Genomic DNA, 56,024 nt, shown 5'->3' on the forward strand with positions numbered 1-56,024 from the left:
GACCACGCCGTGCCGCTGCCCGCGATCACCGCGTCGCTCTTCGCGCGCTTCGCCTCGCGCCAGGACGACTCCCCCCAGATGAAGATGATCGCCGCACTGCGCAACCAGTTCGGCGGCCACGCCGTCGAGAGCGCCGACGGCGGCAAGTAGTCACCGCCGGATCCCGGTGGCGCCGGCCGTTCCCACGCCGGCGCCGCCGCCCGTCGGCCCACTCCCGACCCACCCCGCACACCGCACCCTCCTGACGCCGAAAGTGGATGAACGACCATGGGCGATCTGCTCCTGCTCCGCCACGGCGAGACCGCGTGGACCCTGACCCGGCAGCACACCAGCCACACCGACCTCCCGCTCACGGCCCACGGCGAGGAGGAGGCCGCCCGCGTCGCCCCCCTGCTCGCCGCCCACGACGTCGGCCTCGTGCTGACCAGCCCGCTGCGCCGCGCCGTGCGCACGGCGGAACTGGCCGGGGCGACCGCCGCCGAGATCGATCCCGACCTGCGCGAATGGGACTACGGCGGCTACGAGGGCATCACCACCGCGGAGATCCAGCGCACCCGCCCGGCATGGAACCTGTGGTCCGACGGAGTGGCCCCCGGGCCCGCCGCCCACCCGGGGGAGAGCCCCCGCGACGTGGGCCGCCGCGCCGACCGGGTGCTCGCCCGCGTCGAGCCGATGCTGCGCGACCCCGCCGCCGGCGATGTGCTCCTCGTGGCCCACGGCCACATCCTGCGCGTCCTCACCGCCCGCCGCCTCGGCCTGCCGGCCTCCGCGGGATCACTGTTCGCCCTGGACACCGGCACCGTCAGCCGGCTCGGCGTCGAGCACGGCCGCCCCGTCATCAAGGCCTGGAACGGCACGGGCACCCCGGCCGCGGCGTAGCCCCGTCGGTCCGCGGGCACCAAGGTCCCGCCGAACGTGGTGTCCCCGGCCCAATGACCGCTCCCGCCACGGCTCCTAGCCTCGAAGGGGCAGCACACGGCACAGCCGGTGCCCCGGCAGCCGTACCGGGAAAGGACCTGCCATGGCGCACACACCCCTGCTGGAGGGACTGCACGTCGTCGACCTCGCGAGCTTCATCGCCGGTCCCGCCGCGGCCACGGTGCTCGGGGACTTCGGCGCCGACGTCGTCAAGGTCGAACCACCGCACGTCGGCGACAGCTACCGCGCGCTCAGCCGCTTCCCGCCGAACCCCCGCGCCGAGGGGGTCAACTACCCCTGGCAGCTGGACAACCGCAACAAGCGCAGCATCGCCCTCGACCTGAAGTCCCCCGAAGCCCGGCCCGTGGTCGAGCGGTTGGCGGTCTGGGCGGACGTGCTGGTGACCAACTTCCCGCCGCGCACCCGGGCCGGGCTGCGCCTGGACTACGACGACCTGGCCCCCCTCAACCCCCGGCTGGTCTACGCCGACGTCACCGGCTTCGGCGAGGAGGGCCCGGACGCGCACCTGCCCGGCTTCGACGCGACCGCCTTCTGGGCGCGCACCGGCCTGATGGACGTGACGCGCGTTCGCGGGGCGCCGCCGGTGATCAACGCGTTCGGCTCGGGCGACCACCCGACGGCGATCACCTTGTTCGCCGGCATCATGACCGCGCTGTACCGGCGGGAGAGGACCGGCGAGGGCGCCCGCGTCACGGCCTCCCTGATCGCCGAGGGCGCCTGGTCCGCGAGCATGTGGCTGCAGGCCGTGCTGGTCGGCGCCAAGGGCCCCCGCCCGTCCGACCGCACCGACCCGCCGAACGCGCTCGCCAATGTGTACCGCACGGCCGACGACCGCTGGCTGCTGCTGGCCTTCGCCAACGAGGACAAGCAGGTCCCGCTCTTCCTCCGGGCCATCGGCCGTCCCGAGGCGGCCCGCAACCCCGACTACGCCGACACACCGAGCCGCCGCCTCCACGCCGCGGAGATCGCCGCCGTGCTGGACAGGACCTTCGCGACCCGTCCCCTGGCGGAGTGGCGCGCGCTGCTCGATGCCGCGGGCCTCACGTACGGGGTCGTGCAGACCTTCGAGGAGTGCGCCCGCGACCCCCAACTGCTCGCCAACCGGGTCCTCGTCCCGATCGAGGACGGCGCCGGCGGGCAGCACCTGACGGTCGACAGCCCGGTGCGGCTGGACCAGGAACCGAAGGTGCCTCCCCGGCCGGCCCCCGATCTGGGCGAGCACACCGATTCCGTGCTCCGCGACCTCGGCTACGACGACGCCGGGATCGCGGGCCTCCGCAAGGCGGCGGCGGTCGACTGAAACGGCGGCGGACGGCGCGGCCCGCACCGCATCCATCCCTCCCAGGCAAGGCCCCACCATGCGCACCCAGGACGTGACCCAGCAGCTCACCACCCCCTTGGACGCCCCGGCCTACCCGCCGGGCCCGTACCGCTTCACCGACCGGGAGTACCTCGACATCACCTACCGCACGGACCCCGAGGCCCTGGAACGGCTCGTGCCCGCACCCCTGCGGGTCGCCGACCCGACGGTGCGGTTCGAGTTCATGAGGATGCCCGACACCACCGGCCTCGGGGACTACGCCGAGTCCGGCCAGGTGCTCTCCGTGGAGTACGAGGGCGAACGGGGCGAGTACGTCTCCGCGATGTACGTCGACAGCCTCCCGGCCATCGCCAGCGGCCGTGAACTCAGCGCCTACCCGAAGAAGCTCGGCGCCCCGCGGCTGACCGTCGACTCCGACACCCTGGTCGGCACCCTCGACTACGGCTCGCTGCGGGTGGCGACGGCCACCATGGGCTACAAGCACGCCCCGCTCGCCGCGGACCGGGCACGCGACGAGGTCTGCCGACCCACCTTCATGCTGAAGATCCTCCGCGGCTACACCGGCAGGCCGCGCATCTGCGAACTGGTCAGGTTCCAGGTCACGGACATCACCGTCAAGGGCTCCTGGACCGGTCCCGCCCGGCTGCAGCTCTTCCAGCACGCCCTGGCGCCGGTGGCGGACCTCCCGGTCCTCGAAGTCCTCTCCGCCGGCCACATCCTGACCGACCTCACCCTGCCGCCCGCCGAGGTCGTCCACGACTACCTCGCGTGACTTCCCCCGAGGACCACCGCGCCCAGGTGCTCCACGGCGAGCAGCGCGACGTCCAGATCGGTGCGCCCTTCCTGGACGGTGTGCCCCATGGCCTCCTCGGCCTTGCGGATCCGGTACTGCACGGTGTTCTTGTGCAGGATCTGGCGTGCGGCGGTGGCAGTGTGACTGCAACCGGTGGCCAGGAAGACGCGCAGTGTCTCCCGCAGCCGCGAGGCGTGCTCGTCGTCGGCGGCGAGCGGCCCCAGGACCCCCCTGACCCAGGCGCCCAGGGCGTCGACGTCCCCGCACATCAAGGCGATCGGCGCGACCCGGTCGTAGGCCGTGAACCGGCAGGCGGACCGTGCGGTCGTGGCGAGTTCCTGCGCGCGCAGGGCCTGCCGGTGGGTGCGGCGGAAGCCCTCGACGCCCTGCTCCACACCTCCGGCGCAGACCCGCACGGCGGGATCGGCGTCCTCCACCAGGTCCGACAGCCGCTCCCAGGGGACCTGGCGGCGCGGGCCCAGCGGCAGCCAGGCCCAGGCGAGGACTTCGTCCTGGGGGACGAAGAGCGGGCCGGCGGCGCAGCCCAGGCCCCGGGCGATTTCGGCGGTGAACCGGCCGAGCCGGGCCGGCGCGGCACCGTCGCGGCCGGGTGCGGGGAGCCAGGCCACCAGCCCCAGGTGGTGCTGGGCCAGCGGGTAGCCGGGGGCCGGCTCCGCCCGGCCGGGATCGGCGTCCTCCTCCGCGAGGACGTCCCGGACCCGTGCGGCGAGCCCGGCGGTCCCGTTCAGCAGCCAGAGGTCCCGTTCCCGCCGGTGGACCTCGGTGACGCGCTCGGTGACGCGGTCGACCCAGTCGAAGCTCACCGCCAGCATGCGGGCGGTCGTCGCGGCGGACAACTCCTCGTCCGGCGACCGGTGGTGGAGCTCGTCGAGACACCGCTGCAGGAACCGCCCGTGCATGATGCGGAAGGCCCTGATCAGCGCGGTGACCGGGACGTCGCGCTGCGCCAGCCGCCGCGCGTACTCCCGGGCCGCCGCGGGTTCCCCGGCGGTGTCCGGCGGAATGCCGTTCTCGAAGACGTCCAGCAGGGTCGCGGCACTCTCCGAGACAGCGGCGTGCAGGAGCCTCAGAAGGGTCCCGTCGCAGCCGAGTTGCGGCAGTTCCGCGACCACGTGGTCCCGGATGCCGCGACTGACGTCCGGCAGGCGCGGCCTCATGTGCGCCGCGGTCAGGGAGAGTTGCTTCGCGGCCTCGGGAGCGCTCCCCGTCGTGTCCATGCGCGTCCGCCGCCGTCGCCCTACCGCCTGCCCGCCCCGGCCGGAGGGGCGATCTGCTGTTTGAGGACCTTTCCGGTGGGCCCCTTCGGCAGCGAGTCCACCATCCAGATCCTTCGCGGGTACTTGTACGCGGCGACCCGGCCCTTGACGTACTCCTGCAGTTCCCCGGCCGTGGCGTGGGCTCCCGGCGCGAGGACGACCGCCGCGCCGACCTCCTCGCCGAGATCGGTATCGGGCAGCCCCACGACCGCCGCTTCCGAGACCGCCGGATGCGTGTACAGCACGGCCTCGATCTCCCGCGGGTACACGTTGTTCCCGCCGCGGATGATGACGTCCTTCTGCCGCCCCACGATCCAGAAGTAGCCGTCCTCGTCGACCCGGCCGAGGTCGCCGGTGTGGAGCCGGCCGCCGCGGATGGCGGCCGCGGTGTCCTCGGGGCGCCGCCAGTAGCCCTTCATCACGTTGTGACCGCTGATCACGATCTCGCCGGTCTCCCCGCACGGCACTTCCTCGCCCTTGCCGTCGACCACCTGCATCCGGACGCCCGGCGCCGGGATGCCGACGGAACCCGGCTTGTGCGCGCCCTGGAGGGGGTTGAACGCGGCGACGGGCGAGGTCTCCGACATGCCGTACCCCTCGAGCACCGCGCAGCCGAACGCGGCCTCGAAGTCGCGCAGCACCTGGCCCGGCAACGACGCACCGCCGGAGATGCACAGCCGCAGCCGGGACAGGTCGTAGCTCTCCCTGCCGGGCGGCTGCAGCAGCCTGCGGAAGATCGTCGGCACTCCGGCCAGGACGGTCACCCCGTGCTCGGCGAGGACGGCCAGGGCCGCCTCCGCGCGGAAGTGCTGGACCAGCGTCAGGCAGGCCCCGGCGGTGACGGAGGCGTTGAGCGTGCAGGTCTGCCCGAACGCGTGGAACAGCGGCAGGCCCCCGAAGACCACGTCGTCGGGGCCGAGCCGGATCAGCTCGGCGGCCACGTCGCGGTTGCGGGTCAGGTTGGCATGGGTCAGCTCCGCGCCCTTCGGGTGCCCGGTCGTGCCCGAGGTGTAGAGGATCACCGCGGTGTCGTCCGCGTGCCGGTCGGTCATGTCCCCGGTGGAGGGGCCGGACGCGAGCAGCCCGTCGAACCCGCCGGGTTCGACCACGGCCATCTCGGCCCCGGCCTGCCGGGCACCGGCCCGCGCCTCGCCGGCGACGGCGTGCCACACGAAGAGCAGCCGCGCGCCCGAGTCGCCCAGGTAGTAGGCGACCTCGGGGGACTTGAGCAGCGGGTTCATCGGGACGACGATGCCGCCGGCCCGGAGCGCGCCGAAGTACGCTACGGCGAATTCCGGGGTGTTGGGCAGCATGATCGCGACGCGGTCGCCCGGTGCGACGCCCCGGTCGCGCAGCCGCCGTGCCAGCGCGGCACTGCCCTCGTCGAGGGCGCGGTACGCAACGGTGTCGGACCCGGCGCGCAGTGCCGCGCGGTCCGGGTGGGCGCGGGCGCTGTCCACCAGGTCAGAAGCGAGGTTCATACCGGAACCGCCCTCCAGCGTCGTGCCGCCGCACCGGGCCGCAGACCAACCGGAGCGCGGTGCAGGCGCCGCTCCCTTGTGACGCTACGCCCCGGTGCAGGGCCCGGCCACCGCACCGTGCGGTGACTCAGTTCGCCGGCGGAAGGTCCACCAGCGCCGCCAGGGCGGCCCGGTGGCGGCCGGGCGTACCCAGCGCGATCTCGTCGGCCTTGGCGCGCTTCAGATACAGGTGCGCGGGGTGCTCCCAGGTCATGCCGATGCCGGCGTGCAGCTGGATGCACTCCTCGGCGGCACGCACCGCCACCGGCGCGCAGAACGCCTGCGCCACGGCGACCGCCACCGCCGCCTCCCGGTCGCCGCGCGCGAGCGCGTCGGCGGCGTTGCGGGCGGCGGCACGGGCCTGCACGAGTTCGAGCCACAGGTCCGCGAACCGGTGCTTGAGCGCCTGGAACGAGCCGACCGCGCGGCCGAACTGGTGCCGCTCCTTCAGATACCGCACCGTCTCGTCCAGGCACCACTGCGCGACGCCCAGTTGCTCCGACGCCAGCAGCCCCGCGCCGGTCAGCAGCGCGGCGCGCAGCGCCGCGGCGGCACTCCCGGGACCCGCGACGCGACGGCCCGCAGTCCCGGTGAACGTGATGTCGGCGATGGGCCGGGTCAGGTCGAGCGGTACGGGAACGGATACCTCGACTCCCTCGGCGTCCGCCCGCACCACGTACAGCTCCGGGCCGCCGGGACCCAGCGCGGGCACGAGCAGCAGCCCGGCGGCGGAACCGTCCGCCACGCTGGTCACGCGCCCGGTCAGCACTCCGTCCGCGTCCGCGCGCACCGTCGCGGGGAAGGCCGCGTCCGGCGCGGTGGGCAGGGGCACGGCGAGCGCCGCCGGCTCCGTGCCCTCGGCGAGCCGGGCCGCCACCGCGTCCGCGTCCTCGGTGCCCGCCGCGAGCAGGGCGGACGTCGCCAGCACGGCACTGCCCAGGAACGGAACCGGCGCGACGAAGGCGCCCAGCTCCTCCAGCACCACCGCGGCCTCCCGGGCCGAGGCGCCCTGACCGCCCAGCTTCTCCGGCACCAGCAGCCCCGCGAGGCCCATTTCCCGCGCGAGCGTGCGCCACAGCGCCCCGTCGTGGGACGCGCCGCCGGCGACGTGCGCCAGCACGTCCGCGGGCGCGCACCGGTCCGCGAGCAGCCCGCGCACCGCCGAGCGCAGATCGTCCTCGACGTCGGAGTACAGCAGATCGGAACTCATCGCGGCAGGTCCTTCCACGGGACGTCCTTGTCCGTACGGGGCTCGGAGGGCAGGCCGAGGACCCGCTCGGAGATGATGTTGCGCAGGATCTCGGACGTGCCGCCCTCGATCGAGTTGCCCTTCGCCCGCAGGTAGCGGTAGCCGGCGTCGCGGCCGTAGAAGTCGACGATCTCCGGCCGGGTCATCGTCCAGTCGCCGTAGCGCAGTCCGTCCTCGCCCAGCAGCTCGACCTCCAGCCCGCTGACGCGCTGGTTGAGCGCGGCGAACGCCAGCTTCATGCCCGAGCCCTCGGGGCCGGGCGCGCCCACCGCGAGCTGCTGGCGCAGCCGTTCGCCGGTGAGGCGGGTGACCTCGGCGTCCACCCAGAGCCGCAGCAGGCGGTCGTGCAGGTCCGGCGTGCGCAGCTCCGGCCGCTCCCGCCACGTCGCGGCGACCGTGCCGATCATGCCGCCCTCGCGGGGCAGCGCCGTGCCGCCGATCGCGACCCGCTCGTTCATCAGCGTCGTCTGCGCCACCCGCCAGCCGTCGCCGACGGCACCGAGGCGGTGCGCGTCCGGGATCCGGACGCCGGTGAGGAAGACCTCGTTGAACTCCGCCTCGCCCGTGATCTGGCGCAGCGGCCGCACCTCCACCCCGGAGTCGCTCATGTCGCACACGAAGTAGGTGATGCCTTGGTGCTTAGGGAGGTCCGGGTCGGTGCGGGCGATCAGGATCGCCCAGCGCGCGTTGTGGGCGTTGGACGTCCACACCTTCTGGCCGGACACGATCCAGTCGTCGCCGTCCCTGACCGCCCGGGTGCGCAGGCCCGCGAGGTCGGACCCGGCGCCCGGCTCGCTGAACAGCTGGCACCAGACCTCCTCGCCGGTCCACAGCGGGCGCAGGAAGCGGGACTTCTGCTCCTCGGTGCCGTAGCGGAGGACGGTCGGGGCCGCCATTCCCAGGCCGATGCCGATGCGGCGGGGCTCGTTGTCCGGCGCCCCTGCGGCCGCCAGCTCCGCGTCCACCACGGCCTGCAGCGCACGGGGCGCGCCGAGCCCGCCGAGGCCCTCCGGGTAGTGCACCCACGCCAGCCCGGCGTCGAACCGGGCCCGCAGGAAGTCCGGGCGGTCGGTCGCCGCGGGATCGTACGAGGCGAGCAGCGTGCGCACGCGTTCGCGCAGCTCCTCGGGGGTGAGCGTCATGCGGTGCGTACCTCCGCGGTCGCGGTTCACTAAGCAAGCGCTTGGAAAGTAACCCACCGGGGCCTCTGGCGTCACCCCCTGGGGCTCCTTTTCCCCACCCTCCCTCCCGTGTGCCCGGCACGGTGAGTGCGGGCCCTGCGCTGCGTGCGTTGTGGGGTCGGCGCCGCTCCGGAGTCCTCCCCCAACCTTCGGCCGGGGGGACCCCCACGGCGCTCGCGGTGTGCCCCCACATCGTTCGGCATCGACCACGCAGTCTCCGCTCGTCCCTCCCCCAGCTACCGCTGGGAGGTGCCCCCAGCGGGCGGACCCCGGCGCACCCCCTCCCGGGGCCGTTGGGGCGACTGACGGCCGGTGGGGTGTCTGTGGGCGGTGACGGCGGAGCAGGTCGTTGGCGCGGCGCCAACGGGTGCCCGAGCACGGTGCCGTCCATACCCACCCACCGGGGATCAGGCGCGAGAGCTCACGGAGGGGGCGGGGTCGTAGGGGTGGCGTTCTGGACACTGGAGCATATTTGGGTGCACAACCCGGAGCGATCAATGCGAGTACCTGAGGCACCTAAATGTGCTGTCCAGAATGGCAGCCCCGGAGGGCCCGCACCCGGCCCCCACACAAGGCGCGTCGGGGTACCTGACTTCACAGGGCACACGGGCGGGAGGGCGGGGAAAAAACCCGGATCAGCGAAGCGCAGCGCTACGCGTGGGCCGCAACCCCGGAAGGGGACCGCAGGCCGCGTGAGGGGCCCTGACAGCCCTGCGCGGCGGCGATCCCGAGCGCCACGAGCAGCGTGACCGTCACGAACACGACGAGCCGCTGCCGCAGCAGTCGCCGGTCCGGGCCGCCGGGACGGCGGTTCGCCGGGGTGCGGCCGGAAGGGGTCCGGGCGGGCGTGCGGGCAGGGGTCCGCGGACCGGGGGCGGGCGTCCCCGGGGCCGTGCGCCGCTCCGTCTGCTGGTCGGCGTACGCCTGCGCCCGCGGGCCCGTGGGCCGCTCGGGGCGGGGGCCCGCCGCCTTGGGCACGATGTCCCGCCGGCCCGGACCGTGCCCGCGGGCCTCGCGGGCGGCGATCTCGGCGAGCCGCTCGGAGAGCCGCACCGTGCTGGGCCGTGCCTCCGGATCCTTCGTCAGGCAGGCGTGGACCAGGGGGGCGAGCGAGTCCGGGACGCCCGCGAGGTCCGGCTCCTCGTGGACGACGCGGTAGAGCATGACCTCCGAACTGCCCTGCCCGAAGGGCGAGTCGCCCGTGGCGGCGTAGGCCAGCGTCGCGCCGAAGGCGAAGACGTCCGTCGCGGGGGTGACGGCGGCCCCGCGGACCTGCTCCGGGGCGAGGAAGCCCGGGGAGCCGACCGCCGTGCCCACGTGGGTGAGCGTGCTTGCGCCGGTCGACCAGGCGATGCCGAAGTCGATGATGCGCGGACCCTTGGGCGACAGCAGGATGTTGGAGGGCTTCAGGTCGCGGTGGACGACCCCGGCCTCGTGCACGGCGACCAGGCCCTCGGCCAGGGCCGCGCCGATCGAGGCGACCTCGGCGGCCGGCAGGATGCCGTCGCGGGCGACCTTGTCGTGGAGGGAGGGGCCGGGCACGTACTGCGTGGCGAACCAGGGGCGTTCGGCCTCCAGGTCCGCGGCCACCAGCCGCGCCGTGCAGCCGCCGCGGATGCGCCGGGCGGCGGAGACCTCGCGGGCGAAGCGGGAGCGGAACTCCTGGTCCTCGGCGAGCTCGGGGCGGATCACCTTGAGCGCGACGCGCTGGCCGCGCTTGTCGGCGCCCAGGTACACCACCCCCATGCCGCCCGCGCCGAGTCTCCGGTGCAGCCGGAACGAGCCGACGACACGCGGGTCCTCGCGCCGGAGCCGCATCATCGTCATGTCGTCCATCCCCGCTGCCTGCCCGGCCAGTCTGACGTCGACAGCTTACGGACTGACAGAGCGTCGCGCCGCGAGGCCGCGCCCGCGCCGGACGGGGGATTGTCAGTGCCGGGTGGGATCCTTGAAGAGTGGGGAACGGTCCGGCCGATCCGGGGCCGGATTTTCTTCATGCCGTCAACAATCCATCGGGCAAGGGGGATTGACGCCATGAAAGGTGATCGTGTGGAGATCGTCGTGGACGCGGGGGACACGACCAGGACGTACGAAGTGGTGGCCACCAGGGCAGGTCGCAGGGTCGAGACGGCAGTGCGCCGAGGGGTGGTGGAAGTGAGCGAAGTCACCCGGTCCGGCTCGGTCGTGCGGACCGCGCGCTTCATGGCGACGCGGGTCCTCGCGCTGGTGGAGCAGCCCGTACCCAGGGACGACACCGAGGAGGGCGACGGGGACTGACCGCCCCGCCGCGCCCGTCCCCGGGACATCCCCTCGGGGATGTCCCGGGGCAACCGGCCGTCACCTCCACCCACGGGAGTACGCCAGGCGACGCGGAGTCATCCTGGGGGAGGCCGGAGAAGGGGTACGAAGGCATGACGACCCGCCCCGGGACGCCCGCCTAGTGTTGAGGTCAAGCGGCGGGCGGAGCACTCGTCCCCCGAGGTCAAACGCCCGCCGCCCTGAACATCACCACAAGGATGCACGACCACGGGACCCAGGAGAGGGCCATGGCGAACACGGTGAGCCGCCCGGTGCGGCCGGGGCGCGGCAGCAGGATCGCCGCCTTCGGCATACGTCCGTCCGGCACCCGGCACCCTCTGGTGGCGGTGGCCATGGCCCTGCCGCTGGCGGTGCTGCTCGCGGTGGTCTTCGGGGGCTGGGACGCGGTCGTCACACAGGCGTCGTCCGTAGCCGGTCTGATGGGGCGCTGACAGATCGCTCCGAGGGTCCGGAAGAGCGGTCCGGACCAGCGACAGCCGGTGAAGTAACCCCGTGGGGACGGGGGTCCGGCGGACGGCATGAGTGCCCGGGTACCTGTGGCGGTACCCGGGCATCTTCTTCAGGTTCTTCAGGTTCTTCCGGCATTGCCACCGCGCGGCGCGCTGCCGCACAGTGGGCCGGTGAAACCAGCAGTGGGGGAGTCGTTGACCAGCAGTGCACCGCCGCTGACGCGCGCCTTGGGGGCGGTCGCGGCAGCGGCCTCGGGGATTCCCGGCCCGGCGCGTCCGCCGGAGCCCGCCGTGCTGGCCGAGCGCGCCGAGTCCACGGTCGTGCGCAGCGGCGACCTGGTCGCCAAGGCCCACGCGGGCGACACCGACCCCGACGCGCTCTCCGTACGGCTGCGCGTGGCCGCGCATCCGCTGCTCGACGGCATCCTGCTGCCCCCGGCGGCGCTGCCCGGCCGTGACGGGGCCCTGAGCGCGCCCGTACAGGGCCGCACGGTGACGCTGTGGCCCTACGGCCGCCCCGTCGACCCCGACGAGACGGACGTCGCGCCCTGGCAGGACGCGGGCACGCTGCTCGCCCGGCTGCACTCGGTCCCGGTCGGCGCGCTGCCCGGCCCGCTGCCGCCCATGCGCGGGCCCGCCAAGGCGGCCCGGGGGGTGGCCCGGATGCTGGCGGCGGGCGCGCCGGAGCCGGCCGTCCTGGCGGCCTGGCGGGGGCTGCCCGCCTGGGCCCGTGACGAGGCACCGCAGCCGCGCGAAGGCGCCGCGCTGTGCCACGGCGACCTCCACCTGGGCCAACTGGTGCGCCACCCCGCGCCGCTGGGCCCGTGGCGGCTGATCGACGTGGACGATCTCGGGCTCGGCCGGCCCGCCTGGGACCTGGCCCGGCCCGCGATGTGGTTCGCGACCGGGCTGCTGGACCCCGCCGACTGGGGCCGCTTCCTCGGCGCGTACCGCGCCGCCGGCGGCCCCGCCGTTCCCGCCGACGGCGATCCGTGGCCGCATCTGGACGTGGCGGCACGGGCGTTGGCGGTGCAGACGGCCGCCATAGCCGTCGCCAAGGCCGCGCGGGAGGGCCGCGCGCTGGACGGAACGGAACAAGCCGTCCTCGACACATGCCGCCGAATCGCGGAAGTAAAGTTCAGTTCAACGCCGGGGGAGAACCCCCGGCCGGTGCGAGCGAGGAGATGAGCCGACGATGCTCTGTCCCAAGTGTCATGGCCAAATGCAGACGTTCAACCGCAGTGGCGTCCAGATCGAGCAGTGCGTCAACTGCCGGGGAATCTTCCTGGACTACGGGGAGCTGGAGGCCCTGACCCGGGTGGAGTCGCAGTTCACCCAGCCCGCTCCGCCGCCGCCCGGTTACCCGCAGGCCTACCCGCAGCAGCACGCCGCTCCGGCCTGGGGCGCGCCGCAGCACGGCGGTCACCACGGGGGCCACCACGGCCACCACAAGCACAGCAGCTGGGCGCACATGCTCTTCTCGTCCTGAGACGACAGAGGGCCGGAGCAAACGCTCCGGCCCTCTGGGGTGGTGGACGATACTGGGATTGAACCAGTGACCTCTTCCGTGTCAGGGAAGCGCTCTCCCGCTGAGCTAATCGTCCTCGGGAACCACGGGTACCTCTGATACCGCGTGCGCGATACTGGGATTGAACCAGTGACCTCTTCCGTGTCAGGGAAGCGCTCTCCCGCTGAGCTAATCGCGCGTGAGGGAAGACCCTCGGGGGCCGGAGCCCCAGTGGACGATACTGGGATTGAACCAGTGACCTCTTCCGTGTCAGGGAAGCGCTCTCCCGCTGAGCTAATCGTCCGAAGAGGTGGAGACGGGATTTGAACCCGTGTAGACGGCTTTGCAGGCCGTTGCCTCGCCTCTCGGCCACTCCACCAGCGCGGGGGCCGGAACCCCCACTTCGAGCGGACGACGAGATTCGAACTCGCGACCCTCACCTTGGCAAGGTGATGCTCTACCAACTGAGCCACGTCCGCAGCGTCTCCCCCGGAGCTCGCACCCGGGCGGGACCTCGGCCGGGGCGCTTCCGCGTCCCGGCGACGAGTTGAACTCTAGCGGAAGACCGCCCCGCCTCCAAAACGCGTTTTCGCAGCGTGCCGGGTCGGTGACCAGCGCATCTGGCCCGCCGGTGCCGACTTACACTCGCATTCACCCTGACGGACCGACCTGGGAAGCCCCGTGCCCGACCTCGCCCCCCTCGCCAGAATCGGCGGCTTTCTCGCCTCCGACCTGCGGGATGTCACCAGCGACCCCGCCGCACTGGACTCCTCCGGCTTCTGGGCGGTCGTCGCCGGCTTCGAGGGCGGAACGGTCTGCGCGCGCTTCGGCACGGTCGTTCCCGATCCCGGACCGGCCCCCCGGCGCGCCGCCGCGCGCTGGCACGGCCCGGCCGCCGGCGCCTGGACGTCCTCCCTGGACCGCGCCGCCTACACCGCCGGAGTGCGCCGCGTGCGGGAGTACATCGCGGCCGGCGACGTCTACCAGGCCAACCTCTGCCGCGTGCTGTCCGCGCCGCTGCCCGACCCGGACGCCGACATCGACGCCCTCGGCGCCGCCCTCGCGCTCGGCAACCCGGCACCGTACGGGGGCACCGTCCGGCTGCCCGGGCACGGCGTGGAGATCGCCACCGCCTCCCCGGAGCTGTTCCTGCGCCGCCGCGGCGGCGTGATCGAGTCCGGGCCGATCAAGGGCACCGGCCGCACCGAGGCCGACCTGCTGCCCAAGGACCACGCCGAGAACGTCATGATCGTGGACCTGGTCCGCAACGACCTCGGACGGGTCTGCGCCACCGGCACGGTCACGGTCCCCGACCTGTGCGTCGTGGAGAAGCACCCCGGCCTGGTCCATCTGGTCTCCACCGTCCGCGGCGAGCTGCGCGAGGGAGCCGGCTGGCCCGACCTGCTGGCCGCCGCCTTCCCGCCCGGTTCCGTCACCGGTGCCCCCAAGTCCAGCGCCCTGCGCATCATCGAGGAGCTGGAGACGGCCCCCCGCGGCCCCTACTGCGGCGGCATCGGCTGGGTCGACGCCGACCGCCGCACCGGCGCCCTCGCGGTCGGCATCCGGACCTTCTGGATCGACCGCACCGCGCCCGGTCCGCCCCAGTTGCGCTTCGGCACCGGCGCCGGCATCACCTGGGGCTCGGACCCCGGGCGCGAGTGGGACGAGACCGAGCTGAAGGCGTCCCGGCTGCTGGCGGTAGCGTCGGGTGTGTACGACTGCGACGACGAGGCGGAGTGACACGGTGAGCACGACGATCTGGGTCAACGGCGCGCTGCGCGAGGCCGACGATGCCCTGGTGTCCGTGATGGACCACGGAATGACCGTGGGCGACGGCGTTTTCGAGACGCTCAAGGCCTCGCGGGGCACGGCCTTCGCCATGGACCGGCACCTGCGGCGCCTGGCCCGCTCGGCGGCGGGCCTGGGCCTGCCCGAGCCCGACCTCGACGCGGTGCGGCACGCGTGCGAGGCGGTCCTGGCCGCCGACCCGGTGCCGCTGGGCCGGCTGCGGATCACCTACACCGGCGGCACTTCGCCGCTGGGCTCCGAACGCGGCACCGCCGGCCCGACCCTCGTGGTCGCCCTCGGCTCGGCGAACCCGCGCCCGGACAGCACGGCCGTCATCACGGTGCCCTGGACGCGCAACGAGAAGGGCGCCCTGGCCGGGCTGAAGACCACGTCCTACGGCGAGAACGTCGTCGCCCTGGCCCGCGCCCACCGCGAGGGCGCCTCGGAGGCCCTGTTCGCCAACACTCAGGGGGCGCTCTGCGAGGGCACCGGCTCCAACGTCTTCGTCGTCGTGGGCGGCAAGCTGCTCACCCCGCCGCTGGCCTCCGGCTGCCTGGCCGGCATCACCCGCGAGCTGGTGGCCGACTGGGCCGGGGCCGAGGAGGCGGACCTGCCGCTGGACGTGCTCGAGCAGGCCGACGAGATCTTCCTGACCTCGACCCTGCGCGACGTGCAGGCCGTCCACCGCACCGACGCCCGTGAACTGCCCGGAACTCCGGGCCCGGTGACCGCCAAGGCGATGCGCGTCTTCGCCGAGCGCGCGGCCGAGAACGTCAACCCGTGACGTGCGGGCGCCGACCGAGTAGAACTCCTGACCATGACGACCACGCTGCGACCCGCGGAGCCCGAACAGACGTGGCGCGGCGGCGTCCGCGCCCGCCGCTACCACATCTGCGTCAACGGCCGCCCCGTGGGGGAGACGACGCTGTGCACGGACGCCCGGTTTGGCCCGGAGACCGGTCGCATCGTGGCCCTGCGGATCGAGCACGGCCAGCAGCGCCGGGGCCGCGGTACGGTCGCCGCCCTCGCCGCCGAGGAGGTGCTGCGGGACTGGGGCTGCCGCCGGATCGAGGTCACCGTCCGGTCCGGTGAGACCGCCGCATTCCGGCTGGCCAGGACCCTCGGGTACTCGGAGCGGAACCGGAACATGCTCAAGGCGCTCCCCGACGCGCCGCCCGCGCTGCCGGAGGGCAGCGAGCCGCGGGCGATGACCGAGGCGGACTTCCCGGCGTGGCTGGCCCGGATGCAGGACGACTATGTGCGCAGCTGGACCCTGCGCGGCGTCCCCGAGGCGCAGGCCCGCGCCAAGGCCGAGGCCGACCACCGCTCCGCGCTGCCGGAGGGCCTGGCGACCCCCGGCATCGTGCTGCGGGTCCTCCGCGTCGGCGGCGAGGACGTCGGCGACCTGTGGGTGGGCCGCCGGGCCACGGACGACGGCGAGCCGGCCGGCTACGTCTACGACGTCCATGTGGCCGAGGCCCACCGCGGCCGCGGCCACGGGCGCACCCTGATGCTCGCCGCCGAGGGCGCCTGCGTCGCCGACGGGCTGCACTGGCTCGGCCTCAACGTCTTCGCCGGCAACGATCCCGCGCTGCGGCTGTACGAGTCGCTGGGCTACCGCACCACGCAGGTCCACTTCGCCAAACCGCTGCTCTGACAGCGGCGGCCGCGCCCCTACCGCCCGAGCAGCCGGTCGGCCACCGCCTCGACGCGCTCGCGCAGCCCCTCCTGGCTCTTCCCGCCGTCGAACCGCTCCCCGCCGATGACGTAGGTGGGGGTCCCGGTCACGCCGATCGCCTTGCCCTCCGCGTGGTCCGCGTCGACGATCAGCAGGTGGCGGCCGTCGACGAGCGCGGTGTCGAACTCCTCCGCGTCCAGCCCCAGCTCCGCCGCGATGTCCACGAGCAGCGGCTCCCCCCGGCTGCCGAGCTCCTCCGTGCGCGCGAGGACGGCCTCGGCGTACTCCCATCCGCGGCCCTGCGCGAACGCCTCCTCGGCGGCCTGGGCGGCGGCGTAGGAGTGCTTGTGCTTCTCCAGCGGGAAGTGGCGGAGCTGGATCTCCAGGGCGTCGCCGTAGGTCTCCCGCAGCGTGCGGAGGTCGGTCAGGGCGGCGGCGCAGTCGGGGCACTGGAGTTCGCACCAGAACTCCAGGAAAGCGGTGCCGGGGGTCGCTTGGTTCATGGGGCCAGTCTCCCACCGGGGGAGGAGGCGTCCCGGAGATCACCCTGACGTTGCCCGCGGACCATGGCCCGGCAGGGCCGTACAGGTGCACGATGGAGGCATAAGTCCCCTTCGGAGGAGCTGCGCATGCTGACCTCGACCGTGTGTGTGGCGCTGTCCGCGGCGGGCCTCGCCATCGCGGTGCTCACCGCGTACCGCCGCAGGTTCTCCCGGGCGGTGCGCATCGCCGCGGTGGCGCTGCTGCCCGTCGGGTTCTGGATGACGGGCCTGGCCACCCTGGGCGGCAAGGTGGTCGCCGCCGTCGGTGACTGGACGGCCGGCCTGGTCTTCAAGCCCTCGGTGTGGGCGGGGTTCGGCGTCCTCGCGCTGGCCGTCGTGCTCTACGCGGTGGGCCGGATCGCCGGACGGCGCGGAGTCGCGCCCGAGCGGCGAGGGACGCCCGCGGCCGTGCCCGGCGCGAGTGCTCCGGCGCTCGGCGCGGGTCGGCGGCCGGAAGTACGGCCGGAGTCCAAGAAGGCCAAGGAGAAGATCAGAACCGATCCCGACCTGGCCGAATTCGGTGAGATCGAGGAGATCCTCAAGCGCCGGGGCATCTGAGCGGCGTGTTGGTCGCGGGGGCCGTCGGCACTGCGCCATCATCGCGGTGGTGCAAACCCCAACTACCGCCCCCAGGGCGTTAGTTGGCGTGCCCCGGGGCGTACGGTTGTGCGAGTTCGTGCCCCTGCCGAACGTCCCACGACCTTGTAAGGCCATGGAACTCGAAAACGACGAGCCGCGCGGTTGCCTCTTCGCGCTCTCCCAGCCGCCGCTGATGCTGTTCCTGACCGTCATCGGCGGCCTGCTCGGCCTCGGCGGGCTCTACGACCTCTGGCCGTTCTGAGCCGGGACCGCCACCGCCTCGCGGCGCCGCGCCCGGTAGGCCGCCACATGCAGCCGGTTGCCGCAGGTGCGGCTGTCGCAGTAGCGGCGGGAGCGGTTGCGGGACAGGTCCACGAAGGCGCGGCGGCAGTCGGGTGCGTCGCAGTGGCGCAGCCGCTCGCGCTCGCCGGCCACGAGGATGAACGCCAGGGCCATGCCGCAGTCCGCGGCGAGATGGTGCGCCAGCGACGCCCCGGGCGCGAAGTAGTGCACGTGCCAGTCGTAGCCGTCGTGGTCCGTCAGACGGGGAGTGGTGCCCGCCTCGGCGACCAGCGCGTTGACCACCGCGGCCGCCGCCGGCGTGCTCGGGGCGGTGAACGTCTGCGCGAAGAGGCCGCGTATCCTGCGGACGGCCAGCAGGTCCTGCTCGTCGAGCGTGTTCACTTCGCTGATCTCGTTGCGCTCCACGAAGGCCTGCAGCGCCGTGAGATCGGGGAGACCCTCCCGGCCGTCGCTCTCCGGCGTGGTGTTGATCAGGTCCACCACGCAGTCGAGCGCGCACCTGGTGTCATGGTTGATCAGCACGGAATCGCTCTCTCCCTGGCCTTGTGGGGCGGGCGTTCCGGTGACTGTAGCGCGAGAGCCGCCGTCGTGGAGCGGCACGGCTCCGCGGCGGCGGCTTCGGCGGGTCGGGTCCGCGCCGTACCCCCGAGATGCGTACGGCAGCGGACGGTCGGCGGACTCAGCTCTCGGCGAGGATGTGCGAGAGCTCGGTGTCCAGATCGAAGTGTCGATGCTCGGTACCGGGCGGCACCGCGGCGTCGGTCCGCTTGAGGAACGACTCCAGGGCGCGTGCCGGGGCCTCCAGCAGCGCCTCCCCCTCGGGAGAGCTGAGGGCGATGCAGACGACGCCCTGACCGTGACTGCGGGACGGCCAGACCCGGACGTCGCCGGTACCGGTGGGCCGGTGCAGCCCTTCGGCGAGCAGGTCGCGGGCGAAGACCCATTCGACCGTCTCCTCGGCACCGGTGTGGAAAGTGGCGTGCACGGCGTAGGGATCGGCCGTGTCGTACCGCAAGCCCGCGGGCACGGGCAGTGACGATTCGCTCGACACAACGAGGCGCAGGTGCAGCTCGCAGCTGACCGTGGTGTTCATAAGCGCCAGGGCCTTTCGCTCAGTGTGCGCTCGGGGATTCGCACGTCGGCGAAATCGACATGCCACCTGCGGGGACGTTGTAAACCCCTCTGACGGGTTTGTGAGGGTTCCGGTACCTCGTCCGGCCGAGTTCTTTTCCTCCCCGGCGAGCCATTCCGGTGAGGGAGCGAGGTCGGGTACGTTGGAGAACATGACTGCGGAGAGTGACGAGCGAAGGACGGCCGTGGCCACGGATCCCGCCGACGGTGACGTCGGCAACGGCGGCACCGAGGGCGACGTGCCGGGACCGGGCGGTTCCGAACGCCCGCTGGGCTCCCGGGCACCGCTCTTCATCCGGCGGTCCCGGGCGCTCCACGTGAGCTGGCAGGTCGGGGTCTTCGTCATCGGCCTCGCCATTGTCGGCGGCGGCATCGTCCTGCTCCCGCTGCCCGGTCCCGGCTGGGTGATCATCTTCGCCGGTATGGCCGTATGGGCGACCGAGTTCGTCTGGGCCCAGCTCGTGCTGCGCTGGACCAAGCGGAAGGTCACCGAGGCCGCCCAGAAGGCGCTCGACCCGAAGGTCCGGCGTCGCAACATCGTCCTCACCACCGTAGGCCTCGCGATCGTCGGCGCCCTGCTCGGCTACTACCTGTGGCGCTTCGGCTTCGTCATGCCGTGGCGCGCGGGCATGGACTGACGCCGGCAGCCCGGTCCGGGCCACGGCTGACATGCGGTAATGTTGTCCCCGCGACGGGCGATTAGCTCAGCGGGAGAGCACTTCGTTCACACCGAAGGGGTCACTGGTTCGATCCCAGTATCGCCCACCGTCCCGAAGGCCTGGAGGCGCAGCCTCCAGGCCTTCGCCCTTTCCCCCGCCCTCCCGCCCTCCCCCAACCTTCGGCCGGGGGTGCCCCCTGCCCGGCACGGTAAGTGCGGGCCCTGCGCTGCGTGTGTTGTGGGGTCGGCGCCGCTCCGGAGTCCGTCCTCGGCGCTCGCGGTTTACCCCCGTACATCGTGTGCCGCGGTCTCCGCTCGTCGCCTGCGGGCGGACCCCGGCGCACCCCCTCCCGGGGCCGTTGGGGCGACTTACGGCCGGTGGGGGTTCAGAGAGCACTTGCGGCTACCCCGGACCGCCTCTTCGCCCACCCACCGGGGATCAGGCGCGAGAGCTCACGGAGGGGGCGGGGTCGGAGGGGTGGCGTTCTGGACTGTGGAGCATATTTGGGTGCATGACCCGGGGTGATCAAGCCGGGTACCTGAGGCACCTAAATGTGCTGTCCAGAATGGCAGCCCCGGAGGCCCCGAACCCGGCCCCCGGACAACGCGCGTCGGGGCGCGTGACTTCACAGGGCACACGGGAGGGCGGGCGGGGAAAAAGCCCGGCTCAATGGAGCCGCAGGAGCCGCCGCCGCAGGCGGCGAACCTCCCGCAACCGCCGCTCGTACGTCGCGCCCAGCGCGACCAGCAGCAACCCCGCCACCCCCAACGGCACCCACCGGGGCACCGCGTCCAGCGCCTGCACGACGAAGGGCGCCAGCTCGCGGATCGCGTCGAGGGCGAGGACGGCACCGCCGAGGAGGAGCGGGGCGGCCAGCCGCCGGGCCGCGCCGAGCAGCGTGACGGCGAGGGCGGCGGCGCCGAGCAGGAGGGGCCGGTGCCATCCCGGGTCGCCCCAGGCGGTGACGAGCGAGGGCAGCAGCGTGACGGCGAGCCCGGGGCCGTAGGCGAGCCAGGAGGAGACCGCGGGGTCGCGGCGCCGCGCGAGCAGGCCGAGGGTGAGGGCGACCGCGCCGACCGGGGCGGTGTACGCCTCGGGCGTCGTGACGCCGGACGCCGCGAGGCGGACCCAGAGCGCCGCGACGAACAGCGCGGTCGCGACATGGTGGAGGCGGCGCCGTTCGGCCCGGAGTCCGGCGACCGCGGCCATGACGGCCCCGGCGCAGGCCAGGGCGAGGGCCAGCGGTGCGGGCTCGCCGGCCGCGAGGCTGAGCGCGAGGGCGGCGGCCGCGTACCCCGGGTACTCGAAGGCGCGGGCGGTCCGGGCCAGGGCGAGTGCCTGGGCGGCCGCGGCGACGCCCAGGACGGCGAAGGCGGCCTCGTGCGGCTGCCACCCCGCGACGAGGGGACCGTCCCATGCCAGGCCCGCCGCGCAGGCTGTCGCGCAGGCGGCGCTGACCGCCCGCGTGCGGGGCGCGGCGGCGAAGAGGGCGCCGTACGCCACGAGCAGCAGCGCCAGCACGGTGAGCGTCAGCGGGCCGTCCTCGTGCACCCATCCGATCGTGGTGACCGCCAGGACGCCCGCCGTGGTGAGCGCGACGGGCGCGAGGGCGACGGCCGACAGCGCCAGGAGCGAGGCGACGGCGGCCACGCGCATCAGCGGCAGGTCGACGGCGCACAGAGCGGCCGCGGCCGCCACGACCGCGGCGGAGGCCGCGGGGCGGGAGCCCGGGCGGCGGGCGGCCGCCGCGAGTGTCGCGGCGGTGAGCCCGGCGACGACGGGCGCCGCGGCCGGCCCGTGGAAGTCGCCGGGGGTGAGGAGGGCGACGGTGAGCGGCGGCAGGGCCCACAGGACGGTCACGGCGCCGGCGGCGGCCGCGCCGGAGGCCAGGCCGGCGGTCACCGCGCGCCGCAGGGGGAGGACCGCGGCCGCGGCCAGTGCCGCCGTGGCGCACAGCAGGTAGCCCACGGCGGCCCAGTCGTCCGGCACCAGGACGCGGACGGTCCCGCCGGCCGCCGCGACCGCGGACACCGCGGCGACGCCGGCGAGGATGCCCGCGACGGGCGCGGCCGGTGTGCGCCGCAGTGCCGCCGTCCCCGCGACGGCAGCGGCGCCGAGCAGCAGGCCGCTCGCCCGCAGGGCCGCGCCGGTGCCGGTCGCGGTGGCGGAGAGGGCGCCGGCGAGCAGCAGTCCGCACAGACCGAGGGCGGTGCCGGACACGGCGGCGGTCAGGTGCGGCCCGGGCCGCCGCAGGCTCGGCGCGGCCACCGTGTCGAGCGCGGCCGTGGCGAGCAGCGCGGTCGCCGTCGCGTACGCCGACCCGCTCGCCCACGCCCAGAGGCACAGGGGGAGTTGGGCCAGGACGAGCGCGAGGGGCAGGGGCAGTGCCAGGCGCGGCAGCAGCCGGGCGTAGCCGGCCCAGGCGGCGCTCACGACGGCCAGGGCGACGGCGGCGTAGCGCAGGCCGTCCGGTCCGGGGAAGGCCACCCGCCGCAGGGCGTAGGCGTCGAGGAGCAGCAGGACGAGGGCGAGGCATGCCGCGACCTCCGCCGTCGCCGTCAGCGAGCGGCGCAGCAGCAGGGCGGGGACGGCCGCGGCGGCGACGGTGAGGGCGCCCAGGACCGCGGAGCGGCCGGCGATGCCGAGGTGGCCCCAGCTGAGGACGGTGAACGCGATCGCGGCGACCGCGAGCAGCAGCCCGCCGAGGGCGAGCAACAGGTGCTGCACCGTGCGCGGTGCGGCGTCGGGTGCGGCAACGGGCCTGCCCCATGCGGGAGTCGGGGTCGCGGGGACGGCGGGCCGCAGGTGCGCGAGCAGCTGTGCGCGCCGCATGAGCAGCCGGCCGCGTTCGGCGTCCAGGCGCAGGATCGCGCGGTCGGTGGCGCGCAGTTCGTCGGCGGCCGGTCCCACCAGCGTCGTCCCGCACCGGGGGCAGGCGGGTGCCGGCGCCATCGGCGGTACGGGTGCGGGCAGGTACCAGCCGCAGCCGGGGCAGCGGTCGGTGTGCGGGCGCGTCGGGTCCATGTCCCGGAGTGTGGCGGCGGGGCGCGGTGCCCCGCCATGCGCGCGGCTACTCAGATGCGGGCTGAGTACGCACACTGGCTCCATGGACTGGAGCCGCTACCGCTTCCGCGCCCTGTGGGAGTTGCCCGCGCCGCCCGAGACCGTCTACGGCCTGCTGGAGCGGCCCGACCAGTACCCGTCCTGGTGGCCGCAGATCCGCGAGGTGCGGCAGACCGGCGAGACGGTGGGCATGCTGCGCTTCCGCTCCGTCCTGCCGTACGACCTGCTGGTGACCGCGCGGCAGACCCGGCGGGACCCGGCGGCCCGGGTGCTGGAGGCGGCGATGAGCGGTGACCTGGAGGGCTGGGTGCGCTGGACGGTCGGCGCGGGCCGGAGGGGCGGCGGGACGCGGCTGCTGTTCGAGGAGGACGTGGTCGTCAACAAGCCGCTGATGCGGCGGCTCGCCGTGCCGTGCCGCCCGTTGTTCCGGGCCAACCACGCGCTGATGATGCGGAGCGGCAGGCGCGGTCTGGCGGCCCGGCTGGCCGCCGACGCGAGGGCCGGCGGCCAAGTGGTTTGAACGCAGTGCCCCGGGCCCTGTATGGTTCAGGACGTTCCCGGGCGATTAGCTCAGCGGGAGAGCACTTCGTTCACACCGAAGGGGTCACTGGTTCGATCCCAGTATCGCCCACGCACCACGGAAGGCCGGTCCTGAGGGACCGGCCTTCCGCCGTTCTACGCCGCGGGTTCCTCCGGTGCCGGGACCGGGGCCGAGGGGCGCAGCGGCCAGGCCGGGTCGACCCGCTCGTCCGTGCCGCTGCGGGTGAACCACGCCTGGAGCCCCCGTGCCTGGCCGGCGTGCCACAGGGCCTGACGGGCGTGCAGTTCCGCCGCAGGCATGCTGCCTATGCGGTCGGCGAAGCGCCGGCCCAGTTCGCGGACGAGGGCCAGCGCGGCGAGCGCGTCCGCGGAGGCGTCGTGCGCGTCGGTCAGGGCCACCCCGTAGTGCGCGCACAGGTCGGTGAGCGTGCGGCGGCCCTTGCGGTAACGGTCGACGTACTTGTCCAGCACCCGCGGATCGAGCACCCGCAGCGGCCCCCGCACCAGGTAGCCGTCCAGGGCCGTGCCGCGGTGCCGGCGCAACTCGCGGTCCAGCAGCGTGAGATCGAAGGGCGCGTTCATCACGACCAGGGGCACGCCGTGGGCGGCCTGGTCGGCGAGCGCCCGGGCCATCTCCTCCATGACGGGCCCCGGCCGGCGGCCGTTGGCCTGCAAGTAGGCGTCGTCCAGCCCGTGCACCGCGCGGGCGCCGTCCGGTACCGGGACGCCGGGATCGATCAGCCAGCCGGTCGTGCGCGGCGGCGCGTGCGGTGTGTCCTGCACCACCAGCGCGGCGGAGACCACACGGTCCCGCTCCACGTCCACGCCGGTGGTCTCGGTGTCGAAGGCGGCCAATGGGCCGTCGTACCAGTGCGGCATGGCGCACCCCCCGTACAAAGGTGACGAATTGACGGATCGCTCATTCATTGATTACCCGTGACCGGATGTCACCGAACCCGGCTCGTTTGCGACTTGACGCCGAGGGGGATGGAAAGGGTACGGGGAATCATCAGGAGTCCCGCGGCCCGGAGAGGCACGGAGAGCGATGGCGCTCGAGCAGCCCATACCGGGCGGGCTGCTGCCGGAGCGGATCGAGCCGCTGCGGGGCGGGCTCGCCACCACCAGTTGCATGGAAACCCTGCAGGTGGGATACCTGCACGCGGTCGCCGCGGCCGCGGGATGTTCGCTCGCGCAGCCCTTTCCGGACAACGGGATCGACTGGCACATAAGTCACAGCTCACGTGGCCACGGCATCGACGACGAGGTCACGATCAAGGTGCAGCTCAAGTGCACCTACCAGGTGGCACCGCGCCCGCCCGGGCCCACCTTCGCCTTCACGCTCGAGAACGAGCACCTGGTGAAGCTGGCCCGGTCCCCGGTCTCGGTGCACAAGATCCTGGTGGTGATGCTCGTCCCGCGCACCCAGGAGGAATGGCTGCGGGCCAGCCACGACCGGCTGGAACTGCGACACTGCTGTTACTGGACGAACCTCGCCGGGCACGCCGTGACCGGCAAGCGCAAGACCACCGTGCGGATACCCACCGCGCGGATCTTCGACGACCGCGCCCTGTGCGAGATCATGACCCGGGTCGGGGCGGGAGGGAGGCCCTGATGAGCCGGCCGGCCGACGACGTACTCGTGCCGCCCGACCCCGAGCGGGTCGACCCCGGTGTGCTCACCGCGCTGCTGGCCCGCCACGGCTGGCAGTTGCGCGGTGGGGCACCCGGCCGCTACACGCGCTGGACGCCGCCCGGCGAGGCCGGGGCCTCCGGCCGTATGAGCCTCCTGGTGCCCGACCGGCGAGGCGAGGCCCGTTACGCGGACCACGAGGAACTGCTCGGGGAGGCGCTGGACGCCCTCGCACGCTGCGGTGTGCCCTCGGCGCGCGAGGTGCTGACCGCGCTCGCCGTGCCGGGCGACGAGATCCGCTGGCAGCGTGCGGTACCGCTGGTCGACGGTGCCGCCGTGACGTGGACCGCGGCCGAGCAGCTGCGCTCCGCGGCCCGGATCATGCTGATGGCCGCGGCCCGCGCCGAGCGGGACCGCTTCGGCTACTTCGGCCAGCGGCACACCGGCCACGCCACCGCCTTCCTGGAGCAGGTGCTCGTCGGTCCCGCCCCGGCGGGGCACCAGCTCACCGCCTACTGCCCGGTCCCGGAGGGGCGGTCCGTCACCGCGACGCTGCTGCGGGCGCTGCAGGCCGCCCGGGACGCGGTGGACTACCAGCGCACGACCGGCGGCATGGAGGCCTTCGACGCCGCCGTCGGCCTGGGTGTCTGCCATGAGCTCGCCGACTCCCTGATCCGCCTGATACGCGGGACCGAGGGCGTGGCCGTCACGCTCTCCTGGGCCCCGGGGGCCGGGCCACCCGCCGGATTCGCGGCCGTGCCCGAGCCGGTCGAGTTCTCCCCTGGCGACCTCCCGGCCCTGGAGGCCGCCAGCGAGCGTTATGTGCGTGAGGAACCCTCGGTGGACGTGCGCGTCACCGGGACGGTCACCCGGCTGCGCCGCCCGCGCCCTTCCGGCAGCGGCACCGTGCGGCTGCGGGTGCTGGCGGGGGCGGACGTCCGGCACATCCGGGTGCGCCTGGCGGAGGACGCCTACCGGATCGCCGCCCAGGCGCATCTGGTGGGGCTGCCCGTCCGGCTGTCGGGCCGGCTGGAGACCCGTACCGGCTTCCGGCACCTGACCCATCCGACCGCCCTCACCCCGGTCCACGTCGACGAGGCCGACCGCGACCGGCTGCTGAAGGCGCTGCACGGCGGGGTCGACACCTTCGAGGACTCCTTCGGCGGGTGACGCTCGCCCCCGGCAGCGATCACTTCGCGGCGGACCCGCGGGGCTCGGTAGGATTCAGCGGTGCAGCTTCCGCTGCCGGGCCCCAGTGGGACATACGTCAGGAGAGACCGGTGTCAGACGTCCGTGTGACCATCAAACGCGATTCCGATGAGCGGGAAGAGCGCGTGGTGACCACGGGCACGACGGCCGCGGAGCTCTTCGAGGGCGATCGCACCGTCGTCGCCGCGCGCGTCGCGGGGCAGCTGAAGGACCTCGCGTACGAGATCGCCGACGGCGACGAGGTCGAGCCCGTGGGGATCGGCAGCGAGGACGGCCTGAACATCCTGCGCCACTCCACCGCGCACGTGATGGCGCAGGCCGTGCAGGAGCTCTTCCCGGAGGCGAAGCTCGGCATCGGCCCGCCCATCAAGGACGGCTTCTACTACGACTTCGACGTCGAGACGCCCTTCCACCCCGACGACCTCAAGCGCATCGAGAAGAAGATGCAGGAGATCGTCAAGCGGGGCCAGCGCTTCTCCCGCCGTGCCGTCAGCGACGACGCCGCCCGCGAGGAGCTGGCGGCCGAGCCGTACAAGCTGGAGCTGATCGGCCTCAAGGGCTCCGCCGCCGACGCGGCCGAGGGCGCCTCCGCCGAGGTCGGCGCCGGCGAGCTGACCATCTACGACAACCTGGACCCCAAGACCGGCGAGCTGTGCTGGAAGGACCTCTGCCGCGGTCCCCACCTGCCCACCACCCGGATCATCCCGGCGTTCAAGCTGATGCGCTCCGCCGCCGCCTACTGGCGCGGCAGCGAGAAGAACAAGCAGCTCCAGCGCATCTACGGCACCGCCTGGCCGTCCAGGGACGAGCTGAAGGAGTACCTGGACTTCCTCGTCGAGGCCGAGAAGCGCGACCACCGCAAGCTCGGCGCCGAGCTCGACCTGTTCTCCGTCCCGGAGCAGATCGGTTCGGGCCTCGCGGTCTTCCACCCCCGGGGCGGCATCATCCGCCGGGTCATGGAGGACTACTCGCGGCGTCGGCACGAGGAGGAGGGGTACGAGTTCGTCTACACCCCGCACGCCACCAAGGGGAAGCTGTTCGAGACCTCGGGCCACCTGGACTGGTACGCCGACGGCATGTACCCGCCCATGCAGCTGGACGAGGGCGTCGACTACTACCTCAAGCCGATGAACTGCCCGATGCACAACCTGATCTTCGATGCCCGCGGCCGGTCCTACCGTGAACTGCCGCTGCGGCTCTTCGAGTTCGGCACCGTGTACCGGTACGAGAAGTCGGGCGTCGTGCACGGCCTCACCCGCGCCCGCGGCTTCACGCAGGACGACGCGCACATCTACTGCACTCGCGAGCAGATGGCCGACGAGCTCGACAAGACGCTCACCTTCGTCCTCAACCTGCTGCGCGACTACGGCCTGACCGACTTCTACCTGGAGCTGTCCACCAAGGACCCGGTGAAGTACGTCGGTTCGGACGAGACCTGGGAGGAGGCCACCGAGGTGCTGCGCCAGGTGGCCGAGAAGCAGGGCCTCCCGCTCGTCCCGGACCCGGGCGGCGCCGCCTTCTACGGCCCGAAGATCTCCGTTCAGGCCAAGGACGCCATCGGCCGCACCTGGCAGATGTCGACCGTGCAGCTGGACTTCAACCTGCCCGAGCGCTTCGACCTCCAGTACACGGCCGCCGACGGCACCAAGCAGCGGCCGGTCATGATCCACCGCGCCCTCTTCGGTTCCATCGAGCGCTTCTTCGCGGTGCTGCTGGAGCACTACGCGGGCGCCTTCCCGGCCTGGCTGGCCCCCGTGCAGGCGGTCGGCATCCCGATCGGCGACGCCCACGTGTCGTACCTGGAGGACTTCGCCGCCGCGGCGAAGAAGAAGGGCCTGCGGGTCGAGGTGGACGGCTCCGCGGACCGCATGCAGAAGAAGATCCGCAACGCCCAGAAGAACAAGGTGCCCTTCATGGTCATCGTCGGCGACGAGGACATGGCGGCCGGCACGGTCTCCTTCCGCTACCGCGACGGCTCGCAGAAGAACGGCATCCCGCGCGACGAGGCCCTCGCCGAGATCGCCAAGGCCGTCGAGGACCGCGTCCAGGTCTGACGACCGCGAGCCCGCAGGGTATGACCGGGCCCCCGGAGGACTATCCGTCCTCCGGGGGCCTTCGTCCGTTCCGGCGCTCCTCGGGACGGCGGAAGCTCTGGGTCAGCCAGGACGCGAAGGAGGCGACGACCGCCCCGATCAGGACGACGCCGAGGAACATCACGCCCGCCCCGATCAGCCGTCCCTTGGCGGTGACGGGCACGACGTCGCCGTAGCCGGTCGTGGTCACCGCGGAGCAGGCCCACCACACCGCGTCGCCGTAGGTGCGGATGGAGGCGCCGGGCGCCTGCCGCTCGATCGCGTACACCTGGAGGCTGGCCGCGAAGCCCAGCAGCAGCGTGGTGAGCCCGGCGTAGGACATCACACGGGCCTCCAGGGTGAGCCGGGGCCGCTCCCGGCGGCTCTGCACCGTGGAGTAGTTCTGCAGGATGCGCAAGGGGCGCAGCAGGGGCATGATCACGACCACCAGGTCCAGCCAGCGGCGCCGCACATAGGACCAGCGGTGGGGGGCCACCGTCACCCGCAGCAGATAGTCGGCGACGAAGAAGGCCCAGGTCACCAAGGTGAGCAGCAGGAGCAGGTCGCGCATGTCGCGTGGCAGCTCGTGGGCCAGCACGCGCACGGCGTAGGTGACGAGGAACACCAGGGACGCGACGGAGAGCGGCACGCTCCCGCGGCGCTCCCACTCCCGCAGCCGCCGCTCGTCTTGCAAGGGCATGGGGCCAGCATCCAGTGCTGCGCGGGGGAGCGCCCCCGGCGACACGCTGAGCGGGGCGGACGCCATATGCTGCAAGGCATGACGAGTGAGCCGGAACTGCAGAACGGAGTGGGGACGCAGGACGCGTTCCAGCGCCTGTGGACGCCGCACCGCATGGCGTACATCCAGGGCGAGAACAAGCCGACCGGCCCCGGGGCCGCGGACGGCTGCCCCTTCTGCGCGATTCCGGAGATGAGCGACGAGGACGGGCTGGTCATCGCCCGCGGCGGGGCCGTGTACGCGGTCCTCAACCTCTACCCGTACAACGGCGGCCACCTGATGGTGGTCCCGTACCGCCATGTCGCCGACTACACCGACCTCGACCTGGCGGAGACCGCCGAGCTGGCGGACTTCACCAAGCGGGCCATGGTCGCCCTGCGGTCGGCCTCGGGCGCCCACGGCTTCAACATCGGCATGAACCAGGGCGCCGTGGCCGGTGCGGGGATCGCCGCGCATCTGCACCAGCACGTGGTGCCGCGCTGGGGCGGCGACACCAACTTCATGCCGGTGGTCGGGCACACCAAGGTGCTGCCGCAGCTTCTCGCGGACACCCGCAAGATGCTCGCGGACGCCTGGCCCACTGTCTGAACCGACGCCTGGCTGAACGCTGAACGCCGAACCGCCCGCCCCCGCCGGGGGCGGCGTCAGTAGATGTCCGCCTCGGACGGGGTGGCGTTCTGCACCGAGCCGCCCAGGACCAGCGAGCGGGCGGTGAACTTCTCGGTGTCCACGCCGTTCTCCCGCATGACCTCGATCGCCGCCGAGTGGACCGCGCGCAGCACCGGGGTCGCCGCGCGCAGGGCGTCGTCCGCCATGAAGCGGTGCGTCCAGGGCGCGGAGGCCCAGGTGTGCCGCAGCCCGAAGGGCTCGGGAAGGACGATTTTGCCGCCCAGGTACTCCAGCACCTGGGGGAAGCGGGACAGCGGCGCGCGGGCGGCGAGCCGCACCACCTCGTCGCTCTCGACCAGCGGTATGGAGACCGTCCTGGTCTCCCAGAACTTCACCGGGTGGCTGACCTTCTTCTCCTTGGCGTCGGGCGCCGAGGTGAAGAGCGAATGCACGGGACCGAGGGCGTGGCCGGTGACCTCGACGCGCAAGGTGCTGGCCAGGACGGTCACGGTGACCAGCAGGGTTATCACCAACTGCCCGTCCCACAGGACGAACTGGATCCCCAGGTAGTGGCGGTTGCCCTTGCCGAACTGCTGCTCGTTGCAGATCCGCTGTATCTCGAAGTCCCGGACGGTGTAGCCCTCGACGTCCGCCCCGGTGGGCCGGCTGACCTTCTTGGCTCCCTCACCGACCGGTGCGACGACCCAGTGGCGTATGACGGGCTTGGGGAAGCCGCCCGTGTGCAGCGGGCCGCGTTCCAGCTCGCGCAGCCGGCCGTGCACCGCCTTGATGACGTCCCAGCTGCGGAACGGGTGGATCTCGGCGAGGCCTTCCCGCGGGGTCAGCTCCTCGGCCATCTGCCAGTCGCCCCAGCGGGTGCCCATCCCGAGTATGCCCTTGGGGCCGGCGTAGAAGACCACGTTGCTCTGCTGCTCGGCGGAGAGCTTCGCCAGGCTCTGGCGGAGCTTTTCGGCCCGGGTCTCGTTGGGGTTGCGGGGCACCGCCTCGGGGATCTTGGCGCCCACGCCGCTGCCGGAGACCAGCCCCGCCCAGCGGTCCCGCAGGTCCTTGGCGGTGCGCTCGCAGATCCGCTTGGCCCAGAACCAGCCGAGGACCGGCGCGATCATCATCACGCGCAGGTACTGCGACCAGAAGCCGGTCAGCGGCGGGTTGACGACGAAGAGCACGGCGAAGAGGCCGACCACCAGCAGCACGACCGAGCCCAGCAGCCCGGCGCGCGAACCCTCGGCCTTCTTGACCGTGCTGCGCAGCTGGAACGCCCCCAGCCAGAGCAGCACGCCCGGCAGGAAGAGCAGCCCGAAGACGACCATGATGCCCGTGAGCCGGTTGTCCCGCTCCTGCCGGATGCGATTGGCGGCCAGGCAGTGCTCGACGACGGTCTGCGGCTCGGCGCCGAAGGACTGCACCAGTTCGTTGCGCGCGGCGCCGAGCATCCGGTTCTGCACCGCGCGGGCGAAGGCCTCGCCCAAATTGGCCTGGAGCAGGGAGAGTTTGGGCGGGGTGACGACGGTCATGCCGGAGTCCGCGTCGGACAGGGCCTCCAGCGGGCTGTCCCGGTAGGCGGCCGAGGCCAGCGCCTGGGTGGCCGCGGTCTGCCCGTCGGCACCGCTCAACGGGATCTGCGCGCCCGGGCTCAGGAAGTCGTAACTGTTGCTCACTTGCGCCCCCTCCTCGTGCCCGTCCGCGCAGGCGAAAGCCCGTCCGGCCCACTCCCCGGACCGTTCCCCGGTCGCAGCCGCGGCATTCCTCCCGCGCTGCCCACACAGCGTATACGGGGGGTGTGACATGCGTCATGGGCCCGACGGAACTTGATCGTTCCGCCGGGCCCGCGACCGGTGCCGCGTGAGCGCTACTTGGCGCCCACCTCTTGGGCGTGCTGCTCTCTCAGCTTGCCGGCCAGCTGCGGAGGCATCGGTTCGTGCCGGGCATGAGTGCGCGCGTAGCGACCCATTCCGTGCGAGAGCGAACGCAGGTCGACCGCGTAGCGACCGATCTCGATCTCCGGCACTTCGGCCCGCACCAGGGTGCGGCCCTGCCCGACCGGTTCGGTGCCCAGCACCCGGCCCCGGCGGCCGGACAGGTCGCTCATGACCGGGCCGACGTACTCGTCGGGCACCATCACCCGGACCTCGCTCACCGGTTCCAGCAGGTGGATCCGGCACTGCGCCGCGGCCTCGCGCAACGCGAGCGCGCCCGCGGTCTGGAAGGCGGCGTCGGAGGAGTCCACCGAGTGCGCCTTGCCGTCGACGAGCGTGATCCGGATGTCCTCCACCGGGAAGCCCAGCGCCACGCCCCGTGCGGCCTGCGCCCGCACCCCCTTCTCCACCGACGGGATGAACTGCCGCGGCACCGCGCCCCCGACGACCTTGTCGACGAACTCGATGCCCGAACCGACCGGCAGCGGCTCGACCTCGATGTCGCAGATCGCGAACTGGCCGTGCCCGCCGGACTGCTTGACATGCCGTCCGCGTGCCGTGGCCTTCTCGCCGAAGGTCTCGCGGAGCGCCACCTTGTGCGGGACCGAGTCCACCTGGACCCCGTAGCGGGTGCGCAGCCGCTCCAGCGCGACGTCGACATGGGCCTCGCCCAGGCACCACAGCACCACCTGGTTGGTGTCCGGGTTCTGCTCCAGCCGCATCGTCGGGTCCTCGGCGACCAGCCGGGCCAGGCCCATGGACAGCTTGTCCTCGTCCGCCTTGCTGTGCGCCTGGATGGCCACCGGCAGCAGCGGGTCGGGCATCAGCCACGGCTCCATCAGCAGCGGGTCGTCCTTGGCGGAGAGCGTGTCGCCGGTCTCCGCCCGGGTCAGCTTCGCCACGCACGCCAGGTCGCCCGCGACGCAGTGCGGTACCGGCCGCTGCTGCTTGCCGAAGGGCGAGGACAGCGCGCCGATCCGCTCGTCCACGTCGTGGTCCTCGTGGCCCCGGTCCTCCAGCCCGTGCCCGGAGACATGGACCGTCTCGTCGGGGCGCAGCGTGCCGGAGAAGACCCGCACCAGACTGATCCGCCCCACGTACGGGTCGGAGTAGGTCTTGACCACCTCGGCGGCCAGCGGCCCGTCCGGGTCGCAGGTCAGCTGGTCGTGCGGGGTGCCCTGCGGGGTGCTGACCCGCGGGACCTCGCGCTCCAGAGGGGTCGGGAAACCGCCCGTGATCAGTTCCAGCAGCTCCACGGTGCCGATGCCCCGCTTGCAGCCCTCCGCCGCGGGGGCGGCGGCGAGCACGGGGTGGAACGAGCCGCGGGCGACGGCCCGTTCGAGGTCCTGGACCAGGGTCTTCATGTCCAGTTCCTCGCCGCCGAGGTAGCGGTCCATGAGGGTCTCGTCCTCGCTCTCGGCGATGATCCCCTCGATGAGCCGGCCGCGTGCCTCGTCGATCACCGGGACGTCGTCGGGCGCGGGGGTGCCTTCCTCGCGCTCGCCCGAGCAGTAGTCGTAGATCCGCTGCGACAGCAGCCCGATCAGCCCCGTCACGGGCCGGTGCCCGTCGCTGCCGGGACTCTCCTCGCCGTGCAGCGGCAGGTACAGCGGCAGCACCGACTCGGGGGAGTCGCCGCCGAAGACCGCGCGGCAGGTCTCGGTCATTTCCTCGAAGGAGGCACGTGCCGCCTCCAGGTGCGTGATGACCACCGCGCGCGGCATGCCGACCGCCGCGCACTCGTCCCAGACCATGCGGGTCGCGCCGTCCACGCCGTCGGCGGCCGAGACGACGAACAGGGCCGCGTCCGCAGCGCGCAGACCGGCCCTGAGCTCACCCACGAAGTCGGCATAGCCGGGGGTGTCGAGCAGATTGATCTTGATTCCGTCCCATTCGACCGGGACGAGCGACAACTGCACCGAGCGCTGCTGGCGGTGCTCGATCTCGTCGTGGTCGGAGACCGTGCCGCCGTCGGCGACGTGCCCGGCGCGGTTCACCGCCCCTGTGGCCAGGGCCAGCGCCTCGACCAGTGTCGTCTTCCCGGAGCCACTGTGGCCGACCAGCACCACGTTGCGTACATCGGCGGGCCGGTCGGCCGTCGATGCCCTTCCGGCGGCTCCTGGACCTGCGTCTCTCCTGTCACCCATGTGCCTCGCCTCCCGGTCCGTCACGGCATGGGGACTGCGGGCCACGGGAGACCACCCGACCAGGGCGGCCTCTGCGGCGCCCGCGGTAATTCGACCTTCCCACGCGCGTCACGGTGCGTCCATACGTCGTACGTGTGGCCGTGGGGCGGGAGCCCGGCGCATCCGGACCATCCCACCTGGCTACGATGGGCCAGCCGGGGCGGCCGCCGGAGCCGCGCCGGGCACCACCGACCTCCGGGAAGGCCATGCTGAACAAGTACGCGCGTGCATTCTTCACGCGTGTCCTCACACCGTTCGCCGCGTTTCTGCTGCGCCTGGGCGTCAGCCCGGACACGGTCACGCTGATCGGCACCGGAGGCGTGGTCGCGGGAGCGCTGGTCTTCTACCCCAGGGGCGAGTTCTTCTGGGGCACGGTCGTGATCACGCTCTTCGTCTTCTCCGACCTGGTGGACGGCAACATGGCCCGCCAGGCCGGCGTCTCCAGCCGGTGGGGCGCGTTCCTCGACTCCACGCTCGACCGGGTCGCCGACGCGGCCATCTTCGGCGGACTCGCCCTGTGGTACGCCGGGGGCGGCAACGACCTCGTGCTGTGCGCCGTGACGATCTTCTGCCTCGCCAGCGGCCAGGTGGTGTCGTACACCAAGGCGCGCGGCGAGAGCATCGGCCTCCCCGTCGCCGTCAACGGGCTCGTGGAGCGCGCCGAGCGCCTGGTGATCTCGCTGGTGGCCTGCGGCTTCGCCGGACTGCACAAGTTCGGGGTGCCGGGCATCCAGTGGCTGCTGCCGATCGCGCTGTGGATCGTGGCCGTCGGCAGCCTGGTCACGCTGGTGCAGCGGGTGATCACCGTGCGCCGGGAGGCCTTCGAGGCCGACGCCGCGGCACGCGAGGGAAGCGGGGCGGCGTGAAGGACCGGCTGACCGACGCGCTGTACGGACTGGGCTGGGGCGCCGTCAAGCGGCTCCCCGAGCCGGTGGCGGACCGCCTGGGGCGCGCGGTGGCCGACTTCGCGTGGAGCCGGCGCGGCAAGGGCGTGACCCGCCTGGAGGGCAACCTGGCACGCGTCGTGCCGGACGCCGACGAGGCCCGCCTGCGCGAGCTGTCCAAGGCGGGCATGCGCTCCTACCTGCGCTACTGGATGGAGTCCTTCCGGCTGCCCGCGTGGAGCACCGAGCGCGTCCGCGAGGGCTTCGCCCCCGAGGGCCTGCACCACCTGGTGGACGGCCTGGCCTCCGGCCGCGGCCTCGTCCTCGCCCTGCCGCACATGGCCAACTGGGACCTGGCCGGCGCCTGGGTCACCACCCGGCTCGGGGTGCCCTTCACCACCGTCGCCGAGCGCCTCAAGCCGGAGACCCTGTACGACCGCTTCGTCGCCTACCGCGAGGGCCTGGGCATGGAGGTGCTGCCGCACACCGGCGGCACCGCCTTCGGCACCCTGGCGCGGCGGCTGCGCGACGGCGGCCTGGTCTGCCTGGTCGCCGACCGCGACCTGTCCGCCTCCGGTGTCCCGGTGGACTTCTTCGGCGCGAGCGCGCGCATGCCGGCCGGGCCGGCGCTGCTCTCCGTGCAGACCGGCGCGCTCCTGCTGCCCGTCACCCTCTGGTACGACCGGTCCCGGATCCTCCAGGGCCGCGTCCACCCGCCCTTGGAGGTCCCGGAGAGCGGCACGCGCGCGGAGAAGACCTCCGCCATGACGCAGCGGCTCGCCGACGTCTTCGCCGCCGGCATCGCCGAGCACCCCGAGGACTGGCACATGCTGCAGCGGCTGTGGCTGGAAGACCTCGAAACCCGTCCGGAGCCGGCCGGAACCGCCGTCCCGGGGCAACCCGGGGACTCCGTCGCGGCGTCCCCTCCGGTGTCAGGCACTGCCTCCGACCGCTCCGGAACGGAGAAATCTTGAGGATCGGGATCGTCAGCCCGTACTCCTGGGACGTCCCCGGAGGCGTCCAGTTCCACATCCGCGACCTGGCCGAGCACCTGATCGCGCTGGGCCACCAGGTCTCCGTCCTGGCGCCCGCGGACGACGAGACCCCGCTGCCGCCGTACGTCGTCTCCTCCGGCCGGGCCGTCCCCGTCCCCTACAACGGCTCCGTGGCCCGGCTCAACTTCGGCTTCCTGTCGGCCGCCCGGGTGCGGCGCTGGCTGCACGAGGGCGCCTTCGACGTCATCCACGTCCACGAGCCCTCCTCGCCCTCGCTGGGCCTGCTCACCTGCTGGGCGGCACAGGGGCCGATCGTCGCCACCTTCCACACCTCCAACCCGCGCTCGCGGGCGATGATCGCCGCGTACCCGATCCTGCAGGCCGCCCTGGAGAAGATCAGCGCGCGCATCGCGGTGAGCGAGTACGCCCGGCGCACGCTGGTCGAGCACCTGGGCGGGGACGCCGTGGTCATCCCCAACGGCGTCGACGTCGGCTTCTTCGCCGGCGCCGAGCCCAAGGCCGAGTGGCAGGGCGGGGGCGCCACCGGATCCGGCGAAGGCCGCACCATCGGCTTCATCGGCCGCATCGACGAGCCCCGCAAGGGCCTGCCCGTGCTCATGAAGGCCCTGCCCCGGATCCTCGCGGAGCGCCCGGACACCCGGCTGCTGGTGGCGGGGCGCGGCGACGAGAAGGAGGCCGTGGAGGACCTGCCCGCGGACTTGCGCTCGCACGTGGAGTTCCTCGGCATGGTCAGCGACGAGGACAAGGCGCGCCTGCTGCGCAGCGTCGACCTGTACATCGCGCCCAACACCGGCGGCGAGAGCTTCGGGATCATCCTGGTCGAGGCGATGTCGGCGGGCGCCCCGGTGCTCGCCAGCGACCTGGACGCCTTCCGGCAGGTGCTCGACGGGGGAGCGGCCGGCGAGGTCTTCCCCAACGAGGACCCGCAGGCCCTCGCGGCGGCGGCGGTACGGCTGCTCGGCGACCCCGAGCGCCGGGCGCAACTGCGCGACCTGGGTGCGCGTCACGTGCGGCGCTTCGACTGGTCCAGGGTGGCCTCGGACATCCTGGCGGTCTACGAGACGGTCACCGCGGGCGCCGCGGCGGTGGCGGCGGACGAGCGCGTCGGGCTGCGCGCCCGGTTCGGCTTCGCCCGCGACTGAGCGCCCGCACCGGTGAGGGTCCGCCGCCTGGCGGGCCGCCCCCGGCGCACCGGTAGCCTTGCCGCCCGTGACCACCATCATCTGGGTGGCCGTGGCGGTCGTCGCCATCGGCCTCTATCTGAGCTGGACCGCGGGCCGGCTGGACCGGCTGCACGCGCGCATCGACGCCGCCCGCGCCGCGCTGGACGCGCAGCTGCTGCGCAGGGCCTCGGTCGCCCAGGAGCTCGCGACGGCGGGCGTGCTCGACCCGGCGGCCAGCATCGTGCTCTACGAGGCCGCGCACTCGGCCCGGCAGGCGGAGGACGACCAGCGCGAGGTGGCCGAGAGCGAGCTGAGCCAGGCGCTGCGCGCGGTGTTCTCCGAGGCCGACGCGGTCGACGCCGTACGGCAGGCGCCCGGTGGCGAGGACGCCGCCCGTGAGCTGACCCAGGCCGTGCGCCGGGTGCCGATGGCCCGGCGCTTCCACAACGACGCCGTGCGTGCCGCCCGGGCGCTGCGGGCGCACCGCAAGGTGCGCTGGTTCCGGCTGGCCGGGCACGCCCCGCGGCCCGTGACGTTCGAAATGGACGACGAGCCTCCGGTCGTCCTCACCGCGGACGGCGCAGCAGGCCACTGAGGCGCGATTGGCCCTTTTCCGGTCCACTTCGTGCGGTCCACCATGGGATACAGGGCAAATGCCGCTCCCCCCAGAAGTTCCGTCGCCGAGTGAGGTCACCGTGTCCAGCACGCTTCCCAGCACCCCCCAGTCCCCTGAGACCGGCACCGCGCGCGTCAAGCGCGGCATGGCCGAGCAGCTCAAGGGCGGCGTGATCATGGATGTCGTCACCCCCGAGCAGGCGAAGATCGCCGAGGACGCCGGCGCGGTGGCCGTCATGGCCCTGGAGCGGGTCCCGGCCGACATCCGCAAGGACGGCGGCGTGGCGCGCATGTCCGACCCGGACATGATCGAGGGCATCATCGGGGCCGTGTCGATCCCCGTCATGGCCAAGTCCCGCATCGGGCACTTCGTCGAGGCCCAGGTCCTGCAGGCGCTCGGTGTCGACTACATCGACGAGTCCGAGGTGCTGACCCCGGCCGACGAGGTCAACCACTCCGACAAGTGGGAGTTCACCACCCCCTTCGTCTGCGGTGCCACCAACTTGGGCGAGGCTCTGCGCCGTATCGCCGAGGGCGCGGCCATGATCCGCTCCAAGGGCGAGGCCGGCACCGGCAACGTCGTGGAGGCCGTCCGCCACCTGCGCCAGATCAAGAACGAGATCGCCCGCCTGCGCGGCTACGACAACCACGAGCTGTACGCCGCCGCCAAGGAGCTGCGCGCCCCGTACGAGCTCGTCAAGGAGGTCGCCGAGCTCGGCAAGCTGCCGGTCGTGCTGTTCTCCGCCGGCGGTGTGGCCACCCCGGCCGACGCCGCGCTGATGCGGCAGCTCGGCGCGGAGGGCGTCTTCGTCGGCTCCGGCATCTTCAAGTCCGGCGACCCGGCCAAGCGCGCCGCCGCCATCGTGAAGGCCACCACGTTCTACGACGACCCGAAGATCATCGCGGACGCCTCCCGCAACCTGGGTGAGGCCATGGTCGGCATCAACTGCGACACCCTCCCCGAGACCGAGCGTTACGCCAACCGCGGCTGGTGAACGCCGTGTGACGGGCGGGCCGGCGACGGCCTGCCCGTCCGCCGTGCCCGACCCAGCCGCCCGGAAGGTTCCCCCTGTGTCACCCGTTTCCTCTGCGTTCCCCGCGTTCCCCGTTCCACCGCGGTCCAGCAGCACGCCCACCGTCGGCGTCCTCGCCCTCCAGGGCGACGTGCGCGAGCACCTTGTCGCGCTCGCCGAGGCCGACGCCCTCGCCCGCCCGGTGCGGCGGCCCGGGGAACTCGCCGGGATCGACGGCCTGGTGATCCCCGGCGGCGAGTCGACCACCATGTCCAAGCTGGCCGTGCTCTTCGACGTCATGCAGCCGCTGCGCGACCGCATCCGCGAGGGCCTGCCCGTCTACGGAACCTGCGCCGGAATGATCATGCTCGCCGACAAGATCCTGGACGGCAGGGACGACCAGGAGACCTTCGGCGGGATCGACATGACCGTGCGGCGCAACGCCTTCGGGCGGCAGAACGAGTCCTTCGAGACCGCGGTCGCGGTCGAGGGGATCGACGGCGGCCCGGTCGAGGGCGTCTTCATCCGCGCACCCTGGGTCGAATCGACCGGCAGCGCGGTCGCCACGCTGGCCCGGCTCGACGACGGCACCACGGTCGCCGTGCGCCAGGGAAACCTGCTGGCCACCGCGTTCCACCCGGAACTGACCGGGGACCACCGCGTGCACCGCTACTTCGTCGACATGGTGCGCGCCGCCGCGTGACACGATCCCGGTAGGATCGCAGTGTTCGTGAAGCAATCGGTGACGTGAAGGAGACAGGCTGATGTCCGGCCACTCTAAATGGGCTACGACGAAGCACAAGAAGGCCGTGGTTGACGCCAAGCGCGGCAAGCTCTTCGCGAAGCTGATCAAGAACATCGAAGTTGCGGCACGCGCCGGCGGTGCCGACATCTCCGGCAACCCGACCCTTTTCGACGCCATCCAGAAGGCGAAGAAGAGCTCGGTGCCCAACAAGAACATCGACAGCGCGGTCAAGCGCGGTGCCGGTCTCGAGGCGGGCGGTGCCGACTACGAGACGATCATGTACGAGGGCTACGGCCCGAACGGTGTCGCGGTGCTCATCGAGTGCCTCACCGACAACCGCAACCGTGCCGCCTCCGACGTCCGCGTCGCGATGACCCGCAACGGCGGCTCCATGGCAGACCCGGGCTCGGTGTCCTACCTGTTCAACCGCAAGGGCGTCGTGATCGTCCCCAAGGCCGGGCTCACCGAGGACGACGTGCTCGCGGCGGTCCTGGAGGCGGGCGCCGAGGAGGTCAACGACCTCGGTGAGTCCTTCGAGGTGCTGAGCGAGGCCACCGACTTCGTCGCGGTCCGCACCGCGCTCCAGGAGGCGGGCATCGACTACGACTCCGCGGAGGCCAACTTCGTCCCCACCATGCAGGTGGAACTGGACGAGGAGGGCGCCCGGAAGATCTTCAAGCTCATCGACGCGCTCGAGGACAGCGACGACGTGCAGAACGTCTTCGCCAACTTCGACGTCTCCGACGAGGTCATGGAGAAGGTCGACGTCTGAGCCCGCGCGGCGCACACGGCCCGGGCGGCGGCCCGGTGGGGACACACCCCCACCGGGCCGCCGTCGTTGTCGGTGCCACCCGATAACCTCCAGGAACGGCTGAACGGCTGACCGAAGGAGGGAGGGGCGCGGTGCGTGTGCTCGGCGTGGACCCGGGACTGACCCGGTGCGGTATCGGCGTGGTGGACGGCGCCCCCGGAACACCCCTGCGGATGGCCGGAGTCGGGGTCGTCCGCACCCCCGCCGACGCGGACATCGGCGAACGCCTCGTCCTCGTCGAACGCGGCATCGAGGCCTGGCTGGACGAGCACCGGCCCCAAGCGGTCGCCGTGGAGCGGGTGTTCAGCCAGCACAATGTCCGCACCGTGATGGGCACGGCGCAGGCGAGCGCGGTCGCCATCCTGTGCGCCGCGCGCCGCGGCCTGCCGGTGCACCTGCACACCCCGAGCGAGGTCAAGGCCGCCGTCACCGGCAGCGGCCGGGCCGACAAGGCCCAGGTCGGGGCCATGGTCACCAGGCTGCTGCGGCTGGACGCCCCGCCGAAGCCCGCGGACGCCGCCGACGCGCTGGCCTTGGCCATCTGTCACATCTGGCGCGGCACCGCGACCAACCGCCTCCAGCAGGCGCACGCGGCCGCCCGAGCACGAATCCAGGAGCGCACGTCATGATCGCCTTCGTCAGCGGGCCCGTCGCGGCCCTCGCCCCCGACACCGCGGTCATCGAGGTCGGCGGGATCGGCATGGCCGTGCAGTGCGCCCCGGGCACCCTGGCCGCGCTCCGGCTGGGCGAGCCGGCCCGGCTGGCCACCTCGCTCGTCGTCCGCGAGGACTCCCTCACCCTCTACGGCTTCGCCGACGACGACGAGCGCCAGGTCTTCGAACTGCTGCAGACCGCCAGCGGCGTCGGCCCCCGGCTGGCCCAGGCGATGCTGGCCGTGCACAGCCCCGACGCGCTGCGCGTCGCGGTCGCCACGGGCGACGAGAAGGCCCTGACCGCGGTGCCCGGCATCGGCAAGAAGGGCGCGCAGCGCCTGCTGCTCGAACTCAAGGACCGCCTCGGCGCCCCCGTGGGCAGCCCGGCCGGCCGCCCCGCCGTGGCGGCCGGGCCCGCTTCCTGGCGCGAGCAGCTGCACACCGCGCTCATCGGCCTCGGCTACCAGCCCCGGGAGGCCGAGGAGGCCGTCGCCGCCGTCGCACCGCAGGCCGAGGCGAGTGCCGAGCCGCACGTCGGCGCGCTGCTGCGGGCCGCCCTGCAGACCCTGAACCGGACCCGCTGACCTCCCCGCCCGCCGACCGCGGGCCGCTGACCGTAAGGCGCACCGAAGTGAACTGGGACGACGAGTCCGTACCGACCACCGCCGACCGTCTGGTCGGCGCCGACGCCGACGGCGAGGACCAGGCCGTCGAGGCGGCGCTGCGGCCCAAGGCGCTGGAGGAGTTCGTCGGGCAGGAACGGGTCCGCGAGCAGCTGGACCTGGTGCTCAAGGCCGCCCGCCAGCGCGGTGGGACCGCCGACCACGTGCTGCTCTCCGGCGCCCCCGGGCTCGGCAAGACCACGCTGTCGATGATCATCGCGGCCGAGATGGGCGCTCCCATCCGCATCACCTCGGGCCCCGCGATCCAGCACGCGGGCGACCTGGCCGCGATCCTGTCCTCCCTCGCGGAGGGCGAGGTGCTCTTCCTCGACGAGATCCACCGGATGTCGCGGCCCGCCGAGGAGATGCTCTACATGGCGATGGAGGACTTCCGCGTCGACGTGATCGTCGGCAAGGGCCCCGGCGCCACCGCGATCCCCCTGGAACTGCCGCCGTTCACCCTGGTCGGCGCCACCACCCGGGCCGGACTGCTGCCCCCGCCGCTGCGCGACCGCTTCGGCTTCACCGGCCACATGGAGTTCTACGCCCCGGCCGAACTGGAGCGCGTCATCCACCGTTCCGCCCGGCTCCTCGACGTCGGCATCGATGCCGAGGGCGCCGCCGAGATCGCCGGCCGCTCCCGTGGCACCCCGCGCATCGCCAACCGACTCCTGCGCCGTGTCCGGGACTTCGCCCAGGTCAAGGCGGACGGCCGGGTCACCCGCGAGATCGCCGCCAGCGCCCTGGACGTCTACGAGGTCGACGGCCGCGGCCTGGACCGCCTGGACCGGGCCGTTCTGCAGGCCCTGCTGAAGCTCTTCGGCGGGGGCCCCGTGGGGCTGTCGACACTGGCGGTGGCCGTGGGGGAGGAGCGCGAGACGGTGGAGGAGGTGGCCGAGCCGTTCCTGGTGCGCGAGGGGCTGTTGGCACGTACGCCGCGCGGCCGCGTGGCCACGCGCGCCGCGTGGGCACACCTTGGACTCGTGCCCCCGCAGGGCGCCGGACCCGGGCAAGACGGGCTGTTCGGCCCTTGACGGCGGGGAGACTCGCCGCCGCAGGAACCACGGTGTAATGCTTGGCGTTGTTCCAGCGGCGAACGAACGCTTAGACTCCGCCGACGTCGTCCCTCGGAACGACGAGTCAATCGAGTAGATCCCGTAGATCCCGTAGACGAGGCCACCGCGGCCGTGCGAAGGACCGTCCTGACACCATGAACCTCATCCAGCTTCTGCCTTTCGTTCTGATCATCGGTGTCATGCTGCTGATGACCCGCTCCGCCAAGAACAAGCAGCGCCAGGCCGTGAACATGCGCGACCAGATGGCGCCGGGTGCGGGCATCCGCACCATCGGCGGTATGTACGCGGTCGTCAAGGAGGTCAACGACGACACGGTGCTGCTCGAGCTGGCCGACGGCGTGCACGCGCACTTCGCGAAGAACGCCATCGCCGCCGTGCTGGACCAGGCCGAGTACGACCGCATCGTCCACGGCATCGAGCCGGAGCCCGAGCCGCAGTTCGAGGCCACCGACGCCGAGCACGGCGACGACTCCGCCGAGGACGAGGACCGCGTCGACCTCGCCAAGTCCACCGACGAGGCCAAGGCACAGGACGCCCCCAAGACGGACGGCACCGACTCCAAGTAACGCCACCGCCCCGGGACGACACCCGGGGCAGGTACGTTTCACGCGTCGGCACGTCCGTACAACACATCGTGCCGCCCTGCTGCGAGCGCAGGTCCGCAGGGCGGTTGGACAGGGAGAATCGAGAAGGTGGCAGCACCGAAGAGGGGCCGCAAGCCCTCGGGGAGCCAGGGATACCCCGGGCGGGCGCTGGCAGTGATCCTGCTGGCCATCGTGGCGCTCACGGGAGGGATGTTCCTCTCCGGCCACACGACGCCGCGGCTGGGCATCGACCTCGCCGGCGGCACGAGCATCACGTTGACGGCCAAGAGCGATCAGACCAACGCGATCAACAAGACCAACATGGACACCGCCGTCGGCATCATCGAGCGGCGTGTCAACGGTCTCGGTGTGTCCGAGGCCGAGGTCCAGACGCAGGGCGATCGCAACATCATCGTCAACATCCCCAAGGGCACGAACGCGGACCAGGCGGAGAAGCAGGTGGGCACCACCGCCCAGCTCTTCTTCCGCCCCGTGCTCGCCGAGGTGGCGGGCACCCCGGCCGCCCCGCCCTCCCCCTCGTCCAGCCCCACGGGCAAGGCGTCGTCGCCGGCCTCGCCTTCGTCGACGGCCAAGGCCGGGACGACGAGCTCCCCGAGCTCGAGCGCCACGACGCAGGGCCGCGCCGTCACCGACGCGCTGAAGTCCGGCTCGTCCTCCACGCCGTCCGCCCCGGCCTCGCAGGCCCCGACGGCGCCGGCGAGTGAGCCGGCCGCCCCGCCCGCCCCGGGCAGCACGCTGGACACCTCGATCCCGGCCGACCTCCAGGCGAAGCTCGCGGCGCTGGACTGCTCCGACAAGGAAGCCCGCGCCAACCTCAACCTGAAGGCCAAGCCGACCGACAAGATCGTCGCGTGCAGCCAGGACGGCCGTGCCAAGTACGCGCTGGGCCCGTCCGCGGTCGACGGCAAGAACGTCAAGAAGGCCGCCGCCCAGTACGACACCCAGACCGGCAACGGCTGGGTCGTCACCCTGTCGTTCGACGGCGCCGGCTCCAAGGACTTCTCGAAGATCACCTCGGTCCTGTCCCAGCAGCAGCAGCCGAACAACCAGTTCGCGATCGTGCTGGACAACGAGGTCGTCTCCGCCCCCTCGGTGAACCAGACCCTCAGCGGCAGCGCCGAGATCTACGGCAGCTTCACCCAGGAGAGCGCGCAGGACCTGGCCAACGTCCTGTCCTACGGCTCCCTGCCGCTGACCTTCGACAAGTCCGACGTCACCAAGGTCTCCGCGGCGGTCGGCGGCGAGCAGCTGCACGGCGGCATCATCGCCGGTGCGGTCGGCCTCGTGCTGGTCATGCTCTACCTGATCGCGTACTACCGGGGCCTGAGCTTCGTCGCGATCCTCAGCCTCGTGGTCTCGGCGATCCTGACCTACGAGATCATGACGCTGCTCGGCCCGGCCATCGGCTTCGCGCTGAACCTGCCGGCGGTCTGCGGTGCCATCGTCGCCATCGGTATCACCGCCGACTCCTTCATCGTGTTCTTCGAACGCATCCGTGACGAGCTGCGCGAGGGCCGCTCCCTGCAGCCCGCCGTGGCCCGCGGATGGCCGCGCGCCCGGCGCACGATCCTCGTCTCGGACTTCGTGTCGTTCCTGTCCGCCGCCGTCCTGTTCATCGTCTCGGTCGGCAAGGTGCAGGGCTTCGCCTTCACCCTCGGCCTGACGACGCTGCTCGACGTCGCGGTGGTCTTCCTGTTCACCAAGCCCCTCATGACGATCCTCGCGCGCAAGAAGTTCTACGCAGGCGGACACCCCTGGTCCGGACTCGACCCGCGCGCCCTGGGCGTCACACCCCCGCTGCGCCGCACCCGCCGCCCCGCGGGCCGTACCGACGTCAAGGAGGCCTGATGTCCCGGCTCGGAAACCTCGGGCACCGCCTGCACCGGGGCGAGATCGCCTACGACTTCGTGGGCAAGCGCAAGCTCTGGTACGGCGTCTCGATCCTGATCACGGTCGCCGCGATCCTGGGTCTGGCCGTCAACGGCCTGAAGCTCGGTATCGAGTTCTCCGGCGGCGCGGTCTTCACCACGCCCAAGACCTCGATGTCGGTGTCCCAGGTCCAGGACCGGATCGACGGCGACTCCGGCGACCACCAGGCCCTGGTGCAGAAGCTGGGCACGGGCAGCGTCCGTATCCAGATCAGCGACATCACGCTCGACGAGGCCAAGCAGTACCAGGGCGAGATCGCCAAGGACCTGGACATCAAGCCGGCCGACATCGACCCGCAGATCATCGGTCCGAGCTGGGGCGAGGAGATCTCCAAGAAGGCCTTCGAAGGCCTGGTGATCTTCATGGTCCTCGTGACGATCTACATGGCGATCGCCTTCGAGTGGCGCAAGGCCGTGGCCGCCCTGATCGCGCTGCTGCACGACCTCACGATCACCATCGGCGTCTACGCGATCGTCGGCTTCGAGGTCACGCCCGGCACGGTGATCGGTCTGCTCACCGTCCTCGGTTACTCCCTCTACGACACCGTCGTCGTCTTCGACGGTCTGAAGGAGACGACCAAGGACATCACCAAGCAGAACCGCTACACCTACAGCGAGCTCGCCAACCGCAGCCTCAACCAGACCCTGGTGCGGTCGATCAACACCACGGTCGTGGCGCTGCTGCCGGTCGCCGGCCTGCTGTTCGTCGGTGGCGGTCTGCTCGGCGCGGGCACGCTCAACGACATCGCGCTGTCGCTCTTCGTCGGCCTCACCGCCGGTGCGTACTCCTCGATCTTCATCGCGACCCCGCTGGTCGCGGACCTCAAGGAGCGCGACCCGGAGATGAAGGCCCTGCGCAAGCGGGTGCTCGCCAAGCGCGCGGCCGACGCCCGCCGTGGCGAGCAGGGCGGGGACGACCCGCAGGACTCGCACGGCCCGGCCGACGGCGACCACGGCGGCGGTGACCACGGCGATCACGGTGACCACGGCGACGACGACCCGCACGCCGCCACCGCCGGGGCCTCCGGCGGCCGGCGCGAGTCGCCGTCCCGCAACCGGGGCCGCAACCGCCCGTCCGGCAAGCGCCGCTGAAGCAGAAGCACCGAGGAACACCACTGATGACGACAACGGACGCCGCCCGGGGCGAGCTGCGCAGCCTGCTGCTCAGCCGCATCCGGGACGTGCCCGACTACCCCAGGGCCGGGGTGATGTTCAAGGACATCACCCCGCTGCTCGCCGACCCCGTCGCCTTCGGCGCCCTGGTCGACGCCCTCGCCGAGGTCTGCATCCGGCACGGCGCCGACAAGGTCGTCGGGCTGGAGGCGCGCGGGTTCATCCTCGCCGCCCCAGCCGCGGCCCGCGCCGGACTGGGCTTCGTCCCCGTCCGCAAGGCGGGCAAGCTCCCGGCGGCCACGCACGGGCAGCGGTACGAGCTGGAGTACGGCACGGCCGAGATCGAGGTCCACCAGGACGCGTTCGGAGCCGGCGACCGGGTCCTTGTCATCGACGACGTCCTCGCCACCGGCGGGACGGCCGAGGCCTCCCTCGACCTCGTCCGCCGTACCGGCGCCGAGGTCGCCGGTGTCGCCGTCCTGCTGGAGCTCGGCTTCCTGGGCGGCCGCGAGCGCCTCGCCCCGTCCCTGGCCGGGGCCCCGCTGGAGGTCCTGATCGCCGTCTGAGCGCGGCTCTTGCTCCGTCCCTGGGGGGCCCGGCCGTCCGGCCGGCCACCACAGGCGTTTCCGGAGGGGTGCCGCCCGGGAGGGGCCTCCTCCTCGCCCCCGCGGGGGCCCGTTTTGCCGTGCTGCGGGACGGGAGGGACGGGACAGGACGCGGTTCCCCCGGTCACATCGCTACCATGGTGTACCGGACTCTCCCTCCTTGCCCGTTCTCGGACAGGAGGGGCCCAGAAGGAGTGCCCTTGCAAGACGAGGCCAGGTCGACCCAGCCGAAGACCGCCGCGGAGGGACGCGAGGCGTCCTCCGTCTCCGCGGCTCCTTCCGCCGCGCCCGCCGCCCCCGCGGAGAGCACCGCTCCCAAGGCCCCGCCGGCGACACCGGGGGCCCGCCCCGTGCGGACGCCCGGCAGCGTGGCGCCGAACCGGCCCGCGACCTCCTCGAACCGCGTCCGCGCCCGTCTCGCCCGGCTGGGCGTGCAGCGGTCCAGCCCGTACAACCCGGTGCTGGAGCCCCTGCTGCGCATAGTGCGCAGCAACGACCCCAAGGGCGACACGTCGCAGCTGCGCCAGATCGAGCGCGCCTACCAGGTGGCGGAGCGCTGGCACCGCGGCCAGAAGCGCAAGAGCGGCGACCCGTACATCACGCACCCGCTCGCGGTGACGACGATCCTCGCCGAGCTCGGCATGGACCCGGCCACGCTGATGGCCGGGCTGCTGCACGACACGGTGGAGGACACCGAGTACGGCCTGGACGCGCTGCGCCGCGACTTCGGCGATTCCGTCGCCCTGCTGGTGGACGGCGTCACCAAGCTCGACAAGGTCAAGTTCGGCGAGGCCGCGCAGGCCGAGACCGTGCGCAAGATGGTCGTGGCGATGGCCAAGGACCCGCGCGTCCTGGTGATCAAACTCGCCGACCGCCTGCACAACATGCGCACCATGCGGTACCTCAAGCGGGAAAAGCAGGAGAAGAAGGCCCGCGAGACGCTGGAGATCTACGCCCCGCTGGCGCACCGGCTGGGCATGAACACCATCAAGTGGGAGCTGGAGGACCTCGCGTTCGCGATCCTCTACCCCAAGATGTACGACGAGATCGTGCGCCTGGTCGCGGAGCGCGCCCCCAAGCGCGACGAGTACCTGGCGGTCGTCACCGACCAGGTGCAGCAGGACCTGCGCGCGGCCCGCATCAAGGCGACCGTCACCGGCCGCCCGAAGCACTACTACAGCGTGTACCAGAAGATGATCGTGCGGGGCCGCGACTTCGCCGAGATCTACGACCTGGTGGGCATCCGGGTCCTGGTCGACACCGTCCGCGACTGCTACGCGGCGCTGGGCACCATCCACGCGCGGTGGAACCCGGTGCCGGGGCGGTTCAAGGACTACATCGCGATGCCCAAGTTCAACATGTACCAGTCGCTGCACACGACGGTCATCGGGCCCAGCGGCAAGCCGGTCGAGATCCAGATCCGCACCTTCGACATGCACCGCCGCGCCGAGTACGGCATCGCGGCGCACTGGAAGTACAAGCAGGAGGCCGTCGCCGGCGCCTCCAAGGTGCGTACCGACAGCCCGAAGTCCGCGAAGAAGGACGACGCGGTCAACGACATGGCGTGGCTGCGGCAGTTGCTGGACTGGCAGAAGGAGACGGAGGACCCGGGCGAGTTCCTGGAGTCGCTGCGCTTCGACCTGTCCCGCAACGAGGTCTTCGTCTTCACGCCCAAGGGCGACGTCATCGCACTTCCCGCGGGCGCCACCCCGGTCGACTTCGCGTACGCCGTGCACACCGAGGTCGGTCACCGGACCATCGGCGCGCGCGTCAACGGCCGCCTGGTGCCGCTGGAGTCGACCCTCGACAACGGCGACACCGTGGAGGTCTTCACCTCCAAGGCCGCCGGCGCGGGCCCGTCCCGCGACTGGCTCGGCTTCGTCAAGTCCCCGCGGGCGCGCAACAAGATCCGCGCCTGGTTCTCCAAGGAACGCCGCGAGGAGGCCGTCGAGCAGGGCAAGGACGCCATCGCGCGGGCCATGCGCAAGCAGGGCCTGCCGATTCAGCGCGTGCTCACCGGCGACTCGCTCGTCACCCTGGCCCACGAGATGCGCTACCCCGACATCTCCGCGCTGTACGCGGCGATCGGCGAGGGGCACATCACCGCGCAGTCGGTGGTGCAGAAGCTCGTCGAGGCGCTGGGCGGCGAGGAGGGCGCGACCGAGGACATCGCCGAGATCACGATGCCCTCGCGGAGCCGCACCAAGCGGCGGTCGGCCGCCGACCCGGGTGTGATCGTCAAGGGCGAGCGGGACGTATGGGTCAAGTTGTCGCGCTGCTGCACCCCGGTGCCCGGCGACCCGATCATCGGCTTCGTCACCCGTGGCAACGGCGTCTCGGTGCACCGTGCGGACTGCGTCAACGTCGAGGCGCTGTCGCAGCAGCCCGAGCGGATCATCGACGTCGAGTGGGCGCCGACGCAGTCGTCGGTCTTCCTGGTCGCCATCCAGGTCGAGGCCCTGGACCGCGCCCGCCTGCTGTCGGACGTCACGCGCGTGCTGTCCGACCAGCACGTCAACATCCTGTCCGCGGCCGTCCAGACCTCCCGCGACCGGGTCGCCACCTCCCGCTTCACGTTCGAGATGGGCGACCCCAAGCACCTCGGCCACGTCCTGAAGGCGGTCCGCGGCGTGGAGGGCGTCTACGACGTCTACCGGGTCACCTCGGCACGGCAGCGCTGACGGCCTCCCCGGGGCCCCGGAAGCCCGCGGCCCCGGGGGAGGACCGCAACAGCCCGCAGGGCCCGTACGCGACCGCGTACGGGCCCTGCGGGCTTGCCGGCCGGTCCGGCCGGGACGGCTCTCAGCCGCTGAACTCGTCGAGGGACTTCAGCGCCTGGTCGAGCAGCGCCTGCCGGCCGTCCAGCTCGCGCTGGAGCTTCTCGGCCTTGGCGGTGTTCCCCGCGGCGCCCGCCTTCTCGATCTGATCACGCAGCTTGTCGACAGCGGCCTGGAGCTGGCCGGTCAGACCCGCCGCCCGGGCCCGCGCCTCGGGGTTGGTGCGCCGCCACTCCGACTCCTCGGTGTCGTGGATGGCGCGCTCGACCGCGTGCATGCGGGCCTCGATCCGGGGCCGGGCGTCGCGCGGCACGTGACCGATCGCCTCCCAGCGCTCGTTGATGCCTCGGAACGCAGCGCGGGCCGACTTGAGGTCGGTCACCGGGAGCAGCTTCTCGGCCTCGATGGCCAGCTCCTCCTTGAGCGTGAGGTTCTCGCGCTGCTCGGTGTCCCGCTCCGCGAAGACCTCGGAGCGGGCCGCGAAGAAGACGTCCTGGGCGCCGCGGAAACGGTTCCACAGGTCGTCCTCGGCCTCGCGCTGCGCGCGGCCGGCGGCCTTCCACTCGGTCATCAGCTCGCGGTAGCGCGCCGCGGTCGGACCCCAGTCGGTGGAGCCGGACAGCGCCTGCGCCTCCTCCACCAGCTTCTCCTTGTGCTGCCTGGCCTCCTCGCGCTGCGCGTCGAGCTGCGCGAAGTGCCCCTTGCGGCGCTTGGAGAAGACCGAACGGGCGTGGCTGAAGCGGTGCCACAGCTCGTCGTCGGTCTTGCGGTCCAGGCGGGGCAGGCCCTTCCAGGTGTCGACGAGCGCGCGCAGGCGCTCGCCGGCGGAACGCCACTGCTCGCTCTCGGCCAGCTGCTCCGCCTCGACGACCAGGGCCTCCTTGGCCGTCTTCGCCTCCTCGGAGGCCTTGGCCTTGGCCACCTTGCGCTCTTCACGGCGCGAGTCGACCAGCGCGGTGAGCGCGTCCAGCCGCTCGCCCAGCGCCGCCAGGTCGCCGACGGCATGCGCCTCGGTCACCGCGGTGCGCAGGTGCTCGATGGCCGTCAGCGCGTCCTTGGCGGACAGGTCGGTGGTCTTCACCCGGCGTTCGAGGAGGCCGATCTCGACGACGATACCCTCGTACTTCCGCTCGAAGTAGGCCAGCGCCTCCTCGGGGGAGCCCGCCTGCCACGAGCCGACTTCACGCTCGCCCTCGGCCGTACGCACGTACACGGTCCCCGTCTCGTCGACGCGGCCCCACGGGTCGCTGCTCACAGCGCCTCCTCCACGTGATGCCCGGCCTCTTCACGGCACACGGCATCGTCCACAGTTCCATCCGGCCGGGCCGTGCCCTGGCCGGTCCCGACGGGCCCGCTCGCGCGGTGCGGCCGTCGGCGCAGGCACCCTACACAACGCCAACATAGGCGACCGGTGGCCCGGCTGTCCGCATCCCGCACCCGCGAATTCACCGAGCGGGTGCGGGGACGCGGCTCAGGACGCGCTGACCGTCGCCTTGTTGATCACCACGGTCGCGTTCGGGGCGCCGTCACCGGCGCCCGTGGAGTCCCCGGCTGCGGCGATCTTCTTGAGCACCGCCATGCCGTCGGCCGTGATCGTGCCGAACGGCGTGTAGGTCGGCGGGAGCGGGCTGTCCTGGTAGACGAGGAAGAACTGGCTGCCACCGGTGTGCGGCTGGCCGGTGTTGGCCATCGCGACGGTGCCCGCCGGGTACGTGCCCTTGGCGACCGACGTCGCCTTCAGGTTCTCGTCCGGGATCGTGTAGCCGGGACCGCCGGAGCCGGAGCCCGTCGGGTCGCCGCACTGGAGCACGTAGATGCCGGAGGTGGTGAGCCGGTGGCACTTGGTGTGGTCGAAGTAGCCCTTGCCGGCCAGGAAGGCGAAGGAGTTGACCGTGTGCGGCGCGTTCTTCGCGTCGAGGTCCAGAGCGATGTCGCCGCAGGTGGTCTGCAGATCGAAGGTGTACTTCTTGGCCGCGTCGACGGTGACCGCGGGCTCCTTCTTCCACTGCTCGGTGCCGGGGGCGCCCTCGGCGGGCTTGGCGCACGGGTCGGGCGCCTTGCTGGGCGCGCTGCTGGCCGCCGCGCTGGGGGACGCCTTGGCGGCCGCCTCGTCCTGCTTGCTGTCGCCGGTGAACGCGCCGGCGGCCCAGGCCGTGGCCCCGGCCGCCAGGACGACCGCCACGACGACGGCGATCACCGTGTTGCGCTGCCGTGCGCGGTTGCGCGCACCCACCCGGCGCTCCTGCTGCCGCTCGAACTTCTCCCGGGCGAGCTGGCGCCGCCGCTGATCCTTGGTGACCACTGAGCCGTCTCCCGATGCCCTCTGCTCGAACTGTCGAGTGTGCCTGTACGTCTGTCTCTGCTTGGTACGTCGTGGCCGATCTTCGCTTCCGCCACGCCCACAGTCCAGCGACGTTACTGGTTCGCGATGGCCGCGTTCACGCCGGTAGGCTCAGGACGTCGCCCTCGGGCGGCACGACCTGCCGCGAACGACAGCCGACAGAAGGACGAACGTGCTCATTGCCGGGTTCCCCGCCGGGGCCTGGGGCACCAATTGCTATGTGGTGGCCCCCGCCGCCGGTGAGGAGTGCGTGATCATCGACCCGGGTCACGAAGCGACCCAGGGTGTCGAGGACACGCTCGCCAAACACCGTCTCAAGCCCGTCGCCGTCATCCTCACCCACGGCCACATCGACCATGTGGCCTCGGTCGTTCCGGTCTGCGGGGCGCACGGCGTCCCGGCCTGGATCCACCCCCGCGACCGCTACATGCTGGACGACCCGGAGAAGGCCCTCGGACGTTCCATCGGTGCCCAACTGCTCGGTGAACTCACCATCGGGGAGCCCGACGACGTCAGGGAGCTCTCCGACGGCAGCAGCCTGGAGCTGGCCGGTCTGGAGCTGACCGTGGCGCACGCGCCCGGCCATACCAAGGGGTCGGTGGCCTTCAGGCTTCCCGAGACCGCCGAGATCCCCTCGGTGTTCTTCTCGGGCGACCTGCTGTTCGCCGGCTCCGTCGGACGCACCGACCTGCCCGGCGGTGACACGGACGAGCTGTTGGCGTCGCTGGCACGTGTGTGCCTGCCGCTCGACGACTCGACCGTGGTGCTGTCCGGTCACGGTCCCCAGACGACCATCGGCCGTGAGCGCGCCTCCAATCCGTATCTCGCGGAGTTGGCCCGCGGCCTCGGGGACGCCGGACGGACGGCGACTCCGCGACGAGGAATGTGACGAGAGACTTCCTGTGAGCACTTTCAAGGCCCCCAAGGGCACGTACGACCTTCTGCCGCCCGATTCCGCCGTGTTCCTGGCGGTACGCGAGGCGATCGCCGCGCCGCTGCGGCGGGCCGGCTACGGCTATGTGGAGACCCCCGGCTTCGAGACGGTGGAGCTGTTCTCGCGCGGTGTCGGCGAGTCCACCGACATCGTGACCAAGGAGATGTACACCCTCACCACCAAGGGCGGCACGCACCTCGCGCTGCGCCCCGAGGGCACCGCCTCGGTGCTGCGCGCCGCGCTGGAGGCCAATCTGCACAAGACCGGCAACCTGCCGGTCAAGCTCTGGTACTCCGGCTCCTACTACCGCTACGAGCGTCCGCAGGCCGGGCGTTACCGCCACTTCTCCCAGGTGGGCGCGGAGGCGATCGGCGCCGAGGACCCGGTGCTGGACGCCGAGCTGATCATCCTGGCCGTGGACGCGTACCGGTCGCTCGGACTGCGCACCTTCCGCCTGCTGCTCAACTCACTGGGCGACAAGGAGTGCCGTCCGGTCTACCGGGCCGCGCTCCAGGACTTCCTGCGCGCCCTCGACCTCGACGAGGACACCCGCCGGCGCATCGAGATCAACCCGCTGCGCGTGCTGGACGACAAGCGCGAGAGCGTCCAGAAGCAGCTCGTCGGCGCCCCGATGATGCGCGACCACCTGTGCGAGGCCTGCAAGGCCTACCACGAGCAGGTGCGCGAACTGCTGACGGCGGCGGGCGTGGAGTACGAGGACGACCCCAAGCTGGTGCGCGGTCTGGACTACTACACCCGCACCACCTTCGAGTTCGTCCACGACGGTCTGGGCTCGCAGTCCGCGGTCGGCGGCGGCGGCCGCTACGACGGCCTGTCCGAGATGATCGGCGGCCCCGCGCTGCCGTCGGTGGGCTGGGCGCTCGGCGTGGACCGCACCGTTCTGGCGCTGAAGGCCGAGGGCGTGGAGCTCGAACTGCCCGCGCCCACGCAGGTGTTCGCGGTGCCGATGGGCGAGGAGGCGCGCCGGGTGCTGTTCGGCGCGGTCACCGGGCTGCGCAGGGCCGGTGTCGCCACGGACTTCGCCTTCGGCGGCAAGGGCCTGAAGAACGCCATGAAGTCCGCCAACCGTTCGGGCGCCCGGTTCGCGATCGTCGCCGGTGAGCGCGATCTCGCCGAGGGCGTCGTGCAGCTGAAGGACCTGGAGAGCGGGGAGCAGACCGCCGTGCCGGTCGACCGGATCGTCGGCGCCCTGCGCGAGCGGCTGGCCTGACCCGCGCGCCACGCGGTCCGGCCGGTGCGCCCGGGGCCGGACCGCGGGCCGTCGGCGCACGCGAGCCGCACATGAGGGGTTCGCGACGGGCGGCGTCGGCCGGCGCGCGGCACGGTCCGGCGGGAGCGCCGGGCGTACCGTGGGAAGTGGCCGTCCCGAGCGGGTGTCCATGCAGTCGCTCCCACGCCAACACGCGTCTGTCCGTGTCGGCGGCACCGAGCGGTCCCGTACCACCCGGCGAGTGGTGTTCGCCGGTGGCGGTCGGATCCGGTTCGACGACGCGGGCAGGGGTGTAGAGCGAGTCGCGGGCGACGGGGCAGGGGCAGGCCGCGCGGGTGCGCCGGTCGGCGCCGCTCATCGCTTCCCCGCTGCGGGCGGTACCCAGGAGTGGCCTGGTTCCCCGCCCGGGCGGGGAAGTAGGTGGTCCGGTGTCCCGGTGAGGGCCGGGAACCGTCGTTCACGAGGCGCGGGCCGGCCGGCGGAGGATGCCGCGAGGCGGGCGGTCCGCGCGGTGGTGCCGGTGACGGGTTCAGCTGCCATGAGGGCGGTCCATGACGGTGTGGGACGGTGCGGGACGGTGTTCTCGATCCGGGACGCCGGAGCGTCCACCGTGAGGCGGGAACCGTCACCGGCCGCGTAACACCACGAAACCGGATGATCCGGATCAATCGCCTCCGGAACTTCATCTAACTCGCGGCCCTCACGCAGAGTCAAGATTTCGGCCCTTACTTTGCCTCGCTTTTGCTCATGGGGTACGCAGAGTGACCTTCGGTGATTCTCCGGGCGATCTCCTGCGGCGCAACGGGCCGGCCGAAGTGCCACCCCTGCCCCCAGTCGCAGCCCAGCGAGCGCAGCCACCGCGCGTGCTGCGGGGTCTCCACGCCCTCCGCGGTGACGGTCAGGCCCAGCGCGTGCGCCAGCGACACCAGCCCCCCGACGATCCGCCAGCCCACCGGCTCCTCCGACCCGTGCTGGTGGGTGTCCGACACGAAGGTGCCCGCGATCTTCAGCCCGGACACCGGGAGGTTCCGCAGATAGGCGAGGTTCGACCAGCCGGTGCCGAAGTCGTCCACCGCCAGAGAGACACCGGCGTCGGCGAGTGCCTGGAGGGCGCGCAGCGACTCGTCCTCGGGGCCGATGACCGCGCTCTCGGTGATCTCCAGCTGGAGCCGGCGGGGGTCGAGGCCGCTGTTGTCCAGGATGCGCGTGATGTCGTTCACCAGCCCCGGGTTGCGTGCCTGACGCACCGCCAGATTCACATTGATCTGCGGTGCCGCGTCCCCGAACCGGCGCACCCACTCCGCGGCCTGCCCGATCGCCCGCTCCAGGATCCACCGCCCCAGCGGCATGATCAGCCCGGTCTCCTCCGCCGTCGCCACGAACTCGTCCGGGCCCAGCACCCCGAACTGCGGATGGCGCCAGCGCACCAGGGCCTCGACCGCGGCCAGGCTGCCGTCGGACAGCGCGCACAGCGGCTGGTAGTCCACGAAGAACTCGCCGCGGTCCAGCGCCACCGGCAGCCGGACGGAGATCGCGTACCGGCTCACCGCGCGCGCGTTCTGCGTCGGGTCGAACAGCGTCCACCGGCCGCGCCCGGACTCCTTCGACCGGTACAGCGTCAGATCGGCCGCGCGCACCGCGGCGCCCGGCGTGGTCGCCGCCACGGTGCGCGCCAGGACGCCCACGCTGGCGCCGATGGCCAGTTTGTGACCGGCGATCAGGAAGGGCCGGGCGAGGGTCGTCAGGACGAGCTTGGCGACGGCCACCGCCTCCTCCTCGCCCCGGCAGTCCTCCAGCAGCACCACGAACTCGTCGCCGCCGAGCCGGGCCACCAGGTGCCCGAGCGGGGTGAGCGCGGTGTCCAGGCGCTCGGCCACCGCCGCGAGCAGCAGGTCGCCGGTCTCGTGCCCCAGGCTGTCGTTGACGACCTTGAAGCCGTCCAGGTCGACGTAGCACAGGCCGAAGCGGGCGTCCGGCTGCGGCTCCTCGAACAGGGCCTCCAGCCGCTCGAAGAAGGCCGCCCGGTTCGGCAGCCCGGTGAGCGGGTCGTGCGTCGCCTGGTGGCGCAGCCGCTCCTGGAGGCGGTACCGGTCGGTGATGTCCTCGACCATCGCCACCTGGTAGCGGGGCTCGCCGTTCTCACCGCGGATCAGCGAGACCGTCAGATGCGTCCAGACCACCTCCCCGTCGTGCCGGTAGTACGGCTTGTCGCAGGTGAAGCGGTCCCGCCGCCCCTGCACCAGGTCCTCGTACGCCTCCCACACCCCCGGCGCGTCCTCCGGATGCACCAGGTCGGTGACCCGCCGGCCCCGCAGGTCCTCCGACCGGGTCCCGAACAGCTCCCGCAGCGCCCGGTTGACCTGGAGGATCGTGCCGTTCACATCGGCCATGCCGATGCCGATGGCGGCGTGCTCGAACAGGGCGCGGAACCGCGCCTCGGAAGCCCGCCAGGCCCGTTCCGCCTCCTCGCGGGCGTCGAAGGCGGCGCGCTGGATCGCCTCCTGCTCGCGCAGCGTCCGCTCGCGCAGGGCCGCCGCCCATCCGGCGGCGAAAACACCGGAGACGGCCGCCAGGCGGCCCGGGGCGGCCCGCTGCGTGTGCAGCAGGGCGACGGCGTGCGCGAGGATCTCGGG

51 protein-coding genes, 7 tRNA genes and 1 pseudogene (1 of these 59 running past the window's edge) are annotated in these 56,024 nt (G+C 72.6%); 38 read left to right on the plus strand and 21 right to left on the minus strand.

Translation table 11 applies throughout. The features are described from left to right. The 4 genes and pseudogenes from ACIP64_RS32955 to ACIP64_RS32970 form a co-directional block, all read left to right on the plus strand. Positions 1–150, plus strand: a pseudogene (locus ACIP64_RS32955) (6-phosphogluconate dehydrogenase); the annotation flags it as partial. 117 nt (positions 151–267) lie between these two features. Further along, a complete protein-coding gene (locus tag ACIP64_RS32960) occupies positions 268–879 on the plus strand; it encodes a histidine phosphatase family protein (RefSeq protein WP_401594035.1) in 612 nt (203 codons plus the stop codon). A 142-nt stretch (positions 880–1,021) separates the two neighbouring features. After that, positions 1,022–2,239 carry a CaiB/BaiF CoA transferase family protein gene (locus ACIP64_RS32965; RefSeq protein ID WP_401594038.1) on the plus strand — a complete coding sequence of 406 codons (1,218 nt, stop codon included), beginning with the start codon at positions 1,022–1,024 and terminating at the stop codon, positions 2,237–2,239. Between the two features lie 58 nt (positions 2,240–2,297). Beyond that, positions 2,298–3,032: an acetoacetate decarboxylase gene (locus ACIP64_RS32970; RefSeq protein WP_401594040.1), complete on the plus strand. Its 735-nt coding sequence runs from the start codon at positions 2,298–2,300 to the stop codon at positions 3,030–3,032. On the opposite strand, the gene ACIP64_RS32975 is transcribed toward ACIP64_RS32970, so the two are convergent. The 5 genes from ACIP64_RS32975 to ACIP64_RS32995 form a co-directional block, all read right to left on the minus strand. After that, positions 3,020–4,291: a PucR family transcriptional regulator gene (locus ACIP64_RS32975; protein WP_401594042.1), complete on the minus strand. Its 1,272-nt coding sequence runs from the start codon at positions 4,289–4,291 to the stop codon at positions 3,020–3,022. The two genes, ACIP64_RS32970 and ACIP64_RS32975, sit on opposite strands and share 13 nt — an antisense overlap. Positions 4,292–4,311: 20 nt before the next feature. Then, positions 4,312–5,811, minus strand: coding sequence for a long-chain fatty acid--CoA ligase (locus ACIP64_RS32980; RefSeq protein WP_401594044.1), 1,500 nt, complete (start codon positions 5,809–5,811; stop codon positions 4,312–4,314). A gap of 127 nt (positions 5,812–5,938) precedes the next feature. After that, positions 5,939–7,060: an acyl-CoA dehydrogenase family protein gene (locus tag ACIP64_RS32985; protein WP_401594047.1), complete on the minus strand. Its 1,122-nt coding sequence runs from the start codon at positions 7,058–7,060 to the stop codon at positions 5,939–5,941. Next, on the minus strand, positions 7,057–8,241 hold the full coding sequence (locus tag ACIP64_RS32990) for an acyl-CoA dehydrogenase family protein (protein ID WP_401594050.1): 1,185 nt from the start codon (positions 8,239–8,241) through the stop codon (positions 7,057–7,059). The genes ACIP64_RS32985 and ACIP64_RS32990 overlap by 4 nt, the downstream gene beginning before the upstream one ends. Positions 8,242–8,931: 690 nt before the next feature. After that, on the minus strand, positions 8,932–10,107 hold the full coding sequence (locus tag ACIP64_RS32995) for a protein kinase (RefSeq protein WP_401594346.1): 1,176 nt from the start codon (positions 10,105–10,107) through the stop codon (positions 8,932–8,934). A 207-nt stretch (positions 10,108–10,314) separates the two neighbouring features. Here ACIP64_RS32995 and ACIP64_RS33000 point away from each other — a divergent pair, with 207 nt between their 5' ends. The 4 genes from ACIP64_RS33000 to ACIP64_RS33015 all read left to right on the plus strand — a co-directional run bounded on the left by ACIP64_RS33000 (position 10,315) and on the right by ACIP64_RS33015 (position 12,537). Then, positions 10,315–10,557: a hypothetical protein gene (locus ACIP64_RS33000; RefSeq protein ID WP_360917241.1), complete on the plus strand. Its 243-nt coding sequence runs from the start codon at positions 10,315–10,317 to the stop codon at positions 10,555–10,557. A 269-nt stretch (positions 10,558–10,826) separates the two neighbouring features. Continuing rightward, entirely contained in the window at positions 10,827–11,030 is a 204-nt protein-coding gene (locus ACIP64_RS33005) for a hypothetical protein (protein WP_360917238.1), read from the plus strand. Positions 11,031–11,243: 213 nt separating this feature from the next. After that, entirely contained in the window at positions 11,244–12,236 is a 993-nt protein-coding gene (locus tag ACIP64_RS33010) for a phosphotransferase enzyme family protein (protein ID WP_401594349.1), read from the plus strand. Between the two features lie 7 nt (positions 12,237–12,243). Further along, entirely contained in the window at positions 12,244–12,537 is a 294-nt protein-coding gene (locus ACIP64_RS33015) for a zf-TFIIB domain-containing protein (RefSeq protein ID WP_401594053.1), read from the plus strand. 40 nt (positions 12,538–12,577) lie between these two features. On the opposite strand, the gene ACIP64_RS33020 is transcribed toward ACIP64_RS33015, so the two are convergent. The 5 genes from ACIP64_RS33020 to ACIP64_RS33040 all read right to left on the minus strand — a co-directional run bounded on the left by ACIP64_RS33020 (position 12,578) and on the right by ACIP64_RS33040 (position 13,034). Further along, positions 12,578–12,652, minus strand: a tRNA-Val gene (locus ACIP64_RS33020). Positions 12,653–12,682: 30 nt separating this feature from the next. Further along, positions 12,683–12,754, minus strand: a tRNA-Val gene (locus ACIP64_RS33025). Positions 12,755–12,787: 33 nt separating this feature from the next. Further along, positions 12,788–12,859 (minus strand) — tRNA-Val (locus ACIP64_RS33030). A gap of 4 nt (positions 12,860–12,863) precedes the next feature. Further along, positions 12,864–12,934 (minus strand) — tRNA-Cys (locus ACIP64_RS33035). A gap of 27 nt (positions 12,935–12,961) precedes the next feature. Further along, positions 12,962–13,034, minus strand: a tRNA-Gly gene (locus ACIP64_RS33040). A 202-nt stretch (positions 13,035–13,236) separates the two neighbouring features. Here ACIP64_RS33040 and ACIP64_RS33045 point away from each other — a divergent pair. The 3 genes from ACIP64_RS33045 to ACIP64_RS33055 all read left to right on the plus strand — a co-directional run bounded on the left by ACIP64_RS33045 (position 13,237) and on the right by ACIP64_RS33055 (position 16,000). Further along, entirely contained in the window at positions 13,237–14,295 is a 1,059-nt protein-coding gene (locus ACIP64_RS33045) for a chorismate-binding protein (RefSeq protein ID WP_401594056.1), read from the plus strand. Positions 14,296–14,362: 67 nt separating this feature from the next. Next, positions 14,363–15,127 (plus strand): aminotransferase class IV, encoded by a 765-nt coding sequence (locus ACIP64_RS33050; RefSeq protein ID WP_401594352.1) that lies wholly within the window; start codon positions 14,363–14,365, stop codon positions 15,125–15,127. Between the two features lie 33 nt (positions 15,128–15,160). After that, positions 15,161–16,000, plus strand: a complete 840-nt coding sequence (locus ACIP64_RS33055) for a GNAT family N-acetyltransferase (protein WP_401594058.1) — start codon at positions 15,161–15,163, stop codon at positions 15,998–16,000. A gap of 17 nt (positions 16,001–16,017) precedes the next feature. Here ACIP64_RS33055 and ACIP64_RS33060 read toward each other — a convergent pair whose 3' ends face one another. Continuing rightward, positions 16,018–16,524, minus strand: coding sequence for a DsbA family protein (locus ACIP64_RS33060; protein ID WP_401594061.1), 507 nt, complete (start codon positions 16,522–16,524; stop codon positions 16,018–16,020). 126 nt (positions 16,525–16,650) lie between these two features. Between ACIP64_RS33060 and ACIP64_RS33065 the strand changes: the two genes are divergently transcribed. Both ACIP64_RS33065 and ACIP64_RS33070 read left to right on the plus strand, forming a co-directional pair. After that, a complete protein-coding gene (locus tag ACIP64_RS33065; RefSeq protein ID WP_401594064.1) occupies positions 16,651–17,121 on the plus strand; it encodes a hypothetical protein in 471 nt (156 codons plus the stop codon). Between the two features lie 154 nt (positions 17,122–17,275). Then, on the plus strand, positions 17,276–17,404 hold the full coding sequence (locus tag ACIP64_RS33070; protein ID WP_319665437.1) for a hypothetical protein: 129 nt from the start codon (positions 17,276–17,278) through the stop codon (positions 17,402–17,404). Here the strand turns inward: ACIP64_RS33070 and ACIP64_RS33075 are convergent. Continuing rightward, entirely contained in the window at positions 17,383–17,967 is a 585-nt protein-coding gene (locus ACIP64_RS33075; protein ID WP_401594067.1) for a CGNR zinc finger domain-containing protein, read from the minus strand. The two genes, ACIP64_RS33070 and ACIP64_RS33075, sit on opposite strands and share 22 nt — an antisense overlap. A 157-nt stretch (positions 17,968–18,124) precedes the next feature. Further along, on the minus strand, positions 18,125–18,538 hold the full coding sequence (locus ACIP64_RS33080) for an SsgA family sporulation/cell division regulator (RefSeq protein ID WP_003959770.1): 414 nt from the start codon (positions 18,536–18,538) through the stop codon (positions 18,125–18,127). A 190-nt stretch (positions 18,539–18,728) separates the two neighbouring features. Here ACIP64_RS33080 and ACIP64_RS33085 point away from each other — a divergent pair, with 190 nt between their 5' ends. Beyond that, a complete protein-coding gene (locus ACIP64_RS33085) occupies positions 18,729–19,214 on the plus strand; it encodes a TIGR02611 family protein (RefSeq protein WP_401594070.1) in 486 nt (161 codons plus the stop codon). Positions 19,215–19,269: 55 nt separating this feature from the next. Next, positions 19,270–19,341 (plus strand) — tRNA-Val (locus ACIP64_RS33090). 560 nt (positions 19,342–19,901) lie between these two features. Here the strand turns inward: ACIP64_RS33090 and ACIP64_RS33095 are convergent. Further along, positions 19,902–22,259, minus strand: a complete 2,358-nt coding sequence (locus ACIP64_RS33095) for an SCO7613 C-terminal domain-containing membrane protein (RefSeq protein ID WP_401594073.1) — start codon at positions 22,257–22,259, stop codon at positions 19,902–19,904. 82 nt (positions 22,260–22,341) lie between these two features. On the opposite strand from ACIP64_RS33095, the gene ACIP64_RS33100 reads away from it, so the two are divergent. Then, a complete protein-coding gene (locus ACIP64_RS33100; protein WP_401594076.1) occupies positions 22,342–22,818 on the plus strand; it encodes an SRPBCC family protein in 477 nt (158 codons plus the stop codon). 39 nt (positions 22,819–22,857) lie between these two features. Further along, positions 22,858–22,929: transfer RNA gene (locus ACIP64_RS33105), tRNA-Val, on the plus strand. A gap of 44 nt (positions 22,930–22,973) precedes the next feature. Here ACIP64_RS33105 and ACIP64_RS33110 read toward each other — a convergent pair. Continuing rightward, entirely contained in the window at positions 22,974–23,717 is a 744-nt protein-coding gene (locus tag ACIP64_RS33110; RefSeq protein ID WP_401594079.1) for an exonuclease domain-containing protein, read from the minus strand. Positions 23,718–23,883: 166 nt separating this feature from the next. On the opposite strand from ACIP64_RS33110, the gene ACIP64_RS33115 reads away from it, so the two are divergent. The 3 genes from ACIP64_RS33115 (at position 23,884) to thrS (ending at position 27,730) form a co-directional block, all read left to right on the plus strand. Beyond that, positions 23,884–24,450, plus strand: coding sequence for a DUF4365 domain-containing protein (locus ACIP64_RS33115; protein ID WP_401594081.1), 567 nt, complete (start codon positions 23,884–23,886; stop codon positions 24,448–24,450). Beyond that, on the plus strand, positions 24,450–25,637 hold the full coding sequence (locus ACIP64_RS33120) for a hypothetical protein (RefSeq protein ID WP_401594083.1): 1,188 nt from the start codon (positions 24,450–24,452) through the stop codon (positions 25,635–25,637). Before ACIP64_RS33115 ends, ACIP64_RS33120 begins: the two co-directional genes overlap by 1 nt. Positions 25,638–25,747: 110 nt before the next feature. Continuing rightward, on the plus strand, positions 25,748–27,730 hold the full coding sequence (gene thrS / locus ACIP64_RS33125) for a threonine--tRNA ligase (RefSeq protein WP_401594086.1): 1,983 nt from the start codon (positions 25,748–25,750) through the stop codon (positions 27,728–27,730). Positions 27,731–27,770: 40 nt separating this feature from the next. Here the strand turns inward: thrS and ACIP64_RS33130 are convergent, their stop codons facing one another. Next, complete coding sequence (locus ACIP64_RS33130; protein WP_401594088.1) at positions 27,771–28,448, minus strand: potassium channel family protein; 678 nt, start codon at positions 28,446–28,448, stop codon at positions 27,771–27,773. A gap of 66 nt (positions 28,449–28,514) precedes the next feature. On the opposite strand from ACIP64_RS33130, the gene ACIP64_RS33135 reads away from it, so the two are divergent. Continuing rightward, complete coding sequence (locus tag ACIP64_RS33135; protein WP_401594090.1) at positions 28,515–29,075, plus strand: HIT family protein; 561 nt, start codon at positions 28,515–28,517, stop codon at positions 29,073–29,075. A gap of 56 nt (positions 29,076–29,131) precedes the next feature. Here the strand turns inward: ACIP64_RS33135 and ACIP64_RS33140 are convergent, their stop codons facing one another. Together ACIP64_RS33140 and ACIP64_RS33145 are read right to left on the minus strand one after the other, a co-directional pair. Then, a complete protein-coding gene (locus ACIP64_RS33140) occupies positions 29,132–30,775 on the minus strand; it encodes a hypothetical protein (protein WP_401594093.1) in 1,644 nt (547 codons plus the stop codon). 191 nt (positions 30,776–30,966) lie between these two features. After that, positions 30,967–33,180: an elongation factor G-like protein EF-G2 gene (locus tag ACIP64_RS33145; protein WP_401594096.1), complete on the minus strand. Its 2,214-nt coding sequence runs from the start codon at positions 33,178–33,180 to the stop codon at positions 30,967–30,969. A gap of 245 nt (positions 33,181–33,425) precedes the next feature. Here ACIP64_RS33145 and pgsA point away from each other — a divergent pair, with 245 nt between their 5' ends. The 15 genes from pgsA to ACIP64_RS33220 all read left to right on the plus strand — a co-directional run bounded on the left by pgsA (position 33,426) and on the right by ACIP64_RS33220 (position 48,789). Beyond that, positions 33,426–34,085: a phosphatidylinositol phosphate synthase gene (pgsA, locus tag ACIP64_RS33150; RefSeq protein WP_360916250.1), complete on the plus strand. Its 660-nt coding sequence runs from the start codon at positions 33,426–33,428 to the stop codon at positions 34,083–34,085. Next, positions 34,082–35,077 (plus strand): phosphatidylinositol mannoside acyltransferase, encoded by a 996-nt coding sequence (locus tag ACIP64_RS33155; RefSeq protein WP_401594099.1) that lies wholly within the window; start codon positions 34,082–34,084, stop codon positions 35,075–35,077. Before pgsA ends, ACIP64_RS33155 begins: the two co-directional genes overlap by 4 nt. Continuing rightward, positions 35,074–36,261, plus strand: a complete 1,188-nt coding sequence (locus ACIP64_RS33160) for a glycosyltransferase family 4 protein (protein ID WP_401594101.1) — start codon at positions 35,074–35,076, stop codon at positions 36,259–36,261. The genes ACIP64_RS33155 and ACIP64_RS33160 overlap by 4 nt, the downstream gene beginning before the upstream one ends. Positions 36,262–36,319: 58 nt before the next feature. Then, entirely contained in the window at positions 36,320–36,877 is a 558-nt protein-coding gene (locus ACIP64_RS33165; RefSeq protein WP_401594104.1) for a hypothetical protein, read from the plus strand. A 58-nt stretch (positions 36,878–36,935) separates the two neighbouring features. Continuing rightward, complete coding sequence (gene pdxS, locus ACIP64_RS33170; RefSeq protein ID WP_360916237.1) at positions 36,936–37,892, plus strand: pyridoxal 5'-phosphate synthase lyase subunit PdxS; 957 nt, start codon at positions 36,936–36,938, stop codon at positions 37,890–37,892. A 76-nt stretch (positions 37,893–37,968) separates the two neighbouring features. Beyond that, a complete protein-coding gene (gene pdxT / locus ACIP64_RS33175) occupies positions 37,969–38,613 on the plus strand; it encodes a pyridoxal 5'-phosphate synthase glutaminase subunit PdxT (protein WP_401594106.1) in 645 nt (214 codons plus the stop codon). Positions 38,614–38,674: 61 nt separating this feature from the next. After that, positions 38,675–39,427: a YebC/PmpR family DNA-binding transcriptional regulator gene (locus ACIP64_RS33180; protein ID WP_401594109.1), complete on the plus strand. Its 753-nt coding sequence runs from the start codon at positions 38,675–38,677 to the stop codon at positions 39,425–39,427. A gap of 131 nt (positions 39,428–39,558) precedes the next feature. Beyond that, the gene (ruvC, locus tag ACIP64_RS33185) at positions 39,559–40,095 is read left to right on the plus strand and encodes a crossover junction endodeoxyribonuclease RuvC (RefSeq protein WP_360916231.1); all 537 of its coding nucleotides are present in this window, start codon (positions 39,559–39,561) and stop codon (positions 40,093–40,095) included. After that, positions 40,092–40,703: a Holliday junction branch migration protein RuvA gene (gene ruvA, locus ACIP64_RS33190; RefSeq protein ID WP_401594114.1), complete on the plus strand. Its 612-nt coding sequence runs from the start codon at positions 40,092–40,094 to the stop codon at positions 40,701–40,703. The genes ruvC and ruvA overlap by 4 nt, the downstream gene beginning before the upstream one ends. A 47-nt stretch (positions 40,704–40,750) precedes the next feature. After that, positions 40,751–41,815 carry a Holliday junction branch migration DNA helicase RuvB gene (gene ruvB / locus ACIP64_RS33195; protein WP_401594117.1) on the plus strand — a complete coding sequence of 355 codons (1,065 nt, stop codon included), beginning with the start codon at positions 40,751–40,753 and terminating at the stop codon, positions 41,813–41,815. Positions 41,816–41,991: 176 nt separating this feature from the next. After that, the gene (gene yajC, locus ACIP64_RS33200) at positions 41,992–42,423 is read left to right on the plus strand and encodes a preprotein translocase subunit YajC (RefSeq protein ID WP_401594120.1); all 432 of its coding nucleotides are present in this window, start codon (positions 41,992–41,994) and stop codon (positions 42,421–42,423) included. 126 nt (positions 42,424–42,549) lie between these two features. After that, positions 42,550–44,310 (plus strand): protein translocase subunit SecD, encoded by a 1,761-nt coding sequence (gene secD / locus ACIP64_RS33205; protein ID WP_401594123.1) that lies wholly within the window; start codon positions 42,550–42,552, stop codon positions 44,308–44,310. Then, positions 44,310–45,482, plus strand: a complete 1,173-nt coding sequence (gene secF, locus ACIP64_RS33210; RefSeq protein ID WP_401594126.1) for a protein translocase subunit SecF — start codon at positions 44,310–44,312, stop codon at positions 45,480–45,482. Before secD ends, secF begins: the two co-directional genes overlap by 1 nt. A gap of 26 nt (positions 45,483–45,508) precedes the next feature. After that, entirely contained in the window at positions 45,509–46,069 is a 561-nt protein-coding gene (locus ACIP64_RS33215) for an adenine phosphoribosyltransferase (RefSeq protein WP_401594129.1), read from the plus strand. A gap of 239 nt (positions 46,070–46,308) precedes the next feature. Continuing rightward, complete coding sequence (locus ACIP64_RS33220) at positions 46,309–48,789, plus strand: RelA/SpoT family protein (RefSeq protein ID WP_401594132.1); 2,481 nt, start codon at positions 46,309–46,311, stop codon at positions 48,787–48,789. Positions 48,790–48,910: 121 nt separating this feature from the next. On the opposite strand, the gene ACIP64_RS33225 is transcribed toward ACIP64_RS33220, so the two are convergent. Further along, positions 48,911–50,140, minus strand: coding sequence for a DUF349 domain-containing protein (locus tag ACIP64_RS33225; protein WP_401594135.1), 1,230 nt, complete (start codon positions 50,138–50,140; stop codon positions 48,911–48,913). Between the two features lie 216 nt (positions 50,141–50,356). Beyond that, positions 50,357–51,187, minus strand: coding sequence for a peptidylprolyl isomerase (locus ACIP64_RS33230; protein WP_401594138.1), 831 nt, complete (start codon positions 51,185–51,187; stop codon positions 50,357–50,359). Positions 51,188–51,398: 211 nt separating this feature from the next. Between ACIP64_RS33230 and ACIP64_RS33235 the strand changes: the two genes are divergently transcribed. Both ACIP64_RS33235 and hisS read left to right on the plus strand, forming a co-directional pair. Then, a complete protein-coding gene (locus ACIP64_RS33235) occupies positions 51,399–52,115 on the plus strand; it encodes an MBL fold metallo-hydrolase (RefSeq protein ID WP_401594141.1) in 717 nt (238 codons plus the stop codon). Between the two features lie 13 nt (positions 52,116–52,128). Further along, positions 52,129–53,391 carry a histidine--tRNA ligase gene (hisS, locus tag ACIP64_RS33240; protein ID WP_401594144.1) on the plus strand — a complete coding sequence of 421 codons (1,263 nt, stop codon included), beginning with the start codon at positions 52,129–52,131 and terminating at the stop codon, positions 53,389–53,391. A gap of 725 nt (positions 53,392–54,116) precedes the next feature. On the opposite strand, the gene ACIP64_RS33245 is transcribed toward hisS, so the two are convergent. Continuing rightward, positions 54,117–56,024 carry the 3' portion of a putative bifunctional diguanylate cyclase/phosphodiesterase gene (locus ACIP64_RS33245; protein WP_401594147.1) on the minus strand. Its footprint extends 219 nt past the window's final position, so the window shows 1,908 of its 2,127 coding nt (coding positions 220–2,127); its start codon lies off the right edge, out of view; the stop codon is at positions 54,117–54,119.

It is taken from the genome of Streptomyces sp. NPDC088733 (genome assembly GCF_044751185.1).
Classification (GTDB): Bacteria; Actinomycetota; Actinomycetes; order Streptomycetales; family Streptomycetaceae; genus Actinacidiphila.

Excerpts from the sequence above, each read along its gene's own strand:
- ACIP64_RS32960 (WP_401594035.1), top strand. The coding sequence starts at position 268 with ATGGGCGATCTGCTCCTGCTCCGCCACGGCGAGACCGCGTGGACCCTG.
- ACIP64_RS32965 (WP_401594038.1), top strand. The coding sequence starts at position 1,022 with ATGGCGCACACACCCCTGCTGGAGGGACTGCACGTCGTCGACCTCGCG.
- ACIP64_RS32970 (WP_401594040.1), top strand. The coding sequence starts at position 2,298 with ATGCGCACCCAGGACGTGACCCAGCAGCTCACCACCCCCTTGGACGCC.
- ACIP64_RS32975 (WP_401594042.1), bottom strand. The coding sequence starts at position 4,291 with ATGGACACGACGGGGAGCGCTCCCGAGGCCGCGAAGCAACTCTCCCTG.
- ACIP64_RS32980 (WP_401594044.1), bottom strand. The coding sequence starts at position 5,811 with ATGAACCTCGCTTCTGACCTGGTGGACAGCGCCCGCGCCCACCCGGAC.
- ACIP64_RS32985 (WP_401594047.1), bottom strand. The coding sequence starts at position 7,060 with ATGAGTTCCGATCTGCTGTACTCCGACGTCGAGGACGATCTGCGCTCG.
- ACIP64_RS32990 (WP_401594050.1), bottom strand. The coding sequence starts at position 8,241 with ATGACGCTCACCCCCGAGGAGCTGCGCGAACGCGTGCGCACGCTGCTC.
- ACIP64_RS32995 (WP_401594346.1), bottom strand. The coding sequence starts at position 10,107 with ATGACGATGATGCGGCTCCGGCGCGAGGACCCGCGTGTCGTCGGCTCG.
- ACIP64_RS33000 (WP_360917241.1), top strand. The coding sequence starts at position 10,315 with ATGAAAGGTGATCGTGTGGAGATCGTCGTGGACGCGGGGGACACGACC.
- ACIP64_RS33005 (WP_360917238.1), top strand. The coding sequence starts at position 10,827 with ATGGCGAACACGGTGAGCCGCCCGGTGCGGCCGGGGCGCGGCAGCAGG.
- ACIP64_RS33015 (WP_401594053.1), top strand. The coding sequence starts at position 12,244 with ATGCTCTGTCCCAAGTGTCATGGCCAAATGCAGACGTTCAACCGCAGT.
- ACIP64_RS33050 (WP_401594352.1), top strand. The coding sequence starts at position 14,363 with ATGGACCACGGAATGACCGTGGGCGACGGCGTTTTCGAGACGCTCAAG.
- ACIP64_RS33055 (WP_401594058.1), top strand. The coding sequence starts at position 15,161 with ATGACGACCACGCTGCGACCCGCGGAGCCCGAACAGACGTGGCGCGGC.
- ACIP64_RS33060 (WP_401594061.1), bottom strand. The coding sequence starts at position 16,524 with ATGAACCAAGCGACCCCCGGCACCGCTTTCCTGGAGTTCTGGTGCGAA.
- ACIP64_RS33065 (WP_401594064.1), top strand. The coding sequence starts at position 16,651 with ATGCTGACCTCGACCGTGTGTGTGGCGCTGTCCGCGGCGGGCCTCGCC.
- ACIP64_RS33070 (WP_319665437.1), top strand. The coding sequence starts at position 17,276 with ATGGAACTCGAAAACGACGAGCCGCGCGGTTGCCTCTTCGCGCTCTCC.
- ACIP64_RS33080 (WP_003959770.1), bottom strand. The coding sequence starts at position 18,538 with ATGAACACCACGGTCAGCTGCGAGCTGCACCTGCGCCTCGTTGTGTCG.
- ACIP64_RS33085 (WP_401594070.1), top strand. The coding sequence starts at position 18,729 with ATGACTGCGGAGAGTGACGAGCGAAGGACGGCCGTGGCCACGGATCCC.
- ACIP64_RS33095 (WP_401594073.1), bottom strand. The coding sequence starts at position 22,259 with ATGGACCCGACGCGCCCGCACACCGACCGCTGCCCCGGCTGCGGCTGG.
- ACIP64_RS33100 (WP_401594076.1), top strand. The coding sequence starts at position 22,342 with ATGGACTGGAGCCGCTACCGCTTCCGCGCCCTGTGGGAGTTGCCCGCG.
- ACIP64_RS33110 (WP_401594079.1), bottom strand. The coding sequence starts at position 23,717 with ATGCCGCACTGGTACGACGGCCCATTGGCCGCCTTCGACACCGAGACC.
- ACIP64_RS33115 (WP_401594081.1), top strand. The coding sequence starts at position 23,884 with ATGGCGCTCGAGCAGCCCATACCGGGCGGGCTGCTGCCGGAGCGGATC.
- ACIP64_RS33120 (WP_401594083.1), top strand. The coding sequence starts at position 24,450 with ATGAGCCGGCCGGCCGACGACGTACTCGTGCCGCCCGACCCCGAGCGG.
- ACIP64_RS33130 (WP_401594088.1), bottom strand. The coding sequence starts at position 28,448 with ATGCCCTTGCAAGACGAGCGGCGGCTGCGGGAGTGGGAGCGCCGCGGG.
- ACIP64_RS33135 (WP_401594090.1), top strand. The coding sequence starts at position 28,515 with ATGCTGCAAGGCATGACGAGTGAGCCGGAACTGCAGAACGGAGTGGGG.
- ACIP64_RS33145 (WP_401594096.1), bottom strand. The coding sequence starts at position 33,180 with ATGGGTGACAGGAGAGACGCAGGTCCAGGAGCCGCCGGAAGGGCATCG.
- pgsA (WP_360916250.1), top strand. The coding sequence starts at position 33,426 with ATGCTGAACAAGTACGCGCGTGCATTCTTCACGCGTGTCCTCACACCG.
- pdxS (WP_360916237.1), top strand. The coding sequence starts at position 36,936 with ATGCCGCTCCCCCCAGAAGTTCCGTCGCCGAGTGAGGTCACCGTGTCC.
- ACIP64_RS33180 (WP_401594109.1), top strand. The coding sequence starts at position 38,675 with ATGTCCGGCCACTCTAAATGGGCTACGACGAAGCACAAGAAGGCCGTG.
- ruvA (WP_401594114.1), top strand. The coding sequence starts at position 40,092 with ATGATCGCCTTCGTCAGCGGGCCCGTCGCGGCCCTCGCCCCCGACACC.
- yajC (WP_401594120.1), top strand. The coding sequence starts at position 41,992 with ATGAACCTCATCCAGCTTCTGCCTTTCGTTCTGATCATCGGTGTCATG.
- secF (WP_401594126.1), top strand. The coding sequence starts at position 44,310 with ATGTCCCGGCTCGGAAACCTCGGGCACCGCCTGCACCGGGGCGAGATC.
- ACIP64_RS33215 (WP_401594129.1), top strand. The coding sequence starts at position 45,509 with ATGACGACAACGGACGCCGCCCGGGGCGAGCTGCGCAGCCTGCTGCTC.